Origin of the sequence: Kosakonia radicincitans DSM 16656, assembly GCF_000280495.2 — a bacterium.
Taxonomy (GTDB): Bacteria; Pseudomonadota; Gammaproteobacteria; order Enterobacterales; family Enterobacteriaceae; genus Kosakonia; species Kosakonia radicincitans.
Window position 1 is genome coordinate 170,128 of the sequence record NZ_CP018017.1, and the last position, 57,671, is coordinate 227,798.

Annotated in this window: 51 protein-coding genes and 12 pseudogenes (2 of these 63 only partly in view); 34 read left to right on the forward strand and 29 right to left on the reverse strand. The window is 50.0% G+C overall.

What is annotated here, in order from left to right:
• Positions 1-1,555, reverse strand: a pseudogene (locus tag Y71_RS29085) (Tn3 family transposase) (its annotated part extends 962 nt beyond the left edge of the window); the annotation flags it as partial.
• A gap of 52 nt (positions 1,556-1,607) precedes the next feature.
• Complete coding sequence (locus Y71_RS29095) at positions 1,608-2,312, reverse strand: IS6-like element IS26 family transposase (protein ID WP_081120970.1); 705 nt, start codon at positions 2,310-2,312, stop codon at positions 1,608-1,610.
• Between Y71_RS29095 and Y71_RS30555 the strand changes: the two genes are divergently transcribed.
• The gene (locus tag Y71_RS30555) at positions 2,303-2,581 is read left to right on the forward strand and encodes a hypothetical protein (protein ID WP_007372136.1); all 279 of its coding nucleotides are present in this window, start codon (positions 2,303-2,305) and stop codon (positions 2,579-2,581) included. The two genes, Y71_RS29095 and Y71_RS30555, sit on opposite strands and share 10 nt — an antisense overlap.
• Positions 2,582-3,314: 733 nt before the next feature.
• Here Y71_RS30555 and Y71_RS30495 read toward each other — a convergent pair.
• The 4 genes and pseudogenes from Y71_RS30495 to Y71_RS29120 all read right to left on the reverse strand — a co-directional run.
• Positions 3,315-3,425 (reverse strand): annotated as a pseudogene (locus Y71_RS30495) (hypothetical protein); the annotation flags it as partial.
• A gap of 48 nt (positions 3,426-3,473) precedes the next feature.
• Complete coding sequence (tnpB, locus tag Y71_RS29110; RefSeq protein ID WP_000612626.1) at positions 3,474-3,821, reverse strand: IS66 family insertion sequence element accessory protein TnpB; 348 nt, start codon at positions 3,819-3,821, stop codon at positions 3,474-3,476.
• Positions 3,818-4,222, reverse strand: a complete 405-nt coding sequence (tnpA, locus tag Y71_RS29115) for an IS66-like element accessory protein TnpA (RefSeq protein WP_007372134.1) — start codon at positions 4,220-4,222, stop codon at positions 3,818-3,820. The genes tnpB (Y71_RS29110) and tnpA overlap by 4 nt, the downstream gene beginning before the upstream one ends.
• Before the next feature lie 81 nt (positions 4,223-4,303).
• Positions 4,304-4,996, reverse strand: a pseudogene (locus Y71_RS29120) (IS5 family transposase); the annotation flags it as partial.
• A 32-nt stretch (positions 4,997-5,028) separates the two neighbouring features.
• On the opposite strand from Y71_RS29120, the pseudogene Y71_RS29125 reads away from it, so the two are divergent.
• Positions 5,029-5,274 (forward strand): annotated as a pseudogene (locus Y71_RS29125) (IS5/IS1182 family transposase); the annotation flags it as partial.
• 595 nt (positions 5,275-5,869) lie between these two features.
• Here Y71_RS29125 and Y71_RS29135 read toward each other — a convergent pair.
• Entirely contained in the window at positions 5,870-6,049 is a 180-nt protein-coding gene (locus Y71_RS29135; protein ID WP_007372130.1) for a hypothetical protein, read from the reverse strand.
• A 78-nt stretch (positions 6,050-6,127) separates the two neighbouring features.
• Here Y71_RS29135 and Y71_RS29140 point away from each other — a divergent pair.
• From Y71_RS29140 to Y71_RS29220, 16 genes and pseudogenes are all read left to right on the forward strand, one after another.
• Positions 6,128-6,812, forward strand: a pseudogene (locus Y71_RS29140) (IS1 family transposase).
• Positions 6,813-7,168: 356 nt separating this feature from the next.
• On the forward strand, positions 7,169-7,468 hold the full coding sequence (pduA, locus tag Y71_RS29145; protein ID WP_007372127.1) for a propanediol utilization microcompartment protein PduA: 300 nt from the start codon (positions 7,169-7,171) through the stop codon (positions 7,466-7,468).
• Positions 7,468-8,283, forward strand: coding sequence for a propanediol utilization microcompartment protein PduB (gene pduB / locus Y71_RS29150; RefSeq protein ID WP_007372126.1), 816 nt, complete (start codon positions 7,468-7,470; stop codon positions 8,281-8,283). The genes pduA and pduB overlap by 1 nt, the downstream gene beginning before the upstream one ends.
• A gap of 24 nt (positions 8,284-8,307) precedes the next feature.
• Positions 8,308-10,851 carry a glycyl radical protein gene (locus Y71_RS29155; protein ID WP_035942271.1) on the forward strand — a complete coding sequence of 848 codons (2,544 nt, stop codon included), beginning with the start codon at positions 8,308-8,310 and terminating at the stop codon, positions 10,849-10,851.
• 138 nt (positions 10,852-10,989) lie between these two features.
• A complete protein-coding gene (locus Y71_RS29160; RefSeq protein WP_035942514.1) occupies positions 10,990-11,910 on the forward strand; it encodes a glycyl-radical enzyme activating protein in 921 nt (306 codons plus the stop codon).
• A gap of 34 nt (positions 11,911-11,944) precedes the next feature.
• Positions 11,945-12,772, forward strand: coding sequence for an MIP/aquaporin family protein (locus tag Y71_RS29165; RefSeq protein ID WP_007372122.1), 828 nt, complete (start codon positions 11,945-11,947; stop codon positions 12,770-12,772).
• 71 nt (positions 12,773-12,843) lie between these two features.
• Positions 12,844-13,134, forward strand: coding sequence for a BMC domain-containing protein (locus Y71_RS29170; RefSeq protein WP_007372121.1), 291 nt, complete (start codon positions 12,844-12,846; stop codon positions 13,132-13,134).
• Positions 13,135-13,161: 27 nt separating this feature from the next.
• Positions 13,162-14,028 (forward strand): BMC domain-containing protein, encoded by an 867-nt coding sequence (locus Y71_RS29175; RefSeq protein ID WP_007372120.1) that lies wholly within the window; start codon positions 13,162-13,164, stop codon positions 14,026-14,028.
• Between the two features lie 4 nt (positions 14,029-14,032).
• Entirely contained in the window at positions 14,033-14,668 is a 636-nt protein-coding gene (locus Y71_RS29180) for a phosphate propanoyltransferase (protein ID WP_007372119.1), read from the forward strand.
• A 13-nt stretch (positions 14,669-14,681) separates the two neighbouring features.
• Entirely contained in the window at positions 14,682-15,161 is a 480-nt protein-coding gene (gene pduM, locus Y71_RS29185; RefSeq protein WP_050998913.1) for a microcompartment protein PduM, read from the forward strand.
• A gap of 4 nt (positions 15,162-15,165) precedes the next feature.
• A complete protein-coding gene (locus tag Y71_RS29190) occupies positions 15,166-15,444 on the forward strand; it encodes a EutN/CcmL family microcompartment protein (protein ID WP_007372117.1) in 279 nt (92 codons plus the stop codon).
• A gap of 32 nt (positions 15,445-15,476) precedes the next feature.
• Positions 15,477-15,986, forward strand: coding sequence for a heme-binding protein (locus Y71_RS29195; protein ID WP_007372116.1), 510 nt, complete (start codon positions 15,477-15,479; stop codon positions 15,984-15,986).
• The gene (locus Y71_RS29200; RefSeq protein WP_007372115.1) at positions 15,983-17,377 is read left to right on the forward strand and encodes an aldehyde dehydrogenase family protein; all 1,395 of its coding nucleotides are present in this window, start codon (positions 15,983-15,985) and stop codon (positions 17,375-17,377) included. The genes Y71_RS29195 and Y71_RS29200 overlap by 4 nt, the downstream gene beginning before the upstream one ends.
• 15 nt (positions 17,378-17,392) lie before the next feature.
• The gene (locus Y71_RS29205; RefSeq protein ID WP_007372114.1) at positions 17,393-18,505 is read left to right on the forward strand and encodes a 1-propanol dehydrogenase PduQ; all 1,113 of its coding nucleotides are present in this window, start codon (positions 17,393-17,395) and stop codon (positions 18,503-18,505) included.
• A gap of 359 nt (positions 18,506-18,864) precedes the next feature.
• The gene (locus Y71_RS29210; RefSeq protein ID WP_007372113.1) at positions 18,865-19,725 is read left to right on the forward strand and encodes a PocR ligand-binding domain-containing protein; all 861 of its coding nucleotides are present in this window, start codon (positions 18,865-18,867) and stop codon (positions 19,723-19,725) included.
• A 373-nt stretch (positions 19,726-20,098) separates the two neighbouring features.
• Positions 20,099-21,327, forward strand: a protein-coding gene (locus tag Y71_RS29220) for an IS3-like element ISEc36 family transposase (protein WP_172745716.1) whose coding sequence is annotated in 2 segments (ribosomal slippage) — positions 20,099-20,414 and positions 20,414-21,327 — 1,230 coding nt in all. Because the reading frame shifts where the segments join, the coding sequence is not laid out codon by codon here.
• A 27-nt stretch (positions 21,328-21,354) separates the two neighbouring features.
• Here Y71_RS29220 and Y71_RS30500 read toward each other — a convergent pair.
• The 6 genes and pseudogenes from Y71_RS30500 to Y71_RS29255 form a co-directional block, all read right to left on the reverse strand.
• Positions 21,355-21,513 carry a hypothetical protein gene (locus Y71_RS30500; protein ID WP_007372384.1) on the reverse strand — a complete coding sequence of 53 codons (159 nt, stop codon included), beginning with the start codon at positions 21,511-21,513 and terminating at the stop codon, positions 21,355-21,357.
• A 573-nt stretch (positions 21,514-22,086) separates the two neighbouring features.
• Positions 22,087-23,035, reverse strand: a pseudogene (locus Y71_RS29230) (IS5 family transposase).
• 292 nt (positions 23,036-23,327) lie between these two features.
• Positions 23,328-24,440 carry an IS4-like element IS421 family transposase gene (locus Y71_RS29235; protein WP_001300563.1) on the reverse strand — a complete coding sequence of 371 codons (1,113 nt, stop codon included), beginning with the start codon at positions 24,438-24,440 and terminating at the stop codon, positions 23,328-23,330.
• 80 nt (positions 24,441-24,520) lie between these two features.
• On the reverse strand, positions 24,521-24,724 hold the full coding sequence (locus tag Y71_RS29240) for a hypothetical protein (protein WP_007372383.1): 204 nt from the start codon (positions 24,722-24,724) through the stop codon (positions 24,521-24,523).
• A gap of 322 nt (positions 24,725-25,046) precedes the next feature.
• Complete coding sequence (locus Y71_RS29250; RefSeq protein ID WP_001567660.1) at positions 25,047-26,069, reverse strand: IS110 family RNA-guided transposase; 1,023 nt, start codon at positions 26,067-26,069, stop codon at positions 25,047-25,049.
• A 23-nt stretch (positions 26,070-26,092) separates the two neighbouring features.
• Complete coding sequence (locus tag Y71_RS29255; protein ID WP_007372381.1) at positions 26,093-29,131, reverse strand: Tn3 family transposase; 3,039 nt, start codon at positions 29,129-29,131, stop codon at positions 26,093-26,095.
• A gap of 167 nt (positions 29,132-29,298) precedes the next feature.
• On the opposite strand from Y71_RS29255, the gene Y71_RS29260 reads away from it, so the two are divergent.
• From Y71_RS29260 to Y71_RS29290, 7 genes and pseudogenes are all read left to right on the forward strand, one after another.
• The gene (locus Y71_RS29260; RefSeq protein ID WP_009651826.1) at positions 29,299-29,940 is read left to right on the forward strand and encodes a recombinase family protein; all 642 of its coding nucleotides are present in this window, start codon (positions 29,299-29,301) and stop codon (positions 29,938-29,940) included.
• A 114-nt stretch (positions 29,941-30,054) separates the two neighbouring features.
• Entirely contained in the window at positions 30,055-30,867 is an 813-nt protein-coding gene (locus Y71_RS29265) for a sulfite exporter TauE/SafE family protein (RefSeq protein ID WP_007372378.1), read from the forward strand.
• A gap of 19 nt (positions 30,868-30,886) precedes the next feature.
• A complete protein-coding gene (locus Y71_RS29270; protein WP_009651828.1) occupies positions 30,887-31,258 on the forward strand; it encodes a winged helix-turn-helix domain-containing protein in 372 nt (123 codons plus the stop codon).
• A gap of 137 nt (positions 31,259-31,395) precedes the next feature.
• Positions 31,396-32,336, forward strand: a pseudogene (locus Y71_RS29275) (IS110 family RNA-guided transposase); the annotation flags it as partial.
• Positions 32,333-32,712 (forward strand): annotated as a pseudogene (locus Y71_RS29280) (transposase); the annotation flags it as partial. The pseudogenes Y71_RS29275 and Y71_RS29280, both read left to right, overlap by 4 nt.
• Positions 32,713-33,260: 548 nt before the next feature.
• Positions 33,261-33,884 carry an FmdE family protein gene (locus Y71_RS29285; protein WP_007372374.1) on the forward strand — a complete coding sequence of 208 codons (624 nt, stop codon included), beginning with the start codon at positions 33,261-33,263 and terminating at the stop codon, positions 33,882-33,884.
• A gap of 9 nt (positions 33,885-33,893) precedes the next feature.
• On the forward strand, positions 33,894-34,634 hold the full coding sequence (locus Y71_RS29290; RefSeq protein ID WP_032951290.1) for a sulfite exporter TauE/SafE family protein: 741 nt from the start codon (positions 33,894-33,896) through the stop codon (positions 34,632-34,634).
• Positions 34,635-34,828: 194 nt separating this feature from the next.
• Here the strand turns inward: Y71_RS29290 and Y71_RS29295 are convergent.
• The 5 genes and pseudogenes from Y71_RS29295 to Y71_RS29325 form a co-directional block, all read right to left on the reverse strand.
• A pseudogene (locus tag Y71_RS29295) lies at positions 34,829-35,131 on the reverse strand (DDE-type integrase/transposase/recombinase); the annotation flags it as partial.
• A gap of 13 nt (positions 35,132-35,144) precedes the next feature.
• Positions 35,145-36,088 (reverse strand): annotated as a pseudogene (locus Y71_RS29300) (integrase core domain-containing protein).
• Positions 36,089-36,179: 91 nt separating this feature from the next.
• Positions 36,180-36,563 (reverse strand): annotated as a pseudogene (locus Y71_RS29310) (IS6 family transposase); the annotation flags it as partial.
• Between the two features lie 94 nt (positions 36,564-36,657).
• Positions 36,658-36,747: pseudogene (locus tag Y71_RS31060) on the reverse strand (rhodanese-like domain-containing protein); the annotation flags it as partial.
• Between the two features lie 53 nt (positions 36,748-36,800).
• On the reverse strand, positions 36,801-37,505 hold the full coding sequence (locus tag Y71_RS29325) for an IS6-like element IS26 family transposase (protein WP_001067855.1): 705 nt from the start codon (positions 37,503-37,505) through the stop codon (positions 36,801-36,803).
• Here Y71_RS29325 and Y71_RS29330 point away from each other — a divergent pair.
• The gene (locus Y71_RS29330) at positions 37,496-38,116 is read left to right on the forward strand and encodes a hypothetical protein (RefSeq protein WP_057068510.1); all 621 of its coding nucleotides are present in this window, start codon (positions 37,496-37,498) and stop codon (positions 38,114-38,116) included. The two genes, Y71_RS29325 and Y71_RS29330, sit on opposite strands and share 10 nt — an antisense overlap.
• Positions 38,113-38,403: a helix-turn-helix domain-containing protein gene (locus Y71_RS29335; RefSeq protein WP_007372364.1), complete on the forward strand. Its 291-nt coding sequence runs from the start codon at positions 38,113-38,115 to the stop codon at positions 38,401-38,403. Before Y71_RS29330 ends, Y71_RS29335 begins: the two co-directional genes overlap by 4 nt.
• 531 nt (positions 38,404-38,934) lie before the next feature.
• On the opposite strand, the gene Y71_RS29345 is transcribed toward Y71_RS29335, so the two are convergent.
• Complete coding sequence (locus Y71_RS29345; RefSeq protein ID WP_007372363.1) at positions 38,935-39,315, reverse strand: hypothetical protein; 381 nt, start codon at positions 39,313-39,315, stop codon at positions 38,935-38,937.
• 979 nt (positions 39,316-40,294) lie between these two features.
• On the opposite strand from Y71_RS29345, the gene Y71_RS29355 reads away from it, so the two are divergent.
• Genes Y71_RS29355 through Y71_RS29365 form a run of 3 tightly spaced genes read left to right on the forward strand, consistent with a single transcriptional unit; the run spans position 40,295 to position 42,886 of the window.
• Complete coding sequence (locus Y71_RS29355) at positions 40,295-41,704, forward strand: cytochrome ubiquinol oxidase subunit I (RefSeq protein WP_007372362.1); 1,410 nt, start codon at positions 40,295-40,297, stop codon at positions 41,702-41,704.
• Entirely contained in the window at positions 41,704-42,714 is a 1,011-nt protein-coding gene (cydB, locus tag Y71_RS29360; RefSeq protein WP_007372361.1) for a cytochrome d ubiquinol oxidase subunit II, read from the forward strand. Before Y71_RS29355 ends, cydB begins: the two co-directional genes overlap by 1 nt.
• A gap of 25 nt (positions 42,715-42,739) precedes the next feature.
• Positions 42,740-42,886 carry a DUF2474 domain-containing protein gene (locus Y71_RS29365; RefSeq protein WP_000859348.1) on the forward strand — a complete coding sequence of 49 codons (147 nt, stop codon included), beginning with the start codon at positions 42,740-42,742 and terminating at the stop codon, positions 42,884-42,886.
• 160 nt (positions 42,887-43,046) lie between these two features.
• Here Y71_RS29365 and Y71_RS29370 read toward each other — a convergent pair whose 3' ends face one another.
• On the reverse strand, positions 43,047-44,198 hold the full coding sequence (locus tag Y71_RS29370) for an iron-containing alcohol dehydrogenase (RefSeq protein WP_007372360.1): 1,152 nt from the start codon (positions 44,196-44,198) through the stop codon (positions 43,047-43,049).
• A gap of 303 nt (positions 44,199-44,501) precedes the next feature.
• Here Y71_RS29370 and Y71_RS31065 point away from each other — a divergent pair, with 303 nt between their 5' ends.
• From Y71_RS31065 to tnpC, 3 genes are read left to right on the forward strand one after another with little or no spacing between them, the layout of a single operon-like run.
• Complete coding sequence (locus tag Y71_RS31065) at positions 44,502-44,834, forward strand: transposase (RefSeq protein ID WP_050586387.1); 333 nt, start codon at positions 44,502-44,504, stop codon at positions 44,832-44,834.
• Positions 44,831-45,178 (forward strand): IS66 family insertion sequence element accessory protein TnpB, encoded by a 348-nt coding sequence (gene tnpB, locus Y71_RS29380; RefSeq protein WP_000609174.1) that lies wholly within the window; start codon positions 44,831-44,833, stop codon positions 45,176-45,178. The genes Y71_RS31065 and tnpB (Y71_RS29380) overlap by 4 nt, the downstream gene beginning before the upstream one ends.
• Positions 45,179-45,227: 49 nt before the next feature.
• Entirely contained in the window at positions 45,228-46,763 is a 1,536-nt protein-coding gene (gene tnpC / locus Y71_RS29385) for an IS66 family transposase (protein WP_001000409.1), read from the forward strand.
• Positions 46,764-47,328: 565 nt separating this feature from the next.
• On the opposite strand, the gene frmR (Y71_RS29390) is transcribed toward tnpC, so the two are convergent.
• The 9 genes from frmR (Y71_RS29390) to frmR (Y71_RS29430) all read right to left on the reverse strand — a co-directional run bounded on the left by frmR (Y71_RS29390) (position 47,329) and on the right by frmR (Y71_RS29430) (position 57,037).
• A complete protein-coding gene (gene frmR / locus Y71_RS29390) occupies positions 47,329-47,604 on the reverse strand; it encodes a formaldehyde-responsive transcriptional repressor FrmR (RefSeq protein ID WP_001141269.1) in 276 nt (91 codons plus the stop codon).
• 364 nt (positions 47,605-47,968) lie between these two features.
• Positions 47,969-48,400 carry a DUF488 domain-containing protein gene (locus Y71_RS29395; RefSeq protein WP_000765646.1) on the reverse strand — a complete coding sequence of 144 codons (432 nt, stop codon included), beginning with the start codon at positions 48,398-48,400 and terminating at the stop codon, positions 47,969-47,971.
• Between the two features lie 191 nt (positions 48,401-48,591).
• Positions 48,592-51,243 (reverse strand): excinuclease ABC subunit UvrA, encoded by a 2,652-nt coding sequence (locus Y71_RS29400; RefSeq protein ID WP_000038427.1) that lies wholly within the window; start codon positions 51,241-51,243, stop codon positions 48,592-48,594.
• A gap of 203 nt (positions 51,244-51,446) precedes the next feature.
• A complete protein-coding gene (locus Y71_RS29405; RefSeq protein WP_000233327.1) occupies positions 51,447-52,757 on the reverse strand; it encodes an NAD(P)/FAD-dependent oxidoreductase in 1,311 nt (436 codons plus the stop codon).
• 17 nt (positions 52,758-52,774) lie between these two features.
• A complete protein-coding gene (gene fghA / locus Y71_RS29410) occupies positions 52,775-53,605 on the reverse strand; it encodes an S-formylglutathione hydrolase (RefSeq protein ID WP_000440264.1) in 831 nt (276 codons plus the stop codon).
• A gap of 47 nt (positions 53,606-53,652) precedes the next feature.
• The gene (locus tag Y71_RS29415) at positions 53,653-54,987 is read right to left on the reverse strand and encodes a DUF3422 family protein (RefSeq protein ID WP_000664785.1); all 1,335 of its coding nucleotides are present in this window, start codon (positions 54,985-54,987) and stop codon (positions 53,653-53,655) included.
• Between the two features lie 157 nt (positions 54,988-55,144).
• Entirely contained in the window at positions 55,145-55,543 is a 399-nt protein-coding gene (locus tag Y71_RS29420; protein ID WP_000070400.1) for a VOC family protein, read from the reverse strand.
• A 50-nt stretch (positions 55,544-55,593) separates the two neighbouring features.
• Positions 55,594-56,703 (reverse strand): S-(hydroxymethyl)glutathione dehydrogenase/class III alcohol dehydrogenase, encoded by a 1,110-nt coding sequence (locus Y71_RS29425; protein WP_000842119.1) that lies wholly within the window; start codon positions 56,701-56,703, stop codon positions 55,594-55,596.
• Positions 56,704-56,761: 58 nt separating this feature from the next.
• Positions 56,762-57,037 (reverse strand): formaldehyde-responsive transcriptional repressor FrmR, encoded by a 276-nt coding sequence (frmR, locus tag Y71_RS29430; protein ID WP_001120775.1) that lies wholly within the window; start codon positions 57,035-57,037, stop codon positions 56,762-56,764.
• Positions 57,038-57,323: 286 nt separating this feature from the next.
• On the opposite strand from frmR (Y71_RS29430), the gene uvrB reads away from it, so the two are divergent.
• Positions 57,324-57,671, forward strand: the 5' portion of a protein-coding gene (uvrB, locus tag Y71_RS29435) for an excinuclease ABC subunit UvrB (RefSeq protein ID WP_000103071.1). Its footprint extends 1,629 nt past the window's final position; only the first 348 of its 1,977 coding nucleotides appear in the window; it begins with the start codon at positions 57,324-57,326; its stop codon lies off the right edge, out of view.

The window sequence follows — 57,671 nt, forward strand, 5'->3', positions numbered from 1 at the left end:
GTCCTGCGTAGCGGCCAGTGCTGCCTGTTCTGAAATTCTGTCCATCTGATGATGATGTTGTCCCGTCTCCCCAGAATGCCGCCAGCGGCCTTTTCCCCTGCGCGTTTACCAGTTCTGCAAGGGCGGCTGAATAGGTTTCGTCGCGGATGTACCATGCCTGAATATCTTCAAGTGATGATTTGGTACTCCCGGGGCAGGCTTCTGCCATTTTTGTCAGGCCAAGATTGATGCCATCCGCAAGAATGGTGGTGAGAAGCAGGCGGGTATCGGGACGGGTAATGTCATTTTTTATATGCGAAAAATGTCGGGTAAACGTCGTCCAGCCGTTTACCTCATCGAGAATTTCCGTGATTTTAGGGCGCGGTAGCATGCTGTAAACCAGCTCTGCCAGCGGTGAAACCTGCGCCGGTACGCAGTTATCCAGCGGAGAGACTTTTACGCCCCTGTCGGAAATTTCCACATCGGGCAGTTCACCAAGGGCTGCCATGGCATTGACCTCTTCAAGTCTGGACTGAAGCAGGGTCATACGGCTGGTAATGTACTCATGGTAATCAGCAGATACGGGCAGTGGCAGCGCCGGAGTGAGTTTGTCAAAGTCCTTTTCGGGAATGAGGTAATCATCAAAATTTTTGTAGCGCCGTGAGCCTTTAACCCAGATGTCCCCGGAGCGCAACGCTCCCTTAAGCTCGCTGAGCGCACAAAATTCATAATACTGCCGATCAATACCCGCAGGTGTAATCACCACCCTGTGCCAGCTTTCAGGGACAAACTCAAGCGGCGCAGTCGCCGGAACTTTACGTGAGTGCTTCAGGTACATATCCTTGATCACAACCAGCGCATCAGCCAGAGGTTGCGCTGCCGGGGTTGCGACTAACTGTAAAGTGGATAACATGCGTGGGGCATATTTCCGTAATATGCTGTATTTCTCGGTAATAATATGCAGCGGGTCAAAATTATTTTTTCTGGCGAGATGGCGTGTTTCCTCCAGACTGGCGACAAATTCAGGCCATGGGAGTATATTTTCTATTGCGAGCCATGGATCGTCACCGGAATCGCGGGCATCAGACAGCGCCTGACCGACATCGATGTACTGCCTCAGTTTTGACTGGATCAGCTTTCCGGTCTGCTGAAGGCGCTCTGCCTGTGTTCTTTTGGCTTTGCTGAAAAGGCTGTTCAGCATTCGCTCATGCAACTCAATCACTTCGTCTGTCAGTGTGGCTCTGGCTTCTTCCAGCACGCACACCAGGATCGCATGACGCCGGGTTGCTGAAAATCGGGTCAAATCACGGCTACTCATCTTCCGGCCTTCCCGCGCCAGTTTCAGCAACCGGTTCTGGTGAATGGTACGATCTATACCTTCCGGTAATGCCAGCGATTCAACGCTGCTGAGCCGATCAAGATGTTGCAGCACGTTCTTACCATTGATTTTACCCGGCGGTTGCAGAAGCCATGTCAGCCTGGAAGACTGATTATCCGATGACTCAAGTAAACGATCCAGGGCATCCCTGTGAGCCGGAGTTAACGGGGCATTCAGAGTCTGAAATACGATTTTATCGGCACTGTTGCAAAGTTAGCGATGAGGCAGCCTTTTGTCTTATTCAAAGGCCTTACATTTCAAAAACTCTGCTTACCAGGCGCAATTCGCCCAGGGGATCACCATAATAAAATGCTGAGGCCTGGCCTTTGCGTAGTGCACGCATCACCTCAATACCTTTGATGGTGGCGTAAGCCGTCTTCATGGATTTAAATCCCAGCGTGGCGTCGATTATCCGTTTCAGTTTGCCATGATCGCATTCAATCACGTTGTTCCGGTACTTAATCTGTCGGTGTTCAACGTCAGACGGGCACCGGCCTTCGCGTTTGAGCAGAGCAAGCGCGCGACCATAGGCGGGCGCTTTATCCGTGTTGATGAATCGCGGGATCTGCCACTTCTTCACGTTGTTGAGGATTTTACCCAGAAACCGGTATGCAGCTTTGCTGTTACGACGGGAGGAGAGATAAAAATCGACAGTGCGGCCCCGGCTGTCGACGGCCCGGTACAGATACGCCCAGCGGCCATTGACCTTCACGTAGGTTTCATCCATGTGCCACGGGCAAAGATCGGAAGGGTTACGCCAGTACCAGCGCAGCCGTTTTTCCATTTCAGGCGCATAACGCTGAACCCAGCGGTAAATCGTGGAGTGATCGACATTCACTCCGCGTTCAGCCAGCATCTCCTGCAGCTCACGGTAACTGATGCCGTATTTGCAGTACCAGCGTACGGCCCACAGAATGATGTCACGCTGAAAATGCCGGCCTTTGAATGGGTTCATGTGCAGCTCCATCAGCAAAAGGGGATGATAAGTTTATCACCACCGACTATTTGCAACAGTGCCGAATTAAGGAAGGGTATCTTGCTGATATTCTTTTGATTGAAGGAAATCCCTTATCAGATATTCGTGTGTTGCAGGATCCAGACAAGATCGCACTGGTTATGAAGGATGGTGTTATCTATAAAAACAACATTGCTGCAATTTCTGATAGTAAAAAATACCAGCCCAGGTTAAGTCGTAAGAGAATTGAAAAAGAACTGCACCACTGATGATTGTAGGGCTATGAGCAAAAAGACTCATGGCCCTGTGTACTATAATGCCTAGACACTAAGCGAAAAGTATTCAACGCCAGATTGAGCAATCATTTCGTTCTGCTTCGAAGTCCCTCCTGTCCCCCTTCCCACAGTGTCTTCATCAAAAAAATGATAACCCAGGCTCCCTGGAGACTAAAACAATGTAGTGCTTACAACGTCCGTTGATGGCACAAAGCAGACGTTAAAGCCTACAGCATCGGGAAACTTCCGGATGCCGCGTCAGCGGCATGGAGGCGCCAGATGAGATTACATGAGTCTGTGGAGTCAAATGGCGCCGAAAGCCCGGCGTAGCCGGTTACCGGGCTATAAATTCTGCCATCCGACCCCCTGCCCTGATTAGCCTTAACCCGCTAACAGCAATGAAGAGTCAAAGTAATCCCTTTTTAACCCCGGTGAGCGGGCTTTACGGCGTTTACGACGTAAAGGGCGTGATTTCCGGGGCCTTGGCGGCGGCAGCTTGCTGCTGACGCTTAGGGGGATGTTCATAAAAAATTTCAGCGACACCAGGGAACTTAACACGGTAGCTGCAAAGCCATACCCGCTCAAAACACCTCAGACGCCTCTGTACGCGGTCGGAGTGGCGTTAGCCGCAGTCGGGGCGTATCTCCGCGTTAGCGGGCCGCAGGGCCGCTTACGAGCGTGTACCAGACAACTGACCGCAGCTCCACCCACAGCGATGAAGAAGAGTAATTTCGCGTTCACGCTCGTTCAGCTTTTCCAGCAGGGCACGGTTCAGCGCCTCCTGTTCGGCAAGGAGACGTTTCAGTTCATCGATATCGTCAGGAAGTAAGCTGTTCATACCGGGTATATTACCAGGCTCATTCAGCGTCGACCAGGATAAAGAGGCCTACAACATAGTCAGTGACGTAAGCAGTCTTTTAGGCTGCCGCCAGTCGATACCTTCAAGGAGCATCGCCAGCTGTGCCGGTGTGAGGAACACTTTGCCATCCCGGGCTGACGGCCAGGCGAAGCGGCCGCGCTCCAGCCGTTTGGTCAGCAGACACAGTCCATCGCCGGTAGACCAGAGGAGCTTTACCTGACTGCCATTACGCCCACGGAAGATAAAAACGTGACCTGACATCGGATCGTCTTTCAGCGTCGTCTGCACCTTTGCCGCCAGGCCGTTGAAGCCGTTTCTCATATCGGTGATGCCAGCGACCAGCCAGATCTTTGTCCCTGATGGTAATGGGATCAACGTTTGAGCTCCCGTATCAGCAGGTTCAGGATATTTTCGCTGATGGCACCATTCAGACGGAGTGATCCGTGCCGGAACGTCACTTCACAGCTGATATTGAGTGATTCAGGTGCCGCAGCAGCTACAGGTTGTGACCGGGGGGAGGTTGCAGGAACAACATCTTCGGCATCAAGTGTTATCGGGAGCAGCTCAGGCACGTTGTTTTCTGTTGTTGAAGGAGGACGTAGTTTTCCTTCGCGCCAGTACTGGCGCCACTTGAACAGCAAATTATCGTTGATCCCATGCTCACGAGCGAGTTGCGCTACGGAGATCTCTGGTCGATGCGAGAGTTCAACCATTTTGATTTTGAACTCAACGGGATAATTAGGGCTTTTTTTACGCACTACGGTTAATGATTTCATGGATAGCGTCCACCATATTTGGTGTCCACTATCCTCTCAGGAATATCAGGATCTGCCAGACGGTGCTGAGACGACGCTTACGGGAGGAATAAGCGCGCTGATTTTTTTGCGGCGCAGTTCATCGTGACAGAGCCGGGTATCGTAAGCCCCGTCTGCCGCGGCTGCCCTGATTTTTCTGTGAGTCTGCCGGATAAGGCCCGGGAAGGCTTCTGAGTCCGTGACGTTATTCAGCGACAGGTCTGCACAGACAACTTCATGTGTGTTGCTGTCAACAGCAAGATGCAACTTTCGCCAGATACGACGGCGCTCTTTGCCGTGCTTTCTGACTTTCCATTCGCCTTCACCAAAGACCTTCAGCCCGGTGGAATCAATCACCAGGTGTGCGATTTCACCCCGGGTGGACGTTTTGAAACTGACATTAACCGACTTTGCCCGCTTACTGACACTGGTGTAATCCGGGCAGCGCAACGGAAGATTCATCAGTGTAAAAATGGAATCAATAAAACCCTGTGCAGCCCGCAGGGTCAACCTGAACACGCGTTTAATGACCAGAACGGTGGTGATGGCGAGATCAGAATAGCGCTGAGGTCTTCCCCGTGATGAAGGCGTTGCCGACTCATACCAGGCCTGAATAGCTTCATCATCCAGCCAGAAAGTTATGGAGCCACGGTTGATGAGGGCTTTATTGTAGGTGGGCCAGTTGGTGATTCTGAACTTTTGCTTTGCCACGGAATGGTCTGTGTTGTCGGGAGGATGCGTGATCTGATCCTTCAACTCAGCAAAAGTTCGATTTATTCAACAAAGCCTATGCAGACCGTAACCGTGCAGTGGCTAATCAGCGAATGACCGGGAGTAATGCGCGGTGGAAATGGACAACAGATTACAACCGTCGCTCGATAGCGGAAACGGCGCTGTACCGGGTAAAACAGCTGTTCGGGGGTTCACTGACGCTGCGTGACTACGATGGTCAGGTTGCGGAGGCTATGGCCCTGGTACGAGCGCTGAACAAAATGACGAAAGCAGGTATGCCTGAAAGCGTGCGTATTGCCTGAAAACACAACCCGCTACGGGGGAGACTTACCCGAAATCTGATTTATTCAACAAAGCCTATTAAAATTAGACATGCTTATGGCTCACATTTCCAGATAGTATTTTGCACCCCACTACCTTTCGGTAAGTTCGGGTTCATATTAGCGCTATGGAGATAAACTGCTTTCGATTTGCCATATTGCTGGCACGCCTTAACAGCAGTGTTATGCAAACTATCCAGCCCGTACCAAGCATCGGACTGAATACTGACCTTTTCACCATCATTATACTGGACTGCTGCGCACCCCGACAGAGCACCTATAATCACAACACCTATAAACAGTCGAATCCTTTTCATTGCGTTCCCCTACGATTACTGAGGCGGATTATAGGGTATGCAGCAAAACCTTTCGAGTGGAATATGAGAGCCAAAACAGCCCAAGAACAAACAGTCATTGGGTTGAGGGATCTACCGCGCACCCTTCGAATCTCATCTGAGTATCAGCGCCACAACAATGACGACTAATAGCACCAGATCTAGCAGCAGCCCCGCCAGTCGCCAGGCAACAAGTAACGCGATAGTGAACAACACCCAGAAACACAGCCTGCGCAGCATGATTATTTACCGTTGGTGCCGAGCACCCGGCTCAGGTTTTTCAACAGGACAGTCGAGGCCGTTTCCAGCATGTCATCACCCGCATCGGTATTGGCGATCACCAGCGTCTTAGTGCAAGGAACCTTCACCTTCGAATCGCTCAGCCAACCGGATTCGGTCACCGCCTTTTTCAGTTCGTACACAGGTTTCCCGTTAGGCAACTTATGGTAATGGTGCCAACTTACTGATTTAGTGTATGATGGTGGTTTTGAGGTGCTCCCGTGGCTTCAATTCCCATCAGTTGCCCCACTTGTTCAGCTACCGAAGGCGCCGTGCGTAACGGTAAAAGTACTGCCGGACATCAGCGCTATCTCTGCTCTCACTGCCGTAAAACATGGCAGCTACAGTTCACTTACACCGCCTCTCAGCCCGGTACACACCAGAAAATTATTGATATGGCCATGAATGGCGTCGGATGTCGCGCCAGTGCACGCATTATGGGCGTTGGCCTCAACACGGTTTTACGACACTTAAAAAACTCAGGCCGCAGTCGGTAAACTCACGCATACAACCGGGCAGTGACGTCATTGTTTGCGCGGAAATGGACGAACAGTGGGGTTACGTCGGCGCTAAATCACGCCAGCGCTGGTTGTTTTACGCGTATGACAGGATACGGAGGACGGTTGTGGCGCACGTCTTCGGTGAACGCACTCTGGCCACACTGGAGTGCTGTCGGCCTTTGAGGTCGTGGTATGGATGACGGATGGCTGGCTGCTTTATGAATCACGCCTGAAGGGAGAACTGCACGTTATCAGCAAGCGATATACGCAGCGCATTGAGCGGCATAACCTGAATCTGAGACAACATCTGGCAAGGCTGGGACGGAAGTCACTGTCGTTCTCAAAATCGGTGGAGCTGCATGACAAAGTCATCGGGCATTATCTGAACATAAAACACTATCAGTAAGTTGGAGTCATTACCCATTTTCTTGTCTCATGACTTTACAGACATTGGGCATCTCCTCTGAAGTTATATGCGGACATACAATCTCTGCCTTGGGGTGGAAAGCAAACACATCCAACAATATTATGCAATAAATAAATTGTAATTATGTTCTTCGCCAACGCAAGAACACACCATCACTTTAATATTTTTAATATAAAAAACAATCATATACATTGAAATGCAGCAAATAAACACCCAAAAACGCAATAATAATGCTTCAAAAAAAAAGATCACCGCAATTATTTTAAAACCTAATCTCTTACCCTTTCCGGGTGAATTATCCCCCACAGACGATTTCCTCCCGGAAGGAGAACAATATGCAACAAGAAGCTTTAGGTATGGTCGAGACTAAAGGTCTGACTGCAGCAATAGAAGCTGCTGATGCGATGGTCAAATCAGCCAATGTCGTGCTCATTGGTTACGAAAAAATTGGTTCTGGTCTGGTAACAGTACTCGTACGCGGAGATGTGGGTGCAGTCAAAGCAGCCACAGATGCGGGTTGTGCCTCTGCTCGTCAGATCGGCGATGTCATCGCTACCCATGTCATTCCACGTCCGCATTCTGATGTTGAAAAACTTCTGCCAGCAGGCCTTAAACCATCTGAAGGAGTTAAATAATGAGTACCGATAACCTCGTAGAAAATATTATTGCCGAGGTGCTCGGAAAAGTTGGGGATTTGAAAACCCCGTCCGCCGCATCCCAGCCGGTGATATCTCAGCAGGAGCCCGCTATCCCAAGAAAACTTTGCGGTTTAACCGAGTTCGTCGGGACGGCAATGGGCGACAGTATCGGCCTTGTAATTGCCAACGTTGACAGCGCCTTGCTGGATGCCATGCATCTGGAGAAGAAATACCGCTCAATAGGCATCCTTGGTGCACGTACTGGTGCGGGCCCGCAGATCATGGCGGCTGATGAAGCTGTCAAAGCCACAAATACTGAAGTCGTTGCAATTGAGCTGGCCCGTGACACTAAAGGCGGCGCGGGACACGGTTCACTAGTGCTGTTCGGTGGTCAAGACGTTTCCGATGTGAAACGGGCTGTGGAAGTGGCGCTTGGCGAACTTGAGCGTACTTTCGGTGATATTTACGCCAACGCAGCAGGTCATGTGGAACTCCAGTACACCGCACGCGCCAGCTACGCTCTGGAAAAAGCATTTGGCGCCCCCCTTGGACGCGCCTGTGGCGTGATTGTTGGTGCCCCAGCAGCGATTGGTGTGCTGATGGCAGACACGGCGATCAAATCTGCCAATGTGGATGTGGTGGCTTACAACTCCCCGGCAAAAGGCACCAGCTTTACTAACGAAGTTATTCTGATTGTTTCCGGTGACTCCGGTGCTGTGCGCCAGGCGGTGAGTTCTGCACGTGATGTAGGTCTGACTCTGCTGGAAACGATGGGTGGCAAAGCGCCTTCAGCCACAACCCCTTATATCTGATTTTCATGTAGTGGAGAAAAAGAAATGAGCCAATTATCACAGGCTTTTGGTGAACCAACTGACCGAATTCGTGCCTTACGGGAACAAATCCTTGATACGACCCCCTGCATTGAGACAGATCGTGCCCGCCTGATCACCGAGTCCTACAAGGAAACGGAATCCCTGCCCATGATCATCCGTCGCGCCAAAGCGCTTGAAAAGATCCTTGCGGAATTGCCAGTCACCATCCGGGCAGGTGAACTAATCGTTGGTAGTCTGACGGTCACTCCTCATTCCACACAAATTTACCCGGAGTACTCAAATAGCTGGCTTCAGGATGAATTCGATCGTTTGAATCTGCGTAAAGGCGACCGTTTTACCATAACCGATGAAGCGAAACAGCAACTGGATAGCCTATTTGGCTACTGGCGGGGAAAAACGACGAATGAACTGGCTACATCCTATATGTTGCCTGAAACGCTTGATTGTATGGCAGAAAATGTCTTCACGGTCGGCAACTATTACTTTAATGGCGTCGGTCATATAGCAGTGGACTACTCGCGTGTTCTCGCTCGTGGATACAAAGGCATCATTCAGGATGTTGTTGCAGCAATGGCCAGTGCTGATAAAAAAGATCCAGCTTTTCTGAAAAAAGAATCGTTCTACAAGGCGGTCATTATTTCCTGTAAAGCAGCAATCAATTTTGCACATCGTTACGCGGTCAAAGCCCGTATTCTCGCGGAACAGGCCTCACCAGTCCGTAAAAAAGAGCTGCTGAAGATTGCTGAAATCTGTGAAAAAGTACCTGAAAATGGTGCAAGTAATTTCTATGAAGCCTGCCAGTCATTCTGGTTTGCCCATGCCATTATTCAACTTGAATCCAACGGGCATTCTATCTCCCCAGCGCGTTTCGATCAGTACATGTACCCTTACCTGGAAAAAGACAGTTCCCTGAGCGAGGAACAGGCGCAGGAACTGCTGGACTGTCTGTGGCTCAAGTTCAACGACGTTAACAAGGTTCGTGATGAAGGCTCGACCAAAGGTTTTGGTGGCTATCCGATGTTCCAGAACCTGATCGTTGGCGGTCAAACCAGCGGTGGACAGGACGCCACAAACAGACTGTCCTTTATGGCCATGACGGCTACCGCCCATGTCCGTCTGCATGAGCCTTCACTGTCAGTACGTGTCTGGTCAAAATCTCCGGACGATTTGTTACTGAAGGCCTGTGAAGTCAGTCGTCTTGGTATGGGGATCCCGGCTTATTACAACGATGAAGTTGTTATCCCTGCATTGATTAACCGTGGCCTGACCCTGGAAGATGCGCGGGAATACGGCATCATCGGTTGCGTCGAACCTCAACGTCCGGGAAAAACAGAAGGCTGGCACGACGCTGCGTTTTATAACATGAGTAAGGTACTGGAAATCACTCTGAACAACGGGCGCTGCGGGGATAAACAACTCGGCCCCAAAACTGGTGAGCTGGAGTCGTTCCAGAGTATTGAAGACATCATTGAAGCTTATCGTAAACAGAACGAATATTTTGTCTATCATCTCGCAATGGCCGATAACAGTGTTGACCTCGCTCATATGGAACGGGCCCCCCTGCCATTCCTGTCCTGTATGGTGGATGACTGTATCAGTCGAGGTAAAAGTGTTCAGGAAGGCGGCGCCCATTATAACTTCACGGGTCCGCAAGGTGTCGGCGTTGCCAATGTGGGCGACTCGCTGATGGCTATCAAACGTCTGGTATTTGAAGAAGGCAAGTTATCACTGGGTCATCTGAAAGAAGCACTAGATGCCAATTTCGGTGTCTCTGGCGGGATAGAGAAACCTGATACTACAGCAACTGAAAGCGCGCCGAAACAGGACGCAACCTATGAACTGGTCCTTGAGGCCGTGAAGAAAGTGCTGGGGGAAAACGGCGCACTTGCACTCACCTCACTTAATAACAACCCGCCAGAGCCTGTCAAAGGGGCTGATGCCGGGCTGACAGCAGTGCGTCAGTTACTCATTAATGGCGCCCCCAAATTCGGTAATGACATTGACGAAGTGGATATGCTGGCCCGTACTGGTGCTGAAATTTACTGTCACGAGGTAGAAAAATATACCAACCCTCGAGGCGGTTTATTCCAGGCTGGCTTATATCCGGTATCCGCTAATGTGGCTCTCGGCGAGAGCGTCGGGGCAACTCCAGATGGACGTCTGGCCGGCCAGCCGCTTCCTGATGGAGTATCGCCTAGCAGAGGCATGGATACAAAAGGTCCAACCGCTGCCGCCAACTCAGTAGCCAAGCTGGATCACTTCCTGGCCTCTAATGGCACACTGTTTAATCAGAAATTCCATCCGGCAGCTCTGAAAGGCGATGAGGGATTACACCATCTGGCAGCCCTACTGCGTGGTTATTTCGATCAGAAAGGCATGCATGTTCAGTTCAATGTGGTCGACCGTAATACACTGCTGGCAGCACAAAAAGAACCAGAAAAATATCGTGATCTGGTTGTGCGTGTGGCGGGTTACAGTGCGCAATTTGTCTCACTGGATAAAAGCGTACAGGACGATATTATCCTGCGAACCGAACATGTCTTTTAATTGACAGCTGGCCGGATTTTTCAACACAAGGATGTTATCTGATGATGATTATTTTCCTTGTTTTTCCAGACAAGGAAAATACATCCAGCTAATAACATGCTGAACATCTGCATGAAGAAAAGAAATAAAGGCATTGACATGACGGAAATTGATTACGCGCAGACTGGCACCGTATTTAATATACAAAAATTCTCCTTACATGATGGTCCGGGCATACGCACAATTGTATTCCTGAAAGGCTGTTATCTGGCATGTAAATGGTGCAGTAATCCGGAATCACAGCACACTGAACCGGAAATATTTTACTACGAACGCAATTGTATCCATTGCGGACGCTGCGTATCCGCCTGCCCCGTTGGGGCTATAGATGCCTCACGTCCAGGGCTTATTGACCGGAATACCTGTATTCATTGTGGAGCTTGCGCTGAGGTCTGCCCGGCTGGCGCGATGGTCCAGTCAGGTAAGAAAATGTCGGTGGTGGAGGTTATAGACGAACTGCGTAAAGATGAGACGCATTACCGCCGCTCAGGTGGAGGTATTACATTGTCCGGTGGCGAGGCACTGGCTCAGCCAGCATTTGCGGCAGCATTGCTGGCTGCCTGCAAAGCCAGAGGATGGCATACAGCAATGGAAACCACCGGAATAGCCTCCCGGGCTGTGCTGGAAAAGGTCATTCCGTTACTTGATCTCGTATTGCTCGACATCAAAACCTTTTATAGTGAACGACATAAGGAATTTACGGGGCATCCAAATGAAACGGTTTTACGTAATGCACTGATAATTTCAAAACTGGCAAAGAATGTCGCCGTTCGGATCCCGGTAATTCCTGGATTTAATGATGATGAACAAAGTATTGAGGCTATTGCCAGATTTGTTACGCACATGAAAAATGTGTCGCGATTACATTTATTACCCTATCACAACTATGGTCAGAATAAATATAACCTGCTCGGCAGAACGTACGACATGATTGAAATAAAACCACCGGAAGAAAGTCGTATGCATAAATATAAAGACATTGTGACATCCCTTGGAATCGACTGCGTCATCGGCGGGTAACCGGTAGTTTTTTAAACTTTTGCAGGAAACGATTATGAACACAACCTTACCGACATTAAAGCAGGAGTGCCTTGCCGAATTTCTGGGCACCGGACTCTTTCTGTTTCTTGGTATCAGTTGCCTCGCAGCGATGAAACTGGCTGGCGCCAGTTTCGGTTTGTGGGAGATCTGTATTGTCTGGGGACTGAGTGTCGCACTCGGCGTTTACCTCACTGCGGGAATATCCGGAGGGCATCTTAATCCGGCAGTCACTATCGCATTGTGGCTTTTCGGCAATTTCAGTGCCCATAAGGTCTTACCTTACATCCTGTGTCAGATGATGGGCGCTTTTGGCGGAGCCATGGTGGTCTACCTGCTTTACCATAATCTGTTTATTGATTATGAACTGGCACACCATATTCAACGCGGCAGCATGGACAGCCTTGCACAGGCGGGTATTTTCACGACGTTTCCCCATCCGGAAATTAATCTGCTTCAGGCTTTTGCCAGTGAAACCATCGGAACGCTGACGCTGATGTGCCTGATCATGGCGCTGACCGACGACGGCAACGGTGTTCCTCGCGGTCCGCTGGCACCGCTACTGATTGGGATTTCCGTGGCCCTGATTGGGGTTGCCATCGGTGCACTGACGGGTTTTGCGCTGAATCCGGCAAGGGATTTAGGTCCCCGTCTGTTCAGCTATCTGGCTGGCTGGAGTAGTAATGCTTTAACAGGCGGACGTGCATTCCCCTACTTCATTATACCTCTCGTCGCACCGATCTTCGGAGCCTGCCTTGGCGCTGCGCTGTATCGCGGTCTGACCAGGTTGCCACTTCTGCCAGGCAAAGGGGGCCAGGGAAAAAGCCTTTCTCTGCCGGAATAATTATCTCCAGTCCCGGCAGGGACTGGAGCTGAAGATGAACTTTACACAAGAAACTCAGGAGTAAAAGAGAAATGAACAATGCGCTTGGAATGATCGAAACCTATGGACTGATTGGTGCCATCGTAGGTGCAGATGCCATGGTCAAATCGGCAAACGTCCAGTTGGTGGGTTACGAAAAAATTGGTTCCGGCCTGGTTACCGTCATGGTACGAGGTGATGTCGGTGCGGTAAAAGCTTCGGTGGAAGCGGGCTCCGCAGCTGCAGCCGGTGTGGGCCAGGTGAAATCAACTCACGTCATCCCACGTCCTCATAATGAGGTAGAAACGCTGTTGCCTGTTTATCAGGCCGTAACGGCAGAGTGAAAAATTAACAAGGAAAAGGGGGAGCTTGTGCAACATTCTCTTGGCCTTATCGAAGTCTCGGGTATGTCTCTGGCGATAACTGTTGCTGATGTGATGGTGAAAACCGCCCAGATCAGATTGATCGGCGTGGAAAGAACCATCGGGTCTGGCTGGATGCTGGTGAAAATTGCAGGCGATGTTGCTGCAGTGCGTACGGCTCTATCGGCCGGAGAAGAAACAGCCAGAGCACATCAGGGATTTGTTGCCTGCACCACAATTGCCCGGCCAGCGAAAGAAATCAGTGTACTGGCTTCAACAACTAAACCGCCCCGAGATGAGCTTGTTCAGAAGACAACCGCTCTCCCGGCCATTACCCTCACGGCATCCGCCGCCCATACCACAACCGGACCTGAATCCGTTCAGGAGGATCCGGACGCAGAAAAGGCAGTGCCCCCGGTCAAGCAGGCTGCCGAGGGCAGCACCGACAATATCATTCAGGTCGATGCTATCAATGAACCTGTGGAAATGGCCGGGGAAATCAGTAAACCGAACGCTTCAGCAAAGTCTCCTCCTGATGAATATGGTGAAAAACAATCTGTGGAGACGGTCAAAGCATTTCCGGCCACGGGAGATATCGCTACTGACCACGATATTCCGACAGCGTCAGCGGGAACCGTTGCCGTTGTGCAGCATGTCAAACCCGGAATATCTCTGCATCAGTTTCATACTCAGGTGAAACCTGATGATGAAACTGCAGATGCGGGTAGCCAACAGACAAGAGAGAGAAAACAGGCTGTCGCCATAACAGCAGAATTACTGGTGACATGCAAAATCTGTGGAGATCCTTCATGTCCGCGGCATAAAGGCCAGCCACGCAGTAGATGTATTCACAATCAGAAATCGATATTGAGGTAAATCAATGGATCACGATCTGATCACAAAACTGACCGGTCAGGTAATTGCGCAGATGCGGCAACGAACGATTCCGCTGGGTATATCAAACCGGCATGTTCATTTGTCGGCAAAAGATTACCAGAGTCTGTTTCCTGGACAGACTCTAAAAATTAAAAAGCCCCTTGGTCAGCCCGGGCAATTTGCGGCAGAGCAGACCGTTTCCTTAATCGGTCCACGAGGTCAGTTGAAAAACGTACGTATACTGGGGCCGTTGCGGGGACAAACACAGGTGGAAATCTCGTACACCGATGCCAGACAAATTGGCCTGACGGCGCCACTCCGCCTGTCAGGTGATCTGACAGGAAGTGCCTCTGTCACGCTGAAAAGCGAGATCGGAGAAATTAATCTCACCGAGGGAGTCATCATCGCTCGCAGACATATTCATATGTCGCCATTGGACGCTGCGATATTTGGCGTAACACAAGGAGAAACCGTGAAAGTCGGGATTGAAGGCACCGATCGAAAACTGATTTTTGATGATGTCTGTATCCGGGTCGCTGAGGATATGCGTCTTGAAATGCATATTGATACTGATGAAGCGAATGCTGCCGGTATTGATGGAGGCCAGGCAGTGGCAAGACTTCTCCTGACAAAACGCTAATGCAGGTGTGCCTATGCTGGACATGATCGTCTCAAGGGTCATTACACTTTTACAGGAAAGAGAAAGCCGGAGTTTACGGGTGACCCAGGCCGAGCTAGCGGCAGGCTTATCAAAAACGGTTTATTTGCATAATGCACAACTGATATTGCCCTTACCAGATCTGGCTTTTATTCAGAGTCTGGTTGCCTATGATCACCACCACCCGGCAGTGGCAACTGTCCTGGAAGCATGGGCATATGGCGTACGGTTACACCTTCAGATCCACCAGCAATTACTGACCGCACTGCCACTGCGAGAGTTACGCCGCCTTCCGGTCACACTCACTGACCATCTGAGTACACCGGTGCAACTGGCAACTGCAGCTGGCCTCAGCTATGCCAGCGTTATTCACTGGCGCGATTGCTGGGTTTTACTGGAAAAGCAGACGCTGATTACCGCCCTCGCTCGGGAAGTAATGGAAAGACAGAACATCAAACTAATATGGCAGGAGTAACGCAATGCAACTGGCGAAAGTCGTAGGGTCAGTGGTGTCGACGCAAAAATCTGCATCCCTGACAGGTAAAAAATTGATGGTCGTTACTTTAGTTAATCTGGACGGCTCCACACCGCATTTCCAGGAAAACACCCAGGAGGTTGCTGTGGATTCTATGGGAGCAGGCGAAGGAGAGCTGGTTCTGGTCAGCCGTGGCTCTTCAGCCAGAAAGATCTTTCCGGAACCAAATCAGGCCATTGATCTGGCCATCGTCGGCATCGTCGATACCATCGATCGGTTTTAGCCTCGGTCGGCTGTTACAGGAGAAACAGAGCTATGCCAGAACAGGATATAGCATCCCTTATCAGAGAGCATCGCATATTGCTGGAGGAGGCCGTCGGCGAAGTTATCCGCCAGTACCCTCAGTCACTTTCGCCATCGGAAAACTTCAGTAAGCACATTTTCAGTTCAGAGCAGTTGAAAAACATTATCGATACTGTTCTGGCGGAGGCGTGGCAGCAAAGCGCCATGGTAGTTATCACCTTGTGTGACGAAAAAGGCGAATGTGTTCTGACTTACCGCATGCCGGGTGCATCGGCAGAAGATATTGCTGTCGCCGAGCTTGCGGCCGAAGCCGCGGTACGTTTCGCTAAAGATAATAAACAGATCATTGACCCCACACCACATAACGTCATTGGCGGGATTGATACCTCCCGCGGAGGTTGTGTCGTGAATTGTGCGGGAAAAGTGATCGGTGGGGTCGGAATTAGCGGCGCATCCGCTGAAAAAAATCATCTTATTGCATTACGGGCTGTCGACAGCCTTAAATCAGGGAGTCAAAAATGAATACCACTGAACTGGAGAATATGATCCGCACTATTCTTGCTGATAATCTGACAGGGATCGCTACTGCCCCTGGAAATATTCAGCACACTATCTTCGCTCGTGTGGAAGATGCTATCACTGCCAGCTACGATGCCTATAAAAAATACTTGGCAGAACCTCTGGCACTTCGAACCAGGATTATTACTGCCCTGAAGGAAGAGCTGGCACCCTGGATCAAAGAGATGTCCGAACGCGCCGCAGAAGAAACCGGCATGGGTAATGCACTCGACAAAATCAGTAAAAATACTGCGGCACTGAATAATACTCCAGGGATTGAGGATTTGACCACAAGCGCCCTGACTGGCGATGGTGGCATGGTTTTGTTCGAACTTTCCCCCTTTGGAGTCATTGGCGCTATCGCCCCCAGCACCAATCCGACCGAAACTATCATTAACAACACCATCAGTATGCTGGCCGCTGGTAATGCTGTCTACTTCAGCCCCCATCCTGGCGCAAAGAAGGTATCTTTGTGGCTTATTGAAAAAATCGAAGACATCATTTATCGGGTAAGCGGGATCCGGAATCTGGTTACCACCGTCGCAGAGCCCACCTTTGACGCCACTCGCGAAATGATGTCAGATCCGCGCATTGCTCTGCTTGTGGTTACAGGCGGCCCGGCAATTGTCAATATGGCCATGAAAACCGGTAAAAAAGTTATCGGTGCCGGCCCAGGTAACCCCCCTGTACTGGTGGATGAAACTGCCTGTCCGGTCAAAGCTGCCAAAGATATCGTTGATGGTGCCTCTTTCGATCATAACGTCCTTTGCATCGCCGAAAAATGCGTCATCGTGGTCGATAGCATCGCCGATCGCCTCGTAGAAAATATGCAGAAAAACGATGCCTTTCTGGTAAAAACACCCGGTGATATTGCCAGACTGCGCCAGGTCGTTATCAATGACAAAGGAGAAGCAAACAAGAAACTGGTAGGCAAAAGCCCGGCAGTGATCCTGCAGGCTGCTGATCTGAACACATCAACGGCACCGCGACTGATTATTGTGGAAGTGGAGCAGGACGATCCGCTGGTGATGGTCGAACAATTGATGCCGGTTCTGCCTGTTGTGCGGGTCAGGGATTTTGAGACAGGGCTGGCACTGGCGCTGAAAGTGGAAAACGATCAGCACCATACAGCCATAATGCATTCGCAGAATGTTTCCCGTCTGAACCTGGCCGCGAAGACCATGCAAACTTCAATATTTGTGAAAAATGGCCCTTCTTATGCTGGGCTGGGCATTGAGGCTGAGGGTTTTACCACCTTTACTATTGCAACTCCCACTGGCGAGGGGACAACATCTGCACGGAGCTTCGCCCGTAAACGCCGTTGTGTACTGACTAATGGATTTTCCATCCGCTAAGTGGAGGATGTGAAGATGTCCCTGTTCACGGTAAAAACGCGGGTGTATAGCGGAGCCGACAGTTTATCCTGGCTCAGAACGCTTCACGGTAAAAAGATCTGGATCGTCTGCGATGGTTTTCTGGCTGGTAGCCCCAATCTGAAAATGGTCACCGACAATATCCATGAGGACAACACTGTCGCTCTGTTTAGCGATATCATCCCCGATCCGCCTATCGCTACAGTGGTAGCAGGTATCGAGGCGATGAGCGCAATAAAGCCGGAGGTAGTGATCGGTTTCGGCGGTGGGTCGGCACTGGATTCAGCGAAGGCAATGATATTCTTTGGTCGCAGGCTTGGCATAAAGATTGAGAACTTCGTTGCAATCCCCACTACCAGTGGTACGGGCTCTGAAGTCACCAGCGCCAGCGTTATCAGCGATCCGGCCAGCAGGATAAAGTATCCGTTGTTTGATGACAGTCTTTATCCTGATATAGCGCTTCTTGAACCGCGGCTGGTGTTGAGCGTACCACCGGCAGTAACAGCCAATACCGGACTTGACGTACTGACGCATGCACTTGAGGCATATGTGGCCAAAGGCGCTACGGACTTTACTGATGCACTGGCGGAAAAAGCAGCACAACTGGTCATCGGTTGCCTGCCCGTCGTATATCGGGACGGTAATGAACTGGAGGCCCGTACCCGGATGCATAACGCTTCCACACTAGCCGGTATCGCCTTCAGCCAGGCAGGACTGGGAATGAACCATGCCATCGCCCATCAACTGGGTGGTCAACTGCATATTCCCCATGGGCTTGCCAACGCCCTGTTGCTGCGTCATGTGATCCAGTTCAACAGTCGTGATTTCGCCGTTCGTGCAAAATATGCACGGTTAAGTAAACTGTGTGGACTGGCAAACTTCCAGTCGGCGGATGAATATTGTGTTACGAGTCTAATCACCCATCTGCACAATCTCATGAAGCAGGTTAATGTCGTGGACAACCTTAGCGCATTAAATATCGCTCGCGAACAGGTAATGACTGCTGAAAATGCCATGATTACAGCCGCTTTACAAGATGCCTGTCTATCCACCAATCCGGTAACCGTATCGGGTACGGATATACGTGCTATTCTTAGAGCGATAATATAGAGTCAGGATCAAAAAATTCAAGCCGGAAAAACTTTAAGTTACGTGATTTTTCCGGCTTTTTTTTTAAATTTTCAATCCGCCGAACATGTTATATAAATCATATCCGTTTCTTAGATACTGGATAGTCATTACAGAATCATCCCTTTCAATCAATCCAACCAAATAATAGCCATTCAATTAAAATGACTCAGATCAAGAAATCAATATTTTAAAGCTCCAACAGTAAAATGTGATGTGGCACCATTTACAATGGTTTTAAAAAAGAGTATATCATATAGCATAGTCACGAATGTAATGGATTTATCTTTGTGAACGTCCAAGAATAACTAACTAATCACAACTTTTATTACCAGGTAAAAATGAGAAACGCCCACGATATACTTGACAATATTGTATACGATTTTGCCAATGCCACTGGTCTGGGTTCTGTTGCTGTAGATCTGAATGGCAAAGAGATATCCCCATGGTATAATTTTACTTCTTTCTGCCAGCAAGTCAGAAAAATCGCAGCTTACCATCCCTATTGCCAGCAATGTGATCGTTGCGGTGGTTTTGAAAGTACGAAAGCACAGCATATTCAATGTTATCGCTGTCATGCTGGACTTGTAGACTTCTCCATTCCAATATTCATTAACGGTAATCTGACAGGGTTTGTTTCTTGCGGGCAAGCCCGTGTCACAGAAAAGCTACCATTACCCAAGATAGTGGAGAACGATAAAAACTTATCAAAAGAATCAAAGCTTATCGAATTGTATCATGAGGTACCTGAACTGAGCCTGATGAAAGTTAAATCTGCTGCCCACCTTTTGCACATTATTATAGAGAACTACATCAGTAATGAATATAATTTACGCGTAGTAAGGAATGTCAGTCCTGTTCAAAATCAGAAACTGAAAACATCGAGTCGACATCAGGCAACAATGGGAATGATACTCAATCACATAAACCAGAATTTTTCAGACAATATCAGCCTTGAGCAAATGGCCAGCAAAGCCAACCTGAGCATGTTTTACTTTTCCAGAACGTTTAAGGAGTTGACAGGCACAGGCTTCGCAACTTACTTAATAAATAAAAGAATGACGGAAGCTCATTGTCTCCTTGAACAAACAAACTGGAACATAGAAAAAATAGCTCGAAGTGTCGGTTATAATGATGTTCATTACTTCTCCCGCCTGTTTAAGAAAACGTTCAACAAGTCACCGTCAGAGTTCCGCAATTGAGCCTATACTCTAAATAATTCGAGTTGCAGGAAGGCGGCAAGCTTGTGAGTCCCCAGGAGCATAGATAACTATGTGACTGGGGTGAGCAAGCGCAGCCAACGCACATGCAACTTGAAGTATGACGAGTATAAATAGCTTATGTGGATACTTCCCCGATGCAAGCACGGGCAGATCTTTTTCTGACAAAGTAGCCACACATATATATCCGGCTTCGTGAGCCTGATGAACATCCGTACTCTCTCTGGCCTCACATTAGCGCCATGGATTGCTACAGCCCGGCTATAGACTGGCCCCCTGAATCTCCAGACAGTTGGTATCACTTAAGTTAGTGATAGTCTTAATACTAGTTTTTAGACTAGTCGTTGGAGTCCGAATGATTGATATTTTAGGTCCAGAGAAGCGCAGACGGCGAAGTGTTCAGGAAAAAATCGCCCTTGTTCAGCAGAGTTTTGAGCCCGGAATGACCGTGTCGCTGGTCGCCCGTCAGCATGGCGTTGCTGCCAGTCAGCTGTTCCTGTGGCGTAAGCAGTATCAGGAAGGCAGCCTTACAGCCGTTGCCGCAGGAGAACAGGTTGTGCCCGCGTCGGAGCTGGCATCTGCGATGAAGCAAATTAAAGAGCTGCAGCGCCTGTTGGGCAAGAAAACCATGGAAAACGAGCTGCTAAAAGAAGCCGTTGAATATGGCCGACAAAAAAAGTGGATAGCGCACGTGCCCTTGTTGCCGGAGGATGGCGAATAAGCCTTGTCAGTCGTTGCCTCCGGGTCTCACGTGCGCAACTGCATGCCATGGCCCGTCGGTCGAAGGACTGGCAGGATCGTCGGTGCAAGCGCAAGCCTGATGATACTGACGCGCTGGCCCGTATCCATACCGTTATCGGCGATCTGCCCACCTATGGTTATCGTCGGGTATGGGCACTGCTGCGCAGACAATCAGAAACTGACGACATGGCGGTGATCAATGCCAAACGCGTATACCGCATCATGCGTCAGAATGCGCTGCTGCTTGAGCGTAAACCGGAAATACCGCCATCGAAGCGGGCGCATACAGGGAAAGTGGCCGTTGGAGAAAGTAACCAGCGGTGGTGCTCTGACGGCTTCGAGTTCAGCTGTGATAACGGTGAAAAACTGCGGGTCACGTTCGCTCTGGACTGTTGCGATCGCGAGGCACTTTACTGGGCGGCCAGTAACGGTGGATATGACAGTGAAACCGTGCAGGACGTCATGCTGGGTGCCGTGGAGCGTCGCTTCGGTAACAGCCTGCCGACATCCCCAGTTGAGTGGCTGACAGACAACGGTTCAGCCTACCGTTCTTATCAGACGCGTCAGTTCGCCAGAATGGTAGGACTGGAGCCTAAACATACGGCGGTACGTAGCCCGGAAAGCAACGGGATGGCAGAGAGCTTCGTGAAAACGATGAAGCGCGATTACATCAGCATCATGCCGAAACCCGACGGGTTAACAGCGGTAAAGAACCTTGCGGAGGCCTTCGAACATTACAACGAATGGCATCCGCATAGTGCACTGGGGTATCGTTCGCCACGGGAATATCTGCGGCGGCGAACCAGTAATGGGTTAAGTGATAAAAAGTGTATGGAAATATAGGGGCCAATCCAGCTACAGCCCGGCTATTTAACCATACGCGGCGTAGTTTTCATCAAAGACGCGCTGGATTTCCTGTTTCAGATGGACGTCGTGTTTATCCTTGTTGCCGAGCCGTCCAGGGCAACGACGGCGTTGCTGATGCCAGTAATACGTCGACGGGGCAATATCCAGTTCATGACATGACATACTGGCCCGACCTCGTGTTCGCTACTGAGTTTTTCCAAATGCCGTCGCGCCTGCTCCACTGTGTGGTGGGCACTTCGTTGTGGACGATATCCAAATGAGCTGGGATGAAAAAGCTGTTCCGGCCTCGCTTCCACTATCAACTTGACAGTCATTTGCGCCACCCGGTCACCTACGGTAGGGCCTGAACTCACCGCCTCCTTTGGGGATAAATACCTGGCGAACCGGCGATGGCATATAACTCCCCGAACTCATCCGGTTCCATAACTTATACAAGCCGTTCCCCGAAGGCGGTGATGCTTTCCTTGTCCGGTACCGAGCAGGGTCAGCGTCAGAGCAAACGACTCGGACGTCGCCTCGCGGCCGGAGAGTTTCCAGAAAAGAAGCCCCTCCACCGGGAGCTGAATGGTAATTCGGTAAGGATGAAAGATGTCTAAAAAAATTATGTCAGGTCAATACTGGAAAAAAAACCGCATTTGCGCGCATTTTTTCCTCAATACTGATAATTTCACCCTGACAGGGGCTTTGTTGAATAAATAAGATTTCGTGCGAACGACCCTGTAGCTGGCTGGATTTTCAGGCAATACGCACGCTTTCTGGCATCCCAGCCTTTGTCATCCTGTTCAACGCACGCACCATGGCCATAGCTTCCGCCACCTGACCATCGTAGTCACGCAGCGTCAGTGAATCTCCCAACAACTGCTTCATTCTGTACATTGCCGTTTCCGCTATCGAGCGACGGTTATATTCCGTTGTCCATTTCCACCGTGCATTGCTTCCGCTCAGCCGCTGATTAGCAACGGCACGGTTACGGTCTGCATATTCACCGGGCCAGTAACCTGCACCTTTTCGGGGAGGGATAAGCGCGCTGATTTTCTTACGCCGCAGTTCATCGTGACAGAGCCGGGTGTCGTAAGCCCCGTCTGCCGCGGCTGCCCTGATTTTTCTGTGAGTCTGCCGGATAAGGCCCGGGAAGGCTTCTGAGTCCGTGACGTTATTCAGCGACAGGTCTGCACAGACAACTTCATGTGTGTTGCTGTCAACAGCAAGATGCAACTTTCGCCAGATACGACGGCGCTCTTTGCCGTGCTTTCTGACTTTCCATTCGCCTTCACCAAAGACCTTCAGCCCGGTGGAATCAATCACCAGGTGTGCGATTTCACCCCGGGTGGACGTTTTGAAACTGACATTAACCGACTTTGCCCGCTTACTGACACTGGTGTAATCCGGGCAGCGCAACGGAACGTTCATCAGGGCAAAAATGGAATCAATAAAACCCTGCGCAGCCCGCAGGGTCAGCCGGAATACGCGTTTAATCACCAGAACGGTGGTGATGGCGAGAGCAGAATAGCGCTGGGGCCGCCGACTCATACCAGGCCTGAATCGCCTCATCATCCAGCCAGAAAGTGAGGGAGCCACGGTTGATGAGAGCTTTGTTGTAGGTGGACCAGTTGGTGATTCTGAACTTTTGCTTTGCCACGGAATGGTCTGTGTTGTCGGGAGGATGCGTGATCTGATCCTTCAACTCAGCAAAAGTTCGATTTATTCAACAAAGCCCTTCGCAGGGCGTTAAACAATGAAGAAAGCACGCCGTCAGGCGTGCTTTGATGAGGGATAAAGAGGTAAGACATGGCGGGGATATATCCCATAAGCGCTAACTTAAGGGTTGAACCATCTGAAGAATGCGACGCCTCGGTGCCTCGTTAAGACGATGCCTCGCGTTCTTCAATTGCGTTTTGTAGGCTGTCAGGGATACTGTCCCACGAATGGCCACCTGTAAGCTCCAGATGACCATTTTTGTTATTCTCCACAACGAGTTAGTTCTTCTTTTCGGATCCGGCACTTCTGGGGGGGAAATCCAGCGATGGCTGGATTATGTCGTCAATTAAAAATGCGGCGAGTAGATTAGCAAATATCCACGCTTTCGCGAGTTCAGGTTCCTTTGCACGCAAAGCATCCAGGTGCAGCAAACTTTTGAGCCGCTTAAAAGCCAGTTCAATTTGCCATCGCAGACGGTAACAATCAGCCACTTGCTCTGCTGAATATTCATCTTCCGGTAATGATGTTAGCAATAGCACATGGCCCGCTGCTTCCAGCGTTTCCGCCTGAACTACTCGTCCTTTTCGACGATTCTCGCTGAGCAGTCGGGTTTTACTGATTAATGCTTTTTCGGGAGGAAGTGATACGGCAATGAGACGTGCCGGAAAGGGAGCTCCGGCTTTTTTATTACCTGAATTGCCTATCATTACAGTGGTTTCACCGTTCTTACCGCAATCCAGCCCGCGCAGAAAACCCATCATGTCAAAGCGCATTCCTTCTGCAGTTAACCAGCGCAATCCTCGCCAGTGAACCCGGACGATATAATCAGCTTCTCCAAAAGCAAGTGAGCGGATACATTCGGGACGCGAACCGAATCCCCGGTCAGCAATGCGTATCTCGTCTGCCGTTTGCGCAAATCGGTCCAGCCGTTCAGCGTCTCTGCTGTCGGTTAGCTCAAAATCAGTGAACTGACAGGTATGAGGATCATATCCCATATGTAGTCGCCATTCAGCGCTGCCGCCCCCGGGCGCACTGATTGCTGTTCCATCGACAAGACGCAATCTCTTTCCGCTTGTACAACCCGTAACTGCGGCGCGTACAGCAAGTGTTTGTGCGGCAAGTATGCCAAACCAGTCGGCGGCATTCCGCAGCCGCTTCAGGAGAGCCACGTCAGATAATGTTGCAACGTCATGGAGCTGAGCCCATGCAGTGACTTCACGTAATGACATCCCCCCGGGGCCGTAAGCCAGCCCCAGACGTAGCAGAGTTGCAGCATCACGAATTTCGCGGCGGCGGGTTAGAGCCCCGGCATTACGTGCCGAAGTATCCAGTTCTTCGGGCTTACCAATATGGGCCAGAATTGCTGACCAGTTATCGTGAGAGTAATTCATCGGCACGTTAAATCATATCAGGCGTAATACCACAACCCTTAAGTTAGCGCTTATGGGATATATCCCCTTCCCGTCTTCCGTCAGTGCGCCGGTTTAGCCGCGCTATTATTATCCCGGGTAAAGTATTGCAGGATAGCGGCGATTAACGCGGCCACTGAACCTACGCCAAAGCCGATTAAATAGCCCTGCGCGCTGTTCCAGCCGCCAAAGTTGTCGATCAGCCAGCCGGCCAGAGGCGACGCCGGCAGCGTACCGAGGAAGGTCAGCATCAGCAGCAGTCCCATCGCCGAACCTGACGCTTTCGGCGCATGATGGGGTCAGTTTGGATATCGAAAATTATTGTACTATAAGGGCTTCCCCGGCATGTCAACGCCGGTGTTTACGGTTTCTGTCTGCACTATAGTAAAAAAATAAAGGGGAGAGACTGCGGTACTATAAACGGTCATGATGAATCGTCATCGATTCGGACCCTGATGAAAGACGCTCGTGAGGCTCTAGTTCGTTAGTCGGGTACACTTGCCCTGTACAATAAGCAGATATACCTCACGGGGTCTAACCCTTTATCATCAACGAGTTGCAGAACAGATGGTCATACAGCTTTGTACTTTAGCTGGCTGAGTACAACCTGAAATCATCACCGTAATGCAATGATGCCCAGCACAGTCTTGCATTTTTGGCAGCGATGGCAACAACAGCGCGCCAGTATCCTCTGCGTTCGACCAGTGAGCAGACCCAACGACTGAATAAATCAGTCCTTTTCTCCGCCCCGATCAGTACCGAGCGGGCACCCTGAACCAGAAGTGTTCTCAGATACGAATCGCCAGCTTTCGTTATCCTGCCAAGCTTCGACTTTCCGCCGCTGCTGTACTGCGATGGTGTCAGTCCCAGCCAGGCTGCCAGCTGGCGCCCATTCTTAAAATCATGTGCATTACCGATACTGGCGACCAGCGCACAGGCCGTTGTGGGGCCAACGCCCTTCAATTCCATCAGCCGCTGACTGCGATGATCTGTTTTGGCCATGCGGGACAAAATTCGGTCATATTCAGCGATGTTATCTTCAATGCGAGCAACGTGCTCCAGCAAATCATCAACACATTGCTGAACCTGAAGTGGTAAAGAATTCTTCTGCTCAAAAACTATGTGGCGCAGGGCATCTGTACTTTGTGGGGCGATAACGCCGAATTCAGATATCAACCCCCGGAGACGATTATATGTTGCTGTTTTCTCTTCGATAAAACCCTGTCGGGTACGATGCAGACACTGCATTGCCTGCTGGCTCTCATCCTTAACCGGCACAAACCGCATATGTGGGCGACGAACCGCCTCGCAGATAGCCTGAGCATCAGCTGCATCATTTTTCCCTGATTTACCAGCCATGCGGTAAGGCGATACAAATTTAGCGGCCATCAGACGCGGCTCATGACCATACTGCCGAAACAGTCTTGCCCAGTAATGAGCCCCGGAGCACGCCTCCATCCCGATAACACAGGGCGGCAAACCAGCAATCAGCCCGGGAAGAGCTGCGCGGGTTACTCTGGATTTAACCAGAACGGTTTTGCCATTCTGGTCAACGCAATGAACAGCGAACACATTTTTAGCAAGATCGATACCGACAGTAGTAATGGTCATAACGAATCCCTCCGGGGTTGTGTTTACCCCATGATTGCACAAGAGTTAATCAGGCGCATAATCAGGGGAAGTCCCTTCCATTCGTTAAGGTTGTTTTTTGACCTTTCTACTTTAGCTGGCCTCAGCCGACGAAACTTACCGGAAGCGGGTATCCGGTTGCTTTTCCAGATATAATCTCCTGTCAGATTGATGTGCTCCCAGCCTAAGGGCGACAAATGCGACAGCAGTTGCTCGTTGATCTTCACCCCTTTACGCTTCAGCGCATCGACCGCTCTTTCCATATAGACGGTATTCCACAGGGATATGGCAGCTGTCAGGAGCGTCAGTCCACTGGCGCGATAGCTCTGATTTTCCGGTTTTCGGTCCCTGATTTCACCCAGCCGGTGCAGGAATACCGCACGCGCCAGCGCGTTACGGGCTTCTCCTTTATTCAGTCCCGCCTGTACACGCCGACGCAGTGCCGGATCGCGGAACCAGTCGAGCATAAACAGAGTTCGTTCAATACGGCCAATTTCTCTCAATGCTTTGGCAAGTCCGTTTTGCTTGGGGTAGCTGGCAAGCTTTTTCAGCATCAGGGATGCCGTCACGGTTCCCTGCTTTATCGAGGTTGCCAGACGCAGCACTTCACGCCAGTGAATTTCGATCTCTTTCAGATTCAGGCTGGTCGTTGATATCAGTGACTGAAGCGCCGGGTATTGGTCTGCTTTCCCTTTGATAAACAGTTTCTTGTCGTGGAGATCCCTGATTCGTGGACAGAACGCAAATCCCAGCAGATGTATCAGGGCAAAGACATGATCGGTGAAACCCGCAGTATCGGTGTAATGCTCCCTGATTTCCAGGTCGCTTTCGTGGTACAGCAAGCCATCGAGAACATGGGTTGAATCCCTGACCCGGCTGATTATGCAGGTGTAAAACGGGCTGTATTGATCCGATATATGGGTATAAAACTGACGTCCAGGCTCCTGCCCATATTTCGGGTTAACCTGCCCTGCGTAGCGGCCTGAGCTGCCTGTTCTGAAATTTTGTCCGTCTGATGATGACGTTGTCCCGTCTCCCCAGAATGCCGCCAGAGACCTTTTTCCCTGCGCATTTACCAGCTCTGCAAGAGCGGCTGAATAAGTTTCATCACGGATGTACCATGCCTGAATATCTTCGAGTGATGATTTGGTGCTCCCGGGGCAGGCTTCTGCCATTTTGGTCAGGCCAAGGTTGATGCCATCCGCAAGAATGGTGGTGAGGAGCAGTCGGGTATCGGGACGGGTAATGTCATTTTTTATATGCGAAAAATGTCGGGTAAATGTCGTCCAGCTGTTTACCTCATCGAGAATTTCCGTGATTTTAGGTCGCGGTAGCATGCTGTAAACCAGCTCTGCCAGCGGTGAAACCTGCGCCGGAACGCAGTTATCCAGCGGAGAGACTTTTACGCCCTTGTCAGATATTTCCACATCAGGCAGTTCACCAAGGGCAGCCATGGCATTGACCTCTTCAAGTCTGGACTGAAGCAGGGTCATACGGCTGGTAATGTACTCATGATAATCAGCAGATACGGGCAGTGGCAGGGCCGGCGTGAGTTTGTCAAAGTCCTTTTCGGGGATGAGGTAATCATCAAAATTTTTGTAGCGGCGCGAGCCTTTAACCCAGATATCCCCGGAGCGCAACGCCCCCTTAAGCTCGCTGAGCGCACAAAATTCATAGTACTGCCGGTCAATACCCGCAGGTGTAATCACCACCTTGCGCCAGCTTTCAGGGACAAACTCAAGCGGCGCTGCCGCCGGAACTTTACGTAACTGCTTCCGGTACATCTCCTTGATCACAACCAGTGCATCAGCCAGAGGTTGCGCGGCCGGGGTTGCGACTAACTGTAAAGCGGACAACATGCGCGGGGCATATTTCCGTAATGTGCTGTATTTCTCGGTAATAATATGCAGCGGGTCAAAATTATTTTTTCTGGCGAGATGGCGTGTTTCCTCCAGACTGGCGACAAATTCATGCCATGGGAGTATGTTTTCTATTGCGAGCCATGGATCTCCACCGGAATCACGGGCATCAGACAGCGCCTGACCGACATCGATATACTGCCTCAGTTTTGACTGGATCAGCTTTCCGGTCTGCTGAAGGCGCTCAGCCTGTGTTCTTTTGGCTTTGCTGAAAAGGCTGTTCAGCATTCGCTCATGCAGCTCAATTACTTCGTCTGTCAGTGTGGCTCTGGCTTCTTCCAGCACGCACACCAGGATCGCATGACGCCGGGCTGCTGAAAATCGGGTCAAATCCCGGCTACTCATCTTTCGGCCTTCCCGCGCAAGTTTCAGCAACCTGTTCTGGTGAATGGTACGATCTATACCTTCAGGTAATGCCAGCGATTCAATGCTACTGAGCCGATCAAGATGTTGCAGCACGTTCTTACCATTGATTTTACCCGGCGGTTGCAGAAGCCATGTCAGCCTGGAAGGCTGATTATCTGATGACTCCAGTAAACGATCCAGGGCATCCCTGTGGGCCGGAGTTAACGGGGCATTCAGGGTCTGAAATACGATTTTATCGCCGCCAGCCATGGCCTCCGCACAGGTACGCTCCACGACGTCAATCGCGGGGATGATCACGTTGTTCTGCCGGAGCCAGACCAGTAACTCTTCGGCCAGGAGAATACCTTTATCGGTGCGCGTCGCCATCGAAAGCAGGTGTGTAATACAGTCCTGCTGTATTTTGCCGGTGAACGCCTTTACGCCAAGATAGCGGTACAGTTCGGTTAAATGCTCACGCCGGGTCGTATCCCTGCCGGAAAGGTAAGCGGGCCAGAGATCCCCGGTAAGCTTTAGCCTGCTGGCGATATGCTTCAGCAGCGCATCAGAGGGTGGGATTTTTTTATCCGGGGCAAAGCCGACATTTTTCAGATAGCAAAGAAGGACGGCAAAACCAAAGCGGCTGGCGGGTTTACGGTGAGCACTGATAAGCGCCAGATCATGCTCACTGAAATAGGCCATTCGGGTCAGCGTTAACTCATCGTCCGGTAATGCCAGTAATGATTCTCTTTCCGACAGAGAAAGAATCTGCCTCCTTGCCATATAGTTTCCCTCATAAATTATTCGATGCGGCATTTTTAACAAAAATGGTTATCGCATTAGGGTACACCCTGACGCCATAATAAAAACGTGACGGTACACGATGAATGACATAACCTATATGCGATAGAATAAATGCAATAACCTAAAAGCGATAATGCGGTGAAAAAATGTTCATCAGAGCTTATTTGAGAGCGTCGACGGAAGATCAGTTTGCCGATCGAGCAAAAGATATGCTGGAGCAGTTCGTTCAGGAACGAGGGTATAAAATAGCCAGTTACTACCGGGAGAATATCAGCGGAACAAAACTCGACCGCCCGGAGCTGGGACGCCTGCTAATGGACAGTCACCACAATGATATTTTACTTGTCGAGCAGATAGACCGTCTGACCCGTCTGAGCAACAGCGACTGGATGACGCTGAAAAAGCAGATTGAGCAACATGAACTGCGGATCGTCAGTCTTGACGTCCCAACTTCATGGCAGGCTCTGTCAGATAAAGATCCTTCACAGGCTGACCCGATAACCCGCGCAGTTATCACGGCGATCAACAATATGTTGATCGATCTGATGGCCGCAATGTCGCATAAGGACTGGCTGAGTCGTCGCCAGCGACAGCAACAGGGAATTGAGCGTGCTCATTCCCTGGGTAAATACCGGGGCAAGCAGGCAGACAGTGAACGACACCAGAAGGTGTTGTACTACCGACAGGTTAAGAAACTCAGTATACGGGAGACAGCAGAAGCAACCGGCTACAGTTCTTCTCAGGTTTGTCGGATACAGGCGCTTAATAAAATCACCGGTACTGATTGAATCAGCTTTAAGCTGGATCAATTCCCGCCTATACAACGTACTATCAAACTTATCATCTGAAATGCTATGCTCATCGTTATGTCAAGAATGACATAACGAATCAGAGAGGAATGCATGTCATCAGTTTCAAAAAGGAATGGAAAAGGTTTTTTCTCAGGCGCGGTAATTGGGGCTTTAGGAGGGCTGATTGGGCTCGGTGGGGCTGAGTTTCGCCTTCCCGTCCTGATCGGTAGTTTCAAAATACCCACCCTGGAAGCCGTCATCTTTAACAAAGCAATGAGCCTCGCTGTTGTCGCTATCGCTCTAATTTTCCGCACAAAATCGATAGCCACCGATCAGTTGGTAGAGCATCTTGATATTGTCATGAATTTACTGGCAGGAAGTCTTATTGGGGCATGGTGGGCCGCAGGCCGCGCCATTAAGATGTCCAGAATCTGGCTGGACAGAATCATTCTGCTCCTCCTTGTTTTACTGTCGTTCGTCATGTTCTCAGAAGCATGGCTACCACTGCACAGTATTTCCGGCGGGTTATTTCAACCCGGTATTGCCACAATTATTGCAGGTGTGATTTCAGGGTTCTTTATCGGGATAGTCGCAGCATTGCTCGGTGTGGCAGGCGGTGAGCTTCTGATCCCCACAATCGTTATCCTGTTCGGGGTTGATATCAAACTGGCCGGAAGCCTGTCATTGATGATTAGCCTGCCCACAATGATTGTTGGTTTTTCCCGTTATACAAATGCAGATGCTTTCCAGATTCTGAAAAAAGAAAGGCCGCTGTTTGTATGGATGGTCATCGGATCTGTGATTGGTGCGGCAATTGGCGGACTTCTGGTCGGCCTGTTCCCGGTTAAAGTACTTATGACTTTACTTGGGGTGATCCTTCTTATCTCCGCCATCAAAACGTTCAAACACACCCGGCAAAAATAATTTCGAGAAAGGTATCAGGATGAATAAAAAAGCGCTTATATCTGATTTTATTTTGGTCAGACCCCGAATTTACATTAATGACAACATCTCGCTGGGGCCGGGTAAAATCGATCTATTGCGCGCTATAGATGGGTTTCATTCCCTGTCAGCCGCCGCAAAAGATTTGGGTATACCCTATAAAAGGGCGTGGCTCCTGATTGATACGTTAAACAAAGGGATAGGTAAGCCCGTGGTCATCACGTCAACAGGCGGCAGCAAAGGTGGAGGCTCGGTTTTGACACCACTTGGCCAGAAGTTACTTAGCTGGTACGACAAAACAGAGGCCAACCTTAACGAGCAATCACAGCAGGACTTGCAGGATCTCGAGAAAATTATCTTCGGTGAGAGTTAACCCATTCGGCTCGGTCTTTGATCGGGCCATAACCGTACAAAAAATCATCTTAACGAATGGAAGGGACTTTCCCTGATTATGCGCCTGATTAACTCTTGTGCAATCATGGGGTACACATCGTCCCGGAGTAATTCGTTATGACTATCACGACTGTCGGTATCGATCTTGCTAAAAATGTGTTTGCTGTTCACGGTGTTGATCAGAATGGCAGAACTGTTCTGGTTAAACCTAAAGTTTCGCGTGCTGCTCTTCCTGAGTCCATTGCAGGTTTGCCTCCCTGTGTTATCGGGATGGAAGCATGCTCTGGGGCTCACTACTTGGCAAGGTTATTTCGGCAGTATGGTCATGAGCCACGTCTGATGGCCGCTAAATTTGTGTCTACTTACCGCATGGCCGGCAAATCAGGGAAGAATGATGCAGCTGATGCTCAGGCTATCTGTGAAGCGGTTCGTCGCCCACATATGCGATTTGTACCCGTGAAGGACGAAAGCCAGCAGGCGATGCAATGCAATGCTTACACCGCACCCGTCAGGGTTTCATAGAAGAGAAAACAGCAACGTATAATCGTCTGCGAGGATTGATATCTGAATTCGGTGTCATCGCGCCACAAAATACTGATGCCCTGCGCCACATAGTTTCTGTGCAGAAGAGCTCTTTACCGCTTCAGGTTCAGCAATGTGTTGATGATTTGCTGGAACACATTGAAGCTAACATCACTGAATATGACCGAATTTTGTCCCGCATGGCCAAAACAGATCATCGCAGTCAGCGGCTGATGGAGCTAAAGGGCGTTGGCCCCACAACTGCCTGTGCGCTGGTCGCCAGTATCGGTAATGCACATGATTTTAAAAATGGACGTCAACTGGCCGCCTGGCTGGGACTGACGCAATCACAATACAGCAGCGGCGGAAAGCCGAAGCTCGGCAGGATCACAAAAGCCGGTTATTCGTATCTGCGAACGCTCTTGGTACAGGGGGATCTTTCAGTGCTTATTGGCGCTGAGAAAAGGAATGACTCATTCAGCCGTTGGGTTTGTATGTTGGTTGAGCGCAGAAGGTACTGGCAGGCTGTTGTGGCCAACGTCTATTGACCATTCCCTGTGTGGGAACGCTCACGGTCAGTACTATTTCCACTGAGCTTGGCGATGGGAAACACTACGCCAGTAGTCGTGACTTCGCAGCGGCAACGGGGCTGCTTCCACGTGAGTACAGCACCGGTGGTCGAACAACTCTGTTGGGGATCAGCAAACGAGGCAACAAAAAGATCCGAATATTACTGGTCCAGTGCCCCAGAGTGTTCATACAAAAAACAAAAACTAGAACACCAGAAAGGCAAACTGGGCCAGGGAATTAATGTGCAGAAAAAGCAACTTTGTTGTGACCTGCGCACTCGCAAACAAGCTGGCCAGGATAGCCTGGGTGCTTACGACGCGACAACAGACGTTCGCGTCGTAAGTCTCTAACAATAAATTTTTAAACAATCACCTATCTGGTTTGCGAATGCTGATCATTGATGATACAAACGGCCGACCGGCCTGTTGAAGAACCTGTATATCGGAATGGCTCATCTGAAGCCGTATGATTTTTCTGAGGTTCATCAGGCGCAGAACTCATCGTGGCGCGATTCTGACGCTGGATAGATTTAAGCAAGCCAATGATATCGTCGAAAATCAGTGTTGCAAAAACGGGAGTGACCATAGATTCGATATCCAAACTGCCCCCAGCACAGCATTTGTAAGCAAGAATTTGCCGATACTCATGAGTTAAGTCTTTCCGTCGTGAAGTCTAGGTTACGGAGAATTCGTCAGCGGTTGCGCGAGGTGTTGATACGTAATTGCCAAGTGCACTTTGACTACAGTGGTCGGGCTTGTTACCACGCACCTCGGCGTGAGGATTACTGAAATCAATCTCGAAGAAAATTTCTGCATCCTTTTGCGAGTTCATTCGTCTTCAAGATAGTGGCTTCATCAGGAAGCTACGCGACTCACGAAGGAGATAGAGTAATGACACACGATGAATTCGAAGCGGCGATGGTCTTTCACGGCCATAAGTGTCCAGCAATGCCTTTAGGCTACCGTGCTGCGCAAGCAGCGATGAGAGCGCTCGGTGTGGAACGGGCAGAAGACAAGGAGCTGCATGTCATAGCAGAAACAGGGAAAGGCCATGCTGCGGGATGCTTTCTGGATGGCGTAATGTCGGCTACGGGATGCACCTACGGCAAGTCGAACATCGAGAAGCGCTATTACAACAAGATGGCTTTCACTCTGATAGACGTGAAGACCGGGCGCTCAGTACGTGTACGGCTAAAGGACGAGTTTTTCGGCAACATGCTCAACTCGCCTTTTGTTGCCCAACGCAAACAAGGCATAGCGCCACAGGATATTCCCGCCGAAGTCACTGACCCCCTGGTTAACAAGGTCATATCGATGCCGGAAGAAATGTTTCTCGATATCGGGCTAAAGAAGCCGTTTGAACTTCCACGCGGTAAAAGCTGCTTTGACACGGAACTATGCGCCAAATGTGGGGAACGTGTCTTTGTCGATAAACTGATCGACACGGAAGCGGGACGGCTTTGCATTCCTTGCCAGGAAAAACTGGCTGGACATACTGTATCCTCATTTTGCTAAGGAATTGAAATGCTTGCCATCGCTGCCGTTGCAACGTTTTTTCTAACCGCTATCATGGCCATGGCCGGAGTCGGAGCCGCTTTTATTCTGGTTCCGATCTTCTTGGCACTAGGGGTCGAAATTCATGCAGCGATGGCCACCGCCTTGCTTCTGAATGCCATATCGACGAGCGTGTCGACAACGACATTCATTCGCAAGCGTTTGGTCGAATGGCGGTTGGCACTCCCCATTTTGATTGTGGCCGTGGTTTTGTCGCCAATCGGGGTTCATGTCAGCCAAAGGTTAGACCGCCATTTTCTACTGTGGCTGTTCTCCGGTTTTCTTATTTTTGCCAGCCTCATGATGTTGTTGTACGCGCCAAAATCTTCTGGAATTCAGCGTAGTGCGCGAAGCCAGATGTTGAGTAGTTTGTCCCTTGGCGGTGTTGCGGGTTTTGTCGGTGGCCTGTTAGGGGTTGGAGGTGGCAGCATCATCGTCCCGGCACTCGTGGGGGCCGGGCTGGAACCCAAACGGGCGTCAGCAACCGCTTCTTTCGTGGTCGTGTTTGCTTCTCTGACCGGTTTCTTTGCCCACGCAACGCTTTCGGGAATGGATTATTCGCTGGTCGGTGCCACCGGTATCGCATCGGCGGGAGGGGCTGCATTTGGCGCGTGGTTAATGAGCGAAAAACTCAAAGGGCAACAGCTTAAATACATCATTGGATTCGTCCTGTTAGGGACCGCCGTCAAGATCATCTGGGGGCTTTTGTAAAATAAACGGAATCAAAATCATGTAAGCACACGATGGCCATATTCATGGCAACTCAACCGGAGCGAAGCTGTATTGGCCGCTCGTTGTTACGCTCGGATTTTCTGCCGTAGAGGTCTTCGCCGATTGGCAATCCAGCTCGTTGGGTTCTGTCGCATTAGCGTAGACAAGTCAGTAATTATTGCGCTGTCTATATTTTAGGCAACCAACAGGTAAAATTGTTCCGCCGGTGATAAAGGCTCTTCAGCGGGATGCTGATATTGCCCTTTACGTATCATATGCACTAACTCAATGCCCTCCATTATCGTCTGCGCTCGCCGAAATGATTTGAACCCCAGTATCTGTCGTATTCGGCGTTTGATATTCCGATGGTCCTGCTCAATCAGGTTGTTCAGGTATTTACTCTGCCTGATGGTGATGGTTTCTTCTTCAGGTTTACTGGCGTTGAGTGTGGCCAGCGCCGCCATGTTGGCACCGCTTTTATCGATGGTTACAACCTCAGTAGATTAGTCCCTATATTTCCAGACACTTTTTATCGCTTAACCCATTACTGGTTCGCCGCCGTAGATATTCCCGTGGCTAACGATACCCCAGTGCACTATGCGGATGCCATTCGTTGTAATGTTCGAAGGCCTCTGCAAAGTTCTTTACCGCTGTTAACCCGTCCGGCTTCGGTATGATGCTGATGTAATCCCGCTTCATCGTTTTCACGAAGCTCTCTGCCATCCCGTTGCTTTCCGGGCTACGTACCGCCGTATGTTTAGGCTCCAGTCCTACCTTCCCTGTATGCGCCGGCTTCAAGGGCGGTATTGCCGGTTTACGCTCAAGCAAACAGCGCATTCTTACGCATGATTCAGTATACGCGTTTGGCATTGATCACCGCCATGTCGTCCGTTTCTGATTGTCTGCGCAGCAGTGCCCACACCCGACGATAACCATACGTAGGCAGATCGCCGATAACGGTATGGATACGATCCAGAGCTTCAATATCATCAGGCTTGCGCTTGCGTCGACGCTCCTGCCAGTTCTTCGACCGACGAGCCATAGCATGCAGTTGCGCACGTGAGACCCGTAGCCAACAGCTGACAAGGCTTATTCGCCATCCTCCGGCAGCAAGGGCACGTGCGCTATCCACTTTTTTGTCGGCCATATTCAACGGCTTCTTTCAGCAGCTCGTTTTCCATGGTTTTCTTGCCCAGCAGGCGCTGTAGCTCTTTAATTTGCTTCATCGCAGATGCCTGTTCCGACGCGGGTATAACCTGTTCACCCACAGCAACGGCGGTGAGACTACCTTCCTGGTACTGCTTACGCCACAGGAACAGCTGACTGGCAGCAACACTATGCTGACGGGCAACCAGCAACACGGTCATACCGGGTTCAAAGCTCTGCTGAACAATGGCGATTTTTTCCTGAAGGCTGCGCCGTCTGCGCTTCTCCGGACCTAAAACATCAATCATCCGGACTCCAACGACTAGTCTAAAAACTAGTATTAAGACTATCACTAATTTAAGTGATACCAACTGTCTGGAGATTCATGGAGCCAGTCTACTCAGGCTCACCGTGGTGGCGAATGGCCTTGCGAAAGAAGCGTAAGGCAGCCGCAGCGTCGCGTCTGGCGGTCAACAGGAAGTCGACGGTCTGCCCCGCGGTATCAACCTCCCGGTACAGATATTTCCACTGGCCTTTGATTTTAATGTAAGTTTCGTCCATCCGCCACCGCCGACCTACATTACGCTTATACTGGCGGAACGACGGTGCCAGGCGCATAACCCAGCGATGAAGAGTGGAATGGTCAACGATAACGACGTGCTCCGTCATCATATCTTCGAGATTGCGCAGGCTGAGGGCGTAAGTCAGATACCAGCGAACACATTGAGCAATAACATCAATGGGATAGTGCAGGCGCTTAAAAGCTTTTCGTATCAGAAGCATGGGCAGGTAACATTATAAAAAAACAGTATGTTACCCGGCGACGTCTTAATGCGTCAGAACCAGATGAGGTGCCATGTGTATGGCACCTCATCTCTTATTGATTCATCGACTCCATAACCGCCTGCCAGGTTATAAAGCCACCACTCAGATTATATGTCCGGAAGCCGTGAGCCTGCAGAATACGGGGCACTGTTGCAAAGTTAGCGATGAGGCAGCCTTTTGTCTTATTCAAAGGCCTTACATTTCAAAAACTCTGCTTACCAGGCGCATTTCGCCCAGGGGATCACCATAATAAAATGCTGAGGCCTGGCCTTTGCGTAGTGCACGCATCACCTCAATACCTTTGATGGTGGCGTAAGCCGTCTTCATGGATTTAAATCCCAGCGTGGCGCCGATTATCCGTTTCAGTTTGCCATGATCGCATTCAATCACGTTGTTCCGGTACTTAATCTGTCGGTGTTCAACGTCAGACGGGCACCGGCCTTCGCGTTTGAGCAGAGCAAGCGCGCGACCATAGGCGGGCGCTTTATCCGTGTTGATGAATCGCGGGATCTGCCACTTCTTCACGTTGTTGAGGATTTTACCCAGAAACCGGTATGCAGCTTTGCTGTTACGACGGGAGGAGAGATAAAAATCGACAGTGCGGCCCCGGCTGTCGACGGCCCGGTACAGATACGCCCAGCGGCCATTGACCTTCACGTAGGTTTCATCCATGTGCCACGGGCAAAGATCGGAAGGGTTACGCCAGTACCAGCGCAGCCGTTTTTCCATTTCAGGCGCATAACGCTGAACCCAGCGGTAAATCGTGGAGTGATCGACATTCACTCCGCGTTCAGCCAGCATCTCCTGCAGCTCACGGTAACTGATGCCGTATTTGCAGTACCAGCGTACGGCCCACAGAATGATGTCACGCTGAAAATGCCGGCCTTTGAATGGGTTCATGTGCAGCTCCATCAGCAAAAGGGGATGATAAGTTTATCACCACCGACTATTTGCAACAGTGCCTGTTGTTCTATATGCTCACGCTGAATCTGGCGATCCATAACAAGATTGATAATGTCCAGAAACAGCTACGTACTAAACTCGGTTTTCTGGAAGAGCGGCTCAGAACGTTGCTTAACGAGTACATCTATGCAAATCAACTTGGCCGGATCGTTCTGGACGGGTTACATGCAAGCGAGACCCTTTATGGCTGGATTTTGCTTGAAAAAAATGACCTGGATGCTGCCCGGTTGATTTATAAGAATGATTTAAAGCTGAATAACGAAATGAAGTTTGCCGAGCTTCATGCAGAGGTGATGAGCATCTACCAAAAGAGATACACATCTGAAACGCCTGAAGATCTTCGGAATAGAGCTTTCTCAAGGTGTGGGTTATCCGAAGACAGAGCACAATTCGCTTTTAAGCTGTGTTATTACCTTCACCAGACAGGACAGATTAGGAAGTATATCGATGAGCTGACGCTGGGTGCTGATAACAACGACACGAGTGACGCTACCGTGGATGTCCGGTCCCTCCTGGTTCCCTCTGCATCCGGGCTCGCAACTCAATGAAAGACGAAATAGCACGACAGATCGCCGGACTTATTGAGCTGAACAAATTTAATGGCTATACGCTGGTCAGCGGAGAAGACTGGCAGAAGCCTACAGTCACCGAAATCCTGCTGGTCCGGGGATTTATCCCCCTGACTGACAACCAGCTGGCTAACCGACTGGATGTGGACGAACGCACCATCCGTAAGTGGAAATCAGGAGAGACCAGTATGGTGTACACCACCTGGTGCTGCCTGTGCTGGCTGGCTGGGCTGGGGATGCCGCTCGATAACATTATCAGTGGCTGAAGATTCGCTTCCAGATGCGTCTGAAAATGAATCGTCTCTGATATCGGCAGCGGGAACGGATGATATGAGGGAGACGGTCATAGTTTTTCCAGAACAATGTCCAGCCCTGATACCCCTTGACCACTAATAGGATGAAGCAGCCGGCTTTGAAGATGCCATATGCGATGGCGGTGAGGATTAGAAATACAGTCATACGATTTTCCTTATGTAAAACTGTATTTAGAAAATCCGATGCGGCCTTTAAGGCCGGACTGTAAAAAAACCTGAAAAAAGTTTCTCTTTCCTCTTTGTTGCTATTACTGGCTTTGTCAGCCTTGAATTTTGCTTTTTATGCAATATTCCCCTAATGACAACTATCCAGAATTTTTTTGTGCTTCTGCAAAAATCCTTCTTCTCTTCTCCTGAGATCCGAAACTCATTGAGTCGGAAGACTGGGTACCTCTTCAGAACGCAGAATCACCTGAGTTACCAGAACAGCAGACGTAAAAAAGGCCGCTGAAGCGGCCTGATTAAATTATCCGGGCAATTCACTCAGCCTGGAAGTTTTTCAAGGAACTGGAGGACTGCCTTCTGGTATGCAGTCCAGTTTTTAGCGCTTTCCCACGGGGTTGAACCGTCGTTATAAAAATAAATATCGCTATCGAGTAATCCCGGAGCACCTGCAAGAAGATGATCACCGTAATCAGCGTATTCCGCGCCGTGGCCACCGGCCTGCGCCATAAATCCCAGAGGTTTATATTCACGATTAAGAAGCAGATATTTACCGGGTTCATGTTCTCGGACAGAGTACGGCAAATTGAATCGCATTAGCCATTTCATGGCATCGGTCTTACTGTTTCTGATTTTAAATCCGCGAAAATCATTTTCAAAACAATGTACTACCGTTTCAAGTCTGCTCTTTAGCGTTTGCATGTATCATCCTTTGTGCATTTGCCACGATGGGAATTAATTGCTTACAGCGCAGCTTCGAGGATACAGGATTCAGACAGTTACTTATAGCGATGCCTGAGAGAATGGCCAGTACATCTGACAACGCAGCAGGCTGAATTCCCGGATGTTGAATAATGACCCTCAATGCCACTCCCACCTTCAGCGCCTGTGGAACTGTCGTTCCACTCCTCGTCACGTCCGGTTCCGTGAGAGCGCTGGACCTGCTCCGGACTGAACTGATAGCTGAGGAGTGCCTCTGGTCTCTGACTGTTAAAATAATTGTCTCGTCAGAAAAACGCCTCAAGGGTCCGGATATTCCGGCATAACCAGCATGGGGTCATTTGCCTGTAGGGCCTGGAACTCATCAATGCAGCTGATCCTGAACACCTCCCGCGGTCTGTCGACGGTAGTCAGCTCCTTGTCGATTATTTATTCCTTTGTTTGTGACATCTACTTCTGATACCAGAGCAAAAATCTAATCCATATGTATATGAAATAATTTGTTGTTTAAAAAATGAGATTTAATATCCTTAGCCAGGACACCAGAATATACCTGGTAGAATGCACGAGCATATTGATTTTTTCGTGTATCAGTGGTTAAAACCGGACGGTATGCATATTTCAGAAACATCTAATCACCTAAATTTTTCAGTAAGTTACACATAACCCCCCCCACTATTAAGAATTACTCTCAACACTATTTGTATCGTGCAGTATCAGGAATGATCGTGGTTGCTGACACAATAACGAAAATCCTGCATTTTTGTAATCGACCTCATCTATCACTACATTATTGCAACTTATTGGACACATTTAATCATGTGCTTAACAATGTACTTGCAAGTGAGTTTTTATCTCATACAAAAAAATGATTGTTTTCAATAGTCGAAATTTCTCATCAAGGCTCTGATTTGATAAGAAATAATTAATTATCAGTGTATTATCGGGGTTAAGGTGAACTATGTTCGGATTAGATGCCTTCCATTTGGCCAGGGTACAGTTTGCATTTACTGTTTCCTTCCACATTATTTTCCCAGCAATAACCATTGGTCTGGCCAGTTTCCTGGCCGTGCTCGAAGGGTTATGGTTAAAGACACGAAATGACACTTACAAGGAGCTCTATCACTTCTGGTCAAAAATTTTTGCAGTAAACTTTGGTATGGGTGTTGTTTCCGGTCTGGTTATGGCTTATCAGTTTGGTACCAACTGGAGTGGCTTCTCACAGTTTGCAGGGAGTATCACCGGTCCATTGCTGACCTACGAAGTTCTGACTGCGTTCTTCCTTGAAGCGGGTTTCCTTGGTGTCATGCTGTTTGGCTGGAATCGTGTTGGCCCCGGTCTGCACTTCTTTGCTACCTGTATGGTGGCGCTGGGGACACTGTTTTCCACGTTCTGGATCCTGTCATCCAATAGCTGGATGCAGACTCCACAGGGTTATGCCATCGAGAATGGTGTTGTTATCCCTGTAGACTGGCTGAAAATTATCTTTAACCCTTCCTTCCCGTTCCGCCTGTTACATATGTCCACTGCGGCTTTCCTTGCAAGCGCTTTTTTTGTCGGAGCATCAGCAGCATGGCATCTGCTAAAAGGCAATGATACTCCCGCTATTCGCAAAATGTTCTCTATGGCATTGTGGATGGCATTAATCGTTTCCCCGATCCAGGCCGTTATCGGTGATGCGCATGGTCTGAATACTCTTGAGCACCAGCCGGCAAAAATCGCTGCGATTGAAGGACACTGGGAAAATAAACCTGGTGAAGCAACCCCTCTGGTTCTGTTTGGCCTGCCAGATATGAATGCAGAAGAGACGAAGTACAAAATAGAGGTCCCTTATCTTGGCAGTATTATCCTTACACACAGCCTTGATAAGCAGGTGCCTGCCCTGAAGAGTTTCCCTAAAGAAGATCGTCCTAACTCCACTATCATATTCTGGTCTTTCCGCGTAATGGCTGGCTTAGGGATGCTGATGATTCTTCTCGGGGTGGTCAGCGTATGGCTGCGCTGGCGGAAACGTCTCTATACATCTAAACCGTTCCTCTATTTTTCTCTCTTCATGGGGCCTTCGGGACTGATTGCGTTACTGGCCGGTTGGTTCACAACTGAAATAGGTCGTCAACCATGGGTCGTTTATGGCGTACAGCGAACGAAAGATGCTGTTTCTGCACATGGCGATTTACATATGTCAATCAGCTTACTGGCGTTTCTTCTTGTTTACACCTCAGTCTTTGGCGTCGGTTATATATATCTCGTACGTCTGATCAAAAAAGGGCCTGTACATGCTGAGGAGCATCAGGAGGTAACGGATGGAACACCTGCCCGTCCTCTGTCAGCGGTAAATGAGGGTTTGGCAACACGTGGGAGAGACAAATAATGGGTATTGATCTGTCAATTATCTGGTTTGTCATCATCGTCTTCGCTACGTTGATGTATATAGTGATGGATGGATTTGATCTGGGAATCGGTATTTTGTTCCCGTTTCATAAGCACGATGTCGATCGCGATACAATGATGAATACCGTTGCGCCGGTATGGGATGGCAACGAAACCTGGATGGTACTGGGGGGAGCGGCATTGTACGGCGCGTTTCCTCTGGCTTACGCTGTTATCATTGATGCTCTTAGTATTCCGCTTACCGCAATGTTACTTGGGCTTATCTTTCGTGGTGTGGCCTTCGAGTTTCGTTTTAAAGCAATCCCGGAACATCGACCTATCTGGGACAAAGCATTTATAGTCGGCTCTGTACTGGCCACTTTCAGTCAGGGTGTTGCAGTCGGAACCTTATTAAATGGATTGAGTGTGTCCGGACGTGCATTTAGCGGTTCTGCATTGGTTTGGCTCGCCCCGTTCCCTCTGTTCTGCGGATTGGGACTGGTACTGGCCTATGCCCTGCTGGGTTGCACCTGGCTGATTATGAAAACAGAAGACTCGCTTCACCGCAGGATGTCAGAGCTTGCAACTCCGTTAACCATTGGTTTACTGGCAGTTATTGCAATTATCAGTGTCTGGACCCCATTGACTCATCCTGAGATTGCCAGTCGCTGGTTCAGTATGCCAAATGTCATCTTTTTCCTGCCTGTACCATTGCTGGTCCTTGTTTGTTGCTGGGGTATCGTTCGCAGTGTTTATAGCCGTCGATCCAGCTTTGGTCCCTTTATGCTGACGTTAGGATTAATCTTCCTTGGTTTCAGTGGTCTTGGGATCAGTATCTGGCCATATATCATACCGCCTTCTGTAACCATCTGGCAGGCCGCGTCACCTCCTCAGAGTCAGGGCTTTATGCTAATAGGTGGCTTGTTGATTATCCCTGTAATCCTGATGTACACCTGCTGGAGTTACTATGTATTCCGGGGGAAGGTAAAAACTGGCGACGGTTATCACTAATGGTGAGGTCAATGGAGAAACTTAAATGAAAACCGTTGATGAAACACCTCGTCCATTCTGGAAAAAATTGATGTGGCTGGTGATTATCTGGGCTGTCAGTGTAATGGCGTTGGGGGTCGTTGCCACAATATTCAAATTGCTAATGACAGCCGCTGGGATGAAAACTCACTAACGTTTAAATCGGGTTACCTCTGGTAACCCGATTTTCTTAGTATCAAAAAGACATGTTTATGGTCAATTTCTCTGGTCAGAAGTGATTTAAATTTCTGACCATGAACTTGTACAACTTTCCTTCAGATATAATTCAGATAACGGTGTAAAAAGGAGAATGCTTACATACGAGCTTTGTAGAGCTCAATAATCTCCGAAAGGCTTGCCTGACGAGGATTGGTTAAAGAACAAGCATCATTTAGTGCATTTTGTGCCATAAATGCAAGTTTATCCTCCGTTACACCAAGATCAGCCAGGCGTTGATTCGTACCGACTTTTTGCGACAACATCTCAATTGCTTCGATAGCAGAATTAATGGCCTGCTCCTGAGTCATTGTTGAGACATCAATCCCCATTGCCCGGGCGATTTCAACAAAACGATCGGGAACCTTTTTCGCATTAAATCGGGATACTTCACCCAGCAGGATCGCATTACACAAACCGTGAGACAGATTATAAACGCCACCTAACTGGTGAGCCATTGAATGGACATAACCAAGAGACGCGTTTGAAAATGCCATTCCAGCCAGATATTCACCATATTGCATGGCATCACGTGCTTCGCGGTTTTGGCCATCATCTACAACGTCTTTAAGATTATTAACAATAATTTCAATTGCTTTGATAGCACAAGCATCAGTAACAGGCGTAGCTGCTGTTGATACATACGCTTCAATTGCATGAGTTAAGGCATCCATACCTGTAGTTGCCGTAAGGAACGCAGGCATTGCGACCATAAGTTCAGAATCGTTAACCGCAATGATAGGCGTAAAGTGCTTATCCACTACCGGGTATTTAGTTTCATCTTCCTGGTTAGTGACGATTGCAAATACGGTCATTTCCGATGCCGTACCCGCTGTCGTATTTACAGTAACTAATGGTAATTGTGGTTTTTTGGACAGATGCACACCTTTCGAGTAATCCCGAATATGCCCACCATTAGTGGCCACCAATGCAATACCTTTAGCTGTATCGTGAGAAGACCCCCCACCAAAGGAAATGACAAAATCAGCATTACTTTTTGCAAGCAAGGCTAAACCGTCATCAATATTTTTCTCTGTTGGATTAGGTTGAACACCATCAAATATTGCATAACTAATTTTATGCGCCTCAAGCTCATCTGTCAGTTTGTTAACCAGTCCCGTGTCAGCCAAAACACGGTCAGTGACGATCAGCGCTTTTTTTAACTCCCTTGAAACAAGTTCATCCCCTAAAAGACGAATAGCATTAAGTCCCATTAGGGTTACAGGCGGCATATAAAATACATTACTCATAGTTAATATCCTTTCGTCAGTTTAAATATTAGAGAGGGCATTTTAAATCTTGATAGCCTTGTTGTTTCTGTGTGTACATCATCTGCTTCATATACTATACGGCAGTATAGTAACTGGCAATACCAATACTGTTGATAAGGATTAAAAAAAGATAAACACTTGATTTTTAGTAAGCGTCGTCTGAGTACCGTCTGGTCCCGAATCCAGGATCCTGTAACTTAAGCACCCACTTATTTTGCAGGTGGACACCTCATGCGCGCTAAAGAAAGACTTCCCCGGAAACACTATTCCCCTGAATTCAAAATGGAACTGGTCAGGCTGGCTCTTGAAGAAGAAGGCAGTATTGCCGCACTGGCCCGGAAACATGACGTCAATGATAACCTGCTCTTTAAATGGATAAGGCTCTGGCAGCGTGAAGGGCGGGTCTGTCGGCCCCGAAAAAACTCATCGTCGCTTCCTGCCCTGATACCCGTGCAGCTTCAGGCGGGCTCTTCTCTCCCAACCTTCGAACTACCATCCTGCTCTCCTCCCGCTACCTGCCACATAAAATGTCGGGGAGGAGAAATAACACTGACTCATCCCTCTGCTGAACTCATGAGCACTGTCCTGCGCGAACTGATGCGGGGGCCGGTATGATAAATCTTCCCGCAGGCACAAAAATCTGGCTGGTTGCCGGTATCACCGATATGCGCAACGGCTTCAATGGCCTCGCCGCAAAGGTGCAGACCGCGCTGAAAGATGACCCGATGTCCGGCCACGTCTTCATCTTCCGGGGACGCAGCGGCAGTCAGGTAAAACTGCTCTGGTCCACCGGCGATGGTCTGTGCCTGCTGACAAAGCGACTGGAACGTGGTCGCTTCGCCTGGCCCTCAGCCCGCGATGGCAAAGTGTTCCTGACGCCGGCGCAACTGGCGATGCTGATGGAAGGTATCGACTGGCGACAGCCAAAGCGGTTACTGACATCCCTGACCATGTTGTAGCGCTCTTTATCCTGGTTGTCGCAGAATAAGCCTGGTAAAATACAGGCTTATGAACGATACCTCTTCTGACGACATCCTTCTGCTGAAACAGCGCCTGGCCGAACAGGAAGCGTTGATCCACGCCCTGCAGGAAAAGCTGAGCAACCGGGAACGCGAAATAGACCATCTGCAGGCGCAACTGGATAAGCTGCGCCGGATGAACTTCGGCAGTCGTTCCGAAAAGGTATCCCGCCGTATCGCGCAAATGGAAGCTGACCTGAACCTGCTGCAGCAGGAAAGCGATACGCTGACCGGCCGGGTGGATGACCCGGCAGTGCAGCGCCCGCTGCGTCAGACCCGCACCCGCAAACCGTTCCCTGAGTCACTCCCACGGGATGAGAAGCGGCTGCTGCCGACTGAGCCGTGTTGCCCGGAGTGCGGTGGTTCGCTGAGTTACCTGGGTGAGGATGCCGCCGAACAGCTGGAGCTGATGCGCAGCGCCTTCCGGGTTATCCGGACAGTCCGTGAAAAGCATGCCTGCCGTCGGTGCGATCGCATCGTTCAGGCCCCGGCTCCTTCGCGCCCCATCGAACGGGGGATCGCCGGACCGGGGCTGCTGGCCCGAGTGCTGACCTCAAAGTATGCAGAGCACACACCGCTGTATCGCCAGTCGGAGATCTATGCCCGCCAGGGTGTAGTGTTGAGTCGTTCTGTACTGTCGGGCTGGGTGGATGCGTGTTGTCGTCTGCTGGCACCGCTGGATGAAGCCCTTCAGCACTATGTCCTGACCGACGGCAAACTCCATGCTGACGATACGCCTGTCCCGGTGCTGTTGCCGGGCAATAAGAAGACGAAGACCGGGCGCTTATGGACGTACGTTCGAGACGACCGCAACGCCGGATCAGCGCTGGCCCCCGCAGTGTGGTTCGCTTACAGCCCGGACAGAAAAGGTATCCACCCTCAGACCCATCTTGCAGGCTTCAGTGGCGTACTGCAGGCTGATGCCTACGCCGGGTTCAACGAGCTCTACCGCGACGGCCATATAAAGGAAGCCGCGTGCTGGGCCCATGCCCGCCGAAAAATCCACGATGTTCACGTCCGTACCCCGTCAGTCCTGACGGAGGAGGCGCTGAAACGGATCGGCGAGCTGTATGCCATCGAGTCGGAGATCAGAGGTAAAAGAGCAGAGGAACGGCAGGCAGTCCGGCACCAAAAAGTGCTGCCGCTGCTGGCGTCACTGGAGGGGTGGCTGCGGGAGAAACAGAAAACCCTCTCAAGGCACTCAGAACTGGCGAAGGCGTTCGGGTATGCGCTGAACCAGTGGCCGGCGCTGATCCGCTATGCAGAAGATGGCTGGGTGGAGGTGGATAATAACATTGCCGAAAACGCCCTACGACGGGTCAGTCTGGGGAGAAAAAACTGGCTGTTCTTCGGCTCGGATCATGGTGGTGAGCGCGGTGCGTCACTGTACAGTCTTATCGGGACGTGCAAATTAAACGGCGTGGATCCGGAACGCTATCTGCATTATGTACTTGATGTCATCGCCGACTGGCCTGTGAACCGGGTGGGTGCTCTGCTCCCGTGGCGGGTTACTCTGCCTGCCTGACCAGCTTCACTTCGTCAATACGGTTCTCACTGCACGCTTACGATTTTTATCTGAAAATATTTTTTGATGTTTGATGAGGACTTGGGTTATCACTTCTGAGTAGTAACCTGTTGCGTGCGGGAAATATCTTCAGACAGGTCAGGTGACAACGCCGTACAGAATGGGCCTATACAGTGCTGTGGCCAGTCTCCAGTACCAGAACTGTCAGTTAGTACTGGTTTTCCGAACAGTGGGCGATTCTGCCCTATCGCCTGGACCGGTCTTGCGACGGTTTACAATTACAGATATCTGTAGGGTGAGGCGGCACCTGGAACACTGGTGCCGAGAATGATTACTGGATCAGAAAACTCAGGGCAGTATGTACTGCGCATGATAACGAAATTATCGCACCTGAACTGATGACAGCATTTGTCGTAGTGGTATACAAAGCAGAAATTTGTTTTGGCTGAACGACACTGGACTCCTGGGACATAGTCAGGGAATGAGTAGTATCTGTGGACTGGCTATGCCGTTCGGTTGGTGTTCATAATGACATCCAGCAGTGACCGGGTTTACCGGTCAGTTGCTATTTAAGATAGGCGCGAACCAGTTCAATCGTATCGTCAACTGATTTACTGACTTCATGGCTATAGTTGTCATTCTGGTCAAAGGTTTCTCGTATGTGACTCTCCAGAACCTCAGCCATCAATCCGTTAGATGCGCCACGAACGGCAGCAATTTGCTGGAGAATGGCGCGGCATTCAGCACCATTTTCAAGTGCTCTTTCCAGAGCATCAATCTGCCCTCTGATGCGGCGAACCCGTGTCAGTACCTTTTTTTTCTCTTCCGGAGTACTGGGCATTTCTTACCTCACTATCTTTAAGTTGATATACTGCATCGGAGTATGCATTATCCGATCAATGAATGTATACCTCCCATGTAGTATACAAACATAACAGAGCACATACCGATAAGCTTTATTTATAAAATAAAACAACTGGTTATATTATTGGCAAAATACAGGCTGAAGGGTGTGATATTAGCCCAAAAGCATGGTCAAAAAAAGCGCGTCGCAAACACTGATTTTCGATATCAAGCCACTTCCTGTTAGCGCATATTGCTTTAGCAGGCTAAATCCTCTTCCTTTTGTCCGAACATCGTCTGGTACCGTCATAGTCTGTGGGAGCTGTGTTCTGGTGTTCGGGCGTACAGACACAACCCAGCCACTATAAATGCATGATAGTGACATCAGGCCATTTATCTGCCAGGTACTCAGCAACCAGCCGTCTGTGGCAATGATGTGGTTTATGTTCGCTACACAATAAGCAAGCATCAGCAAACTGACTCTTTTCGAGCGTTTCGATATGTCTTTTTGTAATCAGATCGATGAAATCCGAAGAATATATATCCCAGTCTCCTTTCTGTAATTTGTATCGCTCAAACATTTCCCGCGTCGGGGCAAGATCTGGCATATGTGCGTAATCGATATCACACAGAGTACGGGCAAAGAACTTCAGATCGTCCTGTTTTGCAAAACCTGCCAGCTGAGAGCGATTATTGAGACGCACATCCAGAATACGTCTTGCTCCGGATTCCTTCAGACGCGTAAAAAAATCCTCCGCCGAAGATTGTGTGAAACCAATCGTAAATAGTTTCATCAGGTTCTCCTTACCACCTGCATAACAGTGATGTTTAACACTGGATAAGATTTGGTGTTTTTGCTGTGCCCTGGTACAACAGGTTTCTTATCACGTATTTTTTCAGGTAGTTACAATGACAGGTAAAATGTTCAGGGGATATACCAGTAGCGTGACAGTGTCGTCATTCACGCTATGACGACACTGTCCTTTTACCAGTTCCGTGACAACTCCCGGGCAATAAACGGTGCCGTGCGGCTTTCACAAACCTGTGATACCTGGGCGGGTGTACCTTCTGCAACCAGGTTGCCTCCCTCATGACCTGCTCCGGGACCAATGTCCATAACCCAGTCAGCCTGCACGACTGCACGCATATCGTGTTCAATCACAACTACGGTATTCCCTGTCTCAACAAGACGCTGCAACTGCACAAGCAGACGGTCGGCGTCTGACGCATGGAGTCCGGTGGTCGGTTCATCCAGAACATACAGCGTATGGCCACGTTGGCTACGTTGCAGTTCGGTTGCCAGCTTTATCCGTTGAGCTTCTCCTCCGGATAACTCAGTGGCTGGTTGACCCAGACGCAGATATCCCAGACCGATTTCGCCCAGCAGGCGCAGAGGTCGCGCCACGGGTTCTACATCAGCAAAGAAGCTGCAGGCTTCATCCACTGTCATCTGCAAGACTTCCGCAATGTTTCGCTCCTTCCAGCGAACCCTGAGCGTATCCGGGTTATAGCGTGCGCCATGACATGTCGGACAAGGGGCATACACACTGGGCATAAACAAGAGTTCAACGCTGACGAACCCTTCACCCTCACAGGTTTCACAGCGACCTTTTGCCACATTGAAAGAAAACTGTCCGGCATCATAATGATAGTTTTTAGCAGCAGGTGTTCCGGCAAAGAGCTTACGAATATGGTCAAACAGTCCGGTATATGTCGCCAGGTTAGAACGCGGTGTCCGGCCTATCGGTTTCTGGTCAACCTGCACCAGACGTTTGATCAGTCCGGTGTCGCCTGTCAGCGTACCGTAAGTTTTCTCAGTAACGGTTGGTCCCTCAGCATCACTGCCCTCGGATAACACGTCTTCTGGTTCATGGCCAAGCGAGGAAAGCACCAGCTCAGGTAAGGCCTGAGCAATCAGACTAGACTTTCCGGAACCCGAAATACCTGTAACAGCGGTCAGTACCCCCAGAGGAATACAGGCGTCCAGTCCCTTCAGGTTGTGACGGTGAATATCCTGTAATTTTAACCATCCTGCTGGCTGTCGGGCGTATGATTGTGGTGGCCTGATTTCATCAAACAAATACCGCGCCGTTCTGGATTCAGCAATAGCTTTCAGACCTTCAGGTACACCACTGTAGAGAATATGACCGCCCTGTTCTCCTGCAGCGGGTCCCACATCAACCAGCCATTGCGCCCGTCGCATCAGGTCAAGATCATGCTCAACGACAAACACTGAGTTTCCGGCATCCCGCAGGTTCTCCAGAGCATCGTAAAGTGCATGGCTGTCTGCAGGGTGCAGGCCTGCTGATGGTTCATCGAGAACATAGACGACCCCAAACAACATGGAGCTAAGCTGAGTGGCAAGACGCAATCGCTGGAGTTCCCCTGCGGAGAGTGTTGGCGTTGTTCTGTCTAATGTCAGATAACCAAGTCCCAGTTTCTGCAACTGATACAGCCGGTCCATAACACCTCTGGTCAGTCGTTGAGCAGCCAGTCGTTTCTCTGTCGATAATGCTGAGGTCCGGCGGACATCCGGCGTTACAGAATGGACTGCTCTGCCGGAACCTGCGCGTTCTGTCCGGTCCCGGCGGGTGATATCCCTGTCAGTATCAGCCCCGGCATGATGCGTACTGAAATCCCCCCGGGAGATAGGAAGAAGCAACTCAGCCAGCTGGTCTAAAGGCATCTGCATAAACTCACCGATGTCCACTCCAGCAAAAGTGACTGACAATGATTCCGGTTTAAGCCTTTTTCCGTGGCAGACAGGACACAGTTTACCTTCCATAAAACTGGAGACGCGTTTCCTCATCAGTGCACTTTGGGTGTGTGCAAAGGTATGCAGAACATAACGTCGCGCCCCTGTAAACGTCCCCATATAACCCGGAGTCATTTTTTCCCTGACTGCGACACGTGTGTCTTCCGGGCTGAGTCCGGGGTAGACCGGCACCGTCGGGGTATCTTCAGTAAACAGGATCCAGTGTCGCTCTTCTTCAGATAACTCTTTCCAGGGGATATCGACGTCATAGCCCAGTGTCACCAGAATGTCGCGAAGATTTTGTCCGTGCCAGGCAGGTGGCCAGGAGGCAATGGCTCTGTCCCGGATACTGAGTGACGGATCAGGTACCATCAGTGCTTCTGTCACATCATAGATATGTCCGAGACCATGGCAGGATGGACATGCTCCCTGAGGCGTGTTAGGAGAAAAATCCTCAGCATAGAGCATAGGTTGTTCTGCCGGATAGGCTCCCGCCCGGGAATACATCATGCGCACCAGGCTCGATAAGGTGGTCACACTGCCGACAGAAGAGCGTGCATTGCTGGTTCCTCGCTGTTGTTGAAGGGCAACTGCAGGGGGGAGTCCATCAATGGCATCCACATCCGGAACACCGGCTTGATCAATGAGGCGCCGCGCATACGGGGCAACCGATTCAAAGTAGCGTCGTTGCGCCTCAGCATAAATGGTTCCAAAAGCCAGTGAAGACTTACCGGAACCAGAGACCCCCGAAAAGACAACAAGTGCATCACGCGGAACAGAGACATCCACCTCTTTAAGGTTGTGCTCCCTGGCACCACGTACCACAACAGAATTACTGGCGTCTGTCAGGGTTGGGGGGGCACCAAAAAGTTTCTTTGACATAGTTTAATCCTGTAATACGTAAATCAACTTTACTTCTGACGCTGGTTACGTTGAATGGCGTTAACCGATGTGCCGAACCATTAGTTAAGAAGGAATAATGACAAAAGGGATTTATGCAGCAGTAAGCGGATTGCCTGCGCCGGCGCCGGTGATTAAATAAGGAATGCCGCTGATGTTTCAGCGGCATCAGTAAGGTTCAGGTATCACTCTTCTGAGCGGGAATGGACCGCACTCTTATCCGGATCAGGTGATTTACCTCCCGTGATAATGCGGGCTCCCCTGTATCCGATACTGTGGTTCCAGATCCAGCTGATAGCGACACTCAACCGGTTTCTGGTTCCGATCAAAAAATACAGGTGGATAATTTTCCAGAACCACCACGCCATGGCTCCCCGGAGTTTTAACCGTCCCATATCAACCACAGCCAGTCCGCGACCGATGGTCGCCAGGTTCCCCTGATGCCGGTACCGGAAAGGTTTCAGGACAGGTTTTTCATCCTTTAAACGGGACTGGATCAGTTTAGCCACATACTGTCCTTCCTGTTTTGCGGCCGGAGCAATGCCCGGGATCATCCTGCCGTCCTCTCCGGTCACGGCCGCGGTATCACCTATTACAAATATTTCAGGGTGTAACGGGAGCGTGAGATCAGCTCCCACGATAACCCGACCAGCCCGATCAGCTTCCGTCTTGAGCCAGCGTGCAGCCGGAGAAGCAGTGACGCCTGCTGCCCAGATGATCGTTTTGGCAGGAAGAGGTTGCCCACCATATACTACGCCTTCGGCAGAGCATTCCGTTACCGGTTGGCCAAAACTGACTTCCACTCCCAGTTTCTCCAGGGACTGACGGGTATATTCCGATAATGACTCCGGGAAGGCAGTGAGCAATCGTTGTCCGGCTTCAACCAGAATAATTCTGGTCTCTGTCGGATCAATAGAACGGAAATCATTTTTCAGCGTTTTCCTTGCCAGTTCGGCAATGGTCCCGGACAGCTCAACGCCTGTCGGTCCCCCCCCGACAATGACGAATGTCTGGTAGGCAGCCCGTAACGCGGGATCAGTGGTATTCTCAGCTTGTTCAAAAGCGGAAAGGATCCGTGCGCGCAGGGTCGTGGCATCATCCAGGTTCTTCAGTCCCGGCGCAAACTGTTCCCACTCATCATGACCGAAATAAGCGTGCGTGGCCCCAGTGGCAACGACAAGCGTGTCATAATCAATTCGGGAACCATCTTTCAGCAGAACCTCCCGTGAATCGGTATCCACATCCTGGACCTCGGCCATCAGGGTACGTACATCCTCACGATGACGAAACAGAGAGCGAACGGGCCAGGCAATTTCTGCTGATGGCAGTGATGCGCCAGCGACCTGATAAAGTAAAGGCTGAAACAGATGGTGGTTACTCCGGTCAATGATTGTGATCGAAACGCCCGGCTCTTCCAGTTCTCTGACAACGGAGAGTCCACCGAACCCAGCCCCTATCACGACAACATGATGTTTTTGATCGCAGAAATGTACCATAACCATAATTCCTGAATTTAGCGCGTCAGTGCTGCTGCATGATGTGCAATGTGGTCGCCAATGTAGCTGGAGATAAAGTAATAGCTGTGATCGTGTCCCGGACGCAGGTTAAGCGTCAACGGATGACCGGTGTCCTCACAAACGCTCTTCAGTCTCTCCGGCTGAAGCTGAGTCTTCAGAAACTCATCATTCAGTCCTTGGTCTACAAGCAGAGGTAGCCTTTCCTGCGCTTTACGGATCAACTCAACCGTGTCGTACTGCTTCCAGTATTCCCGATCATCACCCAGATAAGCAGACAATGCATTTTCTCCCCAGGGCACCTGAGAAGGTGCGACGATCGGTGAGAATGCGGATACACTCTGATAGCGGCCCGGGTTTCTGAGCGCAATCATCAGGGCGCCATGTCCGCCCATCGAATGTCCACTGATACTTCTTTTATCAGACGCCGGGAACCATTCTTCAATCAGGGACGGGAGCTCGTTTACCACATAGTCATACATTTTGTAATGTGTCGCCCAGGGCTCCTGGGTTGCATTAACATAGAATCCGGCCCCCTGACCGAGAGCGTAGTCAGGATCATCAGGAATATCGGTGCCACGCGGACTGGTGTCTGGTGCCACAATCATGATCCCATGCTCTGCGGCATAACGCTGAACGCTCGATTTGGTAATAAAATTCTGTTCCGTACAGGTCAGACCGGAAAGCCAGTAGAGTACCGGTACATTACCGTTAAGCGCCTGGGGTGGAGTATAAACACCAAATTTCATCGTGCAGCCAAGCGTGCCAGACTCATGCTGATAAACTTCCTGCCACCCATCAAAGCTGGCATGATGTTCAAGACGTTCCATAATTTTCTCCGTATAACGACAGGACAATTCAGCAACAACGTAACAACTCAGTCAGAGCGGTTTTCGTTATGTTCAGGGTCGGTGTGCGAGTTTCTTATTCTTCGCACCACCCACCAAATCGCGAGCACAATGAAGGGCACGAGAATGGCAACCGCCAGCTCAGGTGGCATGACATCGTGGATCCCGGGAACCCCTTTCACCAGATACGAAATCAGACTCACCACATAATATGAAATGGCGGCAACAGACAATCCTTCAACGGTTTGCTGCAGATGTAGCTGTTGTCTGGCCCGGTTATTCATCGAAGCCAGCAGGTCACGGTTCTGATGTTCCAGTTCAACATCTATCCAGGAGCGAAGTAACGAAATAGCCCGCATGAGTTTGTCAGACAGCTTCGCCTGTCGTTCTTTCACAGAACGGCAGGTTCGCATGGCTGGGGCAATGCGCCGTTGCAAAAAATCAGACCAGGTGTAGTAGCCTGGAACCGGCGTTTCGGAGAGCGTATTCAGCCTTTCCTCAACAATTTCATAGTAGGCCTGGCTTGCGCCAAACCGGTACAGATTCGCTGCAGCGCCGGCTTCAAGTTCTGCGGCAAGATTGGTCAACGCAGAGAGCAACTGTTCATTTTTACGATGCTCTCCGGTGCGCATTTCTTCTGTAATTTCAGCCAGTCGGTTTTCCACTCGCCTCAGTTCAGAGGCCATGGTTCTTGTAAGTGGTAAAGAAAGCAAAGCAAGCGTGCGATAATTTTCAATCTCAAGCAGCCGCTGAACCAGTGCACCCAGCTGTGCCTCTGTCAGGTCCCGTTCAAGTATCAGAATGCGTGTCAGCCCGTCTTTATCCTGGCGAAAATCAGAGATAATTGCGGCACGGCCATTTTCTGTTACTGAATAGCACCTGCTGACAGGATCTAAATTCGTTACTGCAGCCTCAGATTCTGCAGTCCATGGCAGAATATCCAGACGGGTACCACAGATAACCGAACCCGGTGGCGTGAAACCATGCCGGAAGGGGTTCTCTCCCCTTAACTGTCCGTCACGCGGATCGCATGTGGTACTCCATAAGTAGGTGGAAAACTCACCGTGTTTTTCACAATACAAAGCGCCTTCCCGCCACGTGATACCGTGCAGGGGTGCTGAATTTTCTGATGGTGTTAAACCAAGACGATCTGACAGCTCAACCATGACCCGCTGGTCACCTGACTGGTCGCCTTTAGTCATGAAAGCAAACTGCAGCAGGGTCTGTGGTGATGTGATAAGCAGGTGCGGACGCGCATGTACTTCATTGACAGCGGCCGTTCTGTCTTTATGAGCCGGCATCCCGTACACGGTTTCGGGTGATTGCATCTCAGAACGGATAGCAGATAATGCTGACTCTTTCATAAGACTCTCTCTTTTTCTGACGGCCAGTCACATTACGCTTCGAGAAAGATACCCGCAGACGTAAACGTCTGCGGGTTGATCTTCATACGCTGGCACAACTCATACCGTTCGCCTGATCGGCAAACCGTACAACATTTGTGTCGGATGCACCCTACGATCAGATGAAGGTATAGGAGCAGATCTTGTTACCAGCCGGATCACGCAGGTAGGCAGCATAAGCACCTGGCAGATGACCACGAGGACCCGGTTGGCCTTCATCAGTCCCGCCAGCAGCCAGGCCTGCGGCATGGAAAGCGTCAACTTCAGCAGGCGTGGCGGCAGCAAAGCCAATTGTCACACCATTGCTGGATGGCGCTTCACCATTGCCAGGACGGGCAATGATGAAAGCCGGCTTGTCACGGCCAAACAACACCCAGCCATTACCAAAAGGACCAAGGTTGTTGATACCGAGTGCACCTAAAGTGGCGTCATAAAACTCAGCCGACTTTTGAACATCTACAGCACCGATAAAGACGTGAGAGAAGATGCCATTGCCTGAAATAACTGGATTGGACATGGATTGTTTCCTTTAAAACTAATATTGAAAGATCGCCAGTGAAACCTGAATCAGTAGTGGATCACTGTACGAATAGATTTGCCTTCATGCATCAGGTCGAAGGCGTCATTAATCTCTTCAAGGCCCATGGTATGAGTCACGAATGGTGCGAGATCGATTTCGCCTTTCATCGCATCTTCAACCATGCCCGGCAGCTGGGTACGACCTTTAACACCACCAAAGGCAGAACCCTTCCATACACGGCCGGTGACCAGCTGGAATGGACGAGTGGAGATTTCTTTACCTGCACCCGCAACACCGATAACGACGGACTGACCCCAGCCACGGTGTGCCGCTTCAAGTGCAGAACGCATTACGTTTACGTTACCGATACATTCAAACGTATGGTCGACACCCCAGCCTGTCAGTTCAATGAGAACGTCCTGGATAGGTTTGTCGTAGTCTTTCGGGTTAATGCAGTCAGTTGCACCAAATGAACGGGCCAGGTCAAATTTCTCCGGATTGGTATCGATGGCAAAGATACGACCCGCTTTTGCCTGACGCGCGCCCTGTACCGCTGCAAGGCCAATACCACCCAGGCCAAAAATAGCAACCGTGTCACCTGGTTGTACTTTCGCAGTGTTGTGAACCGCACCGATACCTGTCGTTACGCCACAACCCAGCAGACAGACATGTTCATGATTCGCCTGTGGATTAATTTTGGCTAAAGACACTTCTGCGACGACGGTATACTCACTGAATGTAGAGCAGCCCATATAGTGGAAAAGAGGCTGGCCCTTGTAAGAGAAACGGGTCGTGCCATCAGGCATAAGTCCTTTACCCTGGGTGGCGCGAACAGAGACACACAGGTTAGTTTTTCCGGATTTACAGAACAGACACTCGCCGCATTCTGCCGTGTAAAGCGGAATAACATGATCGCCAGGTTTCACACTGGTGACCCCTTCGCCGACTTCCACAACAACACCCGCACCTTCATGACCCAGTACTGCCGGGAACACACCTTCCGGATCATCACCGGACAAGGTAAATGCATCAGTGTGGCAGACGCCGGTATGGGTGATTTTTACCAGTACTTCACCCTTACGAGGCGGCTCCACATCAATTTCAACGATCTCGAGGGGCTTACCAGGAGCAAATGCTACAGCTGCACGTGATTTCATATGTCATATCCTTTTATTACTGTTTTTACTGACCCCATCAGACGTCTGCCTGGCAGAGTTAACGGAGATATGAGCGAACAATGGAAATAGCGTCGTTGATAGATTTCGTCTGCGACCCCCTTCTTTTGTTCGTATCGGGAAATTCTTCCCTGAGATAGCTTTCCAGAACAACAGTCATCAGGCCTTTAACGGCTCCTCGTACCGAAGCCAGTTGCTGCAACAATGAAGAACATTCCGCTTCGTTTTCAATCGCCTGTTCCAGCGCTGCAATCTGACCTTTGATACGTCGTACCCGGACAAGCGCCTGTTTCTTTTCTTCTGGAGAATGTGGCATTGATTGTCCCTGTTAATCAGGATTGAAGAGACTATAGTATACCCCCCTATACTATGCAAGAAAAAATGTTGACCCCACGATGTACAAATCCAGACAGATGACAGAGTTGTATCAGGCACATTCGTACTTTAACGGTACACAATAGAAGTGAACAGAACGCCAACTTATTGGTACAGAACAAATAACTTTTCTTCAGTCAGGCATAAATGCCTTACGTCGGGTTGTCATAAACTATAGTGTAGTAGTGTTAACGCTGTCCGGGGCGTTCCAACCAGGAGAGATCATAATGTCCACAGGAAAATTCATTTTACATTCAGGCTATATCCCGTCAGGAGATCAGCCCGAAGCAATAGCCAGACTGATAGCGGGAGTCGAAGCAGGAGCGACACATCAGACACTTCAGGGGATAACCGGTTCGGGTAAAACCTTCACCATGGCGAATGTGATACACCGTTTGCAGCGCCCTACATTAATACTGGCTCCTAACAAGACGTTAACCGCACAGCTTTATCTGGAGATGAAGCAGTTTTTCCCAGAAAATGCTGTCGAATACTTCGTTTCTTACTACGACTTTTTTCAGCCAGAAGTCTATATCCCCGGAAGTGACCGCTTTATCCCGAAAGATTCCGCTATC

Excerpts from the sequence above, each read along its gene's own strand:
- Y71_RS30500 (WP_007372384.1), bottom strand. The coding sequence starts at position 21,513 with ATGTCATGTCATGAACTGGATATTGCCCCGTCGACGTATTACTGGCAT.
- Y71_RS29260 (WP_009651826.1), top strand. The coding sequence starts at position 29,299 with ATGTTCATCAGAGCTTATTTGAGAGCGTCGACGGAAGATCAGTTTGCC.
- pduA (WP_007372127.1), top strand. The coding sequence starts at position 7,169 with ATGCAACAAGAAGCTTTAGGTATGGTCGAGACTAAAGGTCTGACTGCA.
- Y71_RS29190 (WP_007372117.1), top strand. The coding sequence starts at position 15,166 with ATGCAACTGGCGAAAGTCGTAGGGTCAGTGGTGTCGACGCAAAAATCT.
- Y71_RS29355 (WP_007372362.1), top strand. The coding sequence starts at position 40,295 with ATGTTCGGATTAGATGCCTTCCATTTGGCCAGGGTACAGTTTGCATTT.
- Y71_RS29325 (WP_001067855.1), bottom strand. The coding sequence starts at position 37,505 with ATGAACCCATTCAAAGGCCGGCATTTTCAGCGTGACATCATTCTGTGG.
- Y71_RS29330 (WP_057068510.1), top strand. The coding sequence starts at position 37,496 with ATGGGTTCATGTGCAGCTCCATCAGCAAAAGGGGATGATAAGTTTATC.
- tnpC (WP_001000409.1), top strand. The coding sequence starts at position 45,228 with ATGAACGATACCTCTTCTGACGACATCCTTCTGCTGAAACAGCGCCTG.
- Y71_RS29165 (WP_007372122.1), top strand. The coding sequence starts at position 11,945 with ATGAACACAACCTTACCGACATTAAAGCAGGAGTGCCTTGCCGAATTT.
- Y71_RS29370 (WP_007372360.1), bottom strand. The coding sequence starts at position 44,198 with ATGAGTAATGTATTTTATATGCCGCCTGTAACCCTAATGGGACTTAAT.
- Y71_RS31065 (WP_050586387.1), top strand. The coding sequence starts at position 44,502 with ATGGAACTGGTCAGGCTGGCTCTTGAAGAAGAAGGCAGTATTGCCGCA.
- Y71_RS29420 (WP_000070400.1), bottom strand. The coding sequence starts at position 55,543 with ATGTCCAATCCAGTTATTTCAGGCAATGGCATCTTCTCTCACGTCTTT.
- Y71_RS29195 (WP_007372116.1), top strand. The coding sequence starts at position 15,477 with ATGCCAGAACAGGATATAGCATCCCTTATCAGAGAGCATCGCATATTG.
- Y71_RS29095 (WP_081120970.1), bottom strand. The coding sequence starts at position 2,312 with ATGAACCCATTCAAAGGCCGGCATTTTCAGCGTGACATCATTCTGTGG.
- cydB (WP_007372361.1), top strand. The coding sequence starts at position 41,704 with ATGGGTATTGATCTGTCAATTATCTGGTTTGTCATCATCGTCTTCGCT.
- frmR (WP_001120775.1), bottom strand. The coding sequence starts at position 57,037 with ATGCCACATTCTCCAGAAGAAAAGAAACAGGCGCTTGTCCGGGTACGA.
- Y71_RS29270 (WP_009651828.1), top strand. The coding sequence starts at position 30,887 with ATGAATAAAAAAGCGCTTATATCTGATTTTATTTTGGTCAGACCCCGA.
- Y71_RS29210 (WP_007372113.1), top strand. The coding sequence starts at position 18,865 with ATGAGAAACGCCCACGATATACTTGACAATATTGTATACGATTTTGCC.
- Y71_RS29180 (WP_007372119.1), top strand. The coding sequence starts at position 14,033 with ATGGATCACGATCTGATCACAAAACTGACCGGTCAGGTAATTGCGCAG.
- frmR (WP_001141269.1), bottom strand. The coding sequence starts at position 47,604 with ATGCCCAGTACTCCGGAAGAGAAAAAAAAGGTACTGACACGGGTTCGC.
- Y71_RS29200 (WP_007372115.1), top strand. The coding sequence starts at position 15,983 with ATGAATACCACTGAACTGGAGAATATGATCCGCACTATTCTTGCTGAT.
- tnpA (WP_007372134.1), bottom strand. The coding sequence starts at position 4,222 with ATGAAATCATTAACCGTAGTGCGTAAAAAAAGCCCTAATTATCCCGTT.
- Y71_RS29255 (WP_007372381.1), bottom strand. The coding sequence starts at position 29,131 with ATGGCAAGGAGGCAGATTCTTTCTCTGTCGGAAAGAGAATCATTACTG.
- pduM (WP_050998913.1), top strand. The coding sequence starts at position 14,682 with ATGCTGGACATGATCGTCTCAAGGGTCATTACACTTTTACAGGAAAGA.
- Y71_RS29415 (WP_000664785.1), bottom strand. The coding sequence starts at position 54,987 with ATGAAAGAGTCAGCATTATCTGCTATCCGTTCTGAGATGCAATCACCC.
- fghA (WP_000440264.1), bottom strand. The coding sequence starts at position 53,605 with ATGGAACGTCTTGAACATCATGCCAGCTTTGATGGGTGGCAGGAAGTT.
- Y71_RS30555 (WP_007372136.1), top strand. The coding sequence starts at position 2,303 with ATGGGTTCATGTGCAGCTCCATCAGCAAAAGGGGATGATAAGTTTATC.
- Y71_RS29205 (WP_007372114.1), top strand. The coding sequence starts at position 17,393 with ATGTCCCTGTTCACGGTAAAAACGCGGGTGTATAGCGGAGCCGACAGT.
- Y71_RS29155 (WP_035942271.1), top strand. The coding sequence starts at position 8,308 with ATGAGCCAATTATCACAGGCTTTTGGTGAACCAACTGACCGAATTCGT.
- Y71_RS29335 (WP_007372364.1), top strand. The coding sequence starts at position 38,113 with ATGAAAGACGAAATAGCACGACAGATCGCCGGACTTATTGAGCTGAAC.
- Y71_RS29265 (WP_007372378.1), top strand. The coding sequence starts at position 30,055 with ATGTCATCAGTTTCAAAAAGGAATGGAAAAGGTTTTTTCTCAGGCGCG.
- Y71_RS29425 (WP_000842119.1), bottom strand. The coding sequence starts at position 56,703 with ATGAAATCACGTGCAGCTGTAGCATTTGCTCCTGGTAAGCCCCTCGAG.
- Y71_RS29235 (WP_001300563.1), bottom strand. The coding sequence starts at position 24,440 with ATGAATTACTCTCACGATAACTGGTCAGCAATTCTGGCCCATATTGGT.
- Y71_RS29170 (WP_007372121.1), top strand. The coding sequence starts at position 12,844 with ATGAACAATGCGCTTGGAATGATCGAAACCTATGGACTGATTGGTGCC.
- Y71_RS29285 (WP_007372374.1), top strand. The coding sequence starts at position 33,261 with ATGACACACGATGAATTCGAAGCGGCGATGGTCTTTCACGGCCATAAG.
- Y71_RS29365 (WP_000859348.1), top strand. The coding sequence starts at position 42,740 with ATGAAAACCGTTGATGAAACACCTCGTCCATTCTGGAAAAAATTGATG.
- Y71_RS29400 (WP_000038427.1), bottom strand. The coding sequence starts at position 51,243 with ATGTCAAAGAAACTTTTTGGTGCCCCCCCAACCCTGACAGACGCCAGT.
- Y71_RS29240 (WP_007372383.1), bottom strand. The coding sequence starts at position 24,724 with ATGGGACTGCTGCTGATGCTGACCTTCCTCGGTACGCTGCCGGCGTCG.
- pduB (WP_007372126.1), top strand. The coding sequence starts at position 7,468 with ATGAGTACCGATAACCTCGTAGAAAATATTATTGCCGAGGTGCTCGGA.
- Y71_RS29290 (WP_032951290.1), top strand. The coding sequence starts at position 33,894 with ATGCTTGCCATCGCTGCCGTTGCAACGTTTTTTCTAACCGCTATCATG.
- Y71_RS29405 (WP_000233327.1), bottom strand. The coding sequence starts at position 52,757 with ATGGTACATTTCTGCGATCAAAAACATCATGTTGTCGTGATAGGGGCT.
- Y71_RS29250 (WP_001567660.1), bottom strand. The coding sequence starts at position 26,069 with ATGACCATTACTACTGTCGGTATCGATCTTGCTAAAAATGTGTTCGCT.
- tnpB (WP_000609174.1), top strand. The coding sequence starts at position 44,831 with ATGATAAATCTTCCCGCAGGCACAAAAATCTGGCTGGTTGCCGGTATC.
- Y71_RS29160 (WP_035942514.1), top strand. The coding sequence starts at position 10,990 with ATGACGGAAATTGATTACGCGCAGACTGGCACCGTATTTAATATACAA.
- Y71_RS29345 (WP_007372363.1), bottom strand. The coding sequence starts at position 39,315 with ATGCAAACGCTAAAGAGCAGACTTGAAACGGTAGTACATTGTTTTGAA.
- Y71_RS29395 (WP_000765646.1), bottom strand. The coding sequence starts at position 48,400 with ATGAAACTATTTACGATTGGTTTCACACAATCTTCGGCGGAGGATTTT.